Source organism: Pseudomonas sp. RSB 5.4 (genome assembly GCF_037126175.1).
GTDB classification, from domain to species: domain Bacteria; phylum Pseudomonadota; class Gammaproteobacteria; order Pseudomonadales; family Pseudomonadaceae; genus Aquipseudomonas; species Aquipseudomonas fluorescens_H.
Genome location: NZ_CP146986.1, coordinates 3,191,030 through 3,248,700, shown reverse-complemented (window position 1 = coordinate 3,248,700; position 57,671 = coordinate 3,191,030). Strand labels below are relative to the sequence as shown.

45 protein-coding genes (2 of these 45 running past the window's edge) are annotated in these 57,671 nt (G+C 61.0%); 19 read left to right on the top strand and 26 right to left on the bottom strand.

Features of this window, described 5'->3' with window-relative positions; translation table 11 throughout:
- Window positions 1–270, bottom strand: partial view of an LTA synthase family protein gene (locus V9L13_RS14590; RefSeq protein WP_338799880.1) — the 5' portion only. It extends 1,680 nt beyond the left edge of the window; the window shows 270 of its 1,950 coding nt (coding positions 1–270); its start codon is at window positions 268–270; its stop codon lies beyond the left edge, outside the window.
- 202 nt (window positions 271–472) lie between these two features.
- Here V9L13_RS14590 and colR point away from each other — a divergent pair, with 202 nt between their 5' ends.
- From colR to V9L13_RS14565, 5 genes are all read left to right on the top strand, one after another.
- Entirely contained in the window at window positions 473–1,156 is a 684-nt protein-coding gene (colR, locus tag V9L13_RS14585) for a two-component system response regulator ColR (RefSeq protein ID WP_003227680.1), read from the top strand.
- Window positions 1,146–2,420: a HAMP domain-containing sensor histidine kinase gene (locus V9L13_RS14580; RefSeq protein ID WP_103484877.1), complete on the top strand. Its 1,275-nt coding sequence runs from the start codon at window positions 1,146–1,148 to the stop codon at window positions 2,418–2,420. Before colR ends, V9L13_RS14580 begins: the two co-directional genes overlap by 11 nt.
- A 151-nt stretch (window positions 2,421–2,571) precedes the next feature.
- Window positions 2,572–3,240 carry a class I SAM-dependent methyltransferase gene (locus V9L13_RS14575; protein ID WP_045122613.1) on the top strand — a complete coding sequence of 223 codons (669 nt, stop codon included), beginning with the start codon at window positions 2,572–2,574 and terminating at the stop codon, window positions 3,238–3,240.
- A 4-nt stretch (window positions 3,241–3,244) separates the two neighbouring features.
- Window positions 3,245–3,958: a lipopolysaccharide kinase InaA family protein gene (locus tag V9L13_RS14570; protein ID WP_096795130.1), complete on the top strand. Its 714-nt coding sequence runs from the start codon at window positions 3,245–3,247 to the stop codon at window positions 3,956–3,958.
- A gap of 2 nt (window positions 3,959–3,960) precedes the next feature.
- A complete protein-coding gene (locus V9L13_RS14565; RefSeq protein WP_045122612.1) occupies window positions 3,961–4,188 on the top strand; it encodes a hypothetical protein in 228 nt (75 codons plus the stop codon).
- A gap of 231 nt (window positions 4,189–4,419) precedes the next feature.
- Here the strand turns inward: V9L13_RS14565 and V9L13_RS14560 are convergent, their stop codons facing one another.
- The 10 genes from V9L13_RS14560 to V9L13_RS14515 all read right to left on the bottom strand — a co-directional run bounded on the left by V9L13_RS14560 (window position 4,420) and on the right by V9L13_RS14515 (window position 18,583).
- Window positions 4,420–7,446 (bottom strand): multidrug efflux RND transporter permease subunit, encoded by a 3,027-nt coding sequence (locus V9L13_RS14560; RefSeq protein WP_003227674.1) that lies wholly within the window; start codon window positions 7,444–7,446, stop codon window positions 4,420–4,422.
- 13 nt (window positions 7,447–7,459) lie between these two features.
- Complete coding sequence (locus tag V9L13_RS14555; RefSeq protein ID WP_103484874.1) at window positions 7,460–8,608, bottom strand: efflux RND transporter periplasmic adaptor subunit; 1,149 nt, start codon at window positions 8,606–8,608, stop codon at window positions 7,460–7,462.
- Window positions 8,609–8,833: 225 nt separating this feature from the next.
- Window positions 8,834–9,934: a DUF1513 domain-containing protein gene (locus V9L13_RS14550; protein ID WP_003227668.1), complete on the bottom strand. Its 1,101-nt coding sequence runs from the start codon at window positions 9,932–9,934 to the stop codon at window positions 8,834–8,836.
- Between the two features lie 14 nt (window positions 9,935–9,948).
- A complete protein-coding gene (locus V9L13_RS14545; RefSeq protein WP_103484872.1) occupies window positions 9,949–11,013 on the bottom strand; it encodes an imelysin family protein in 1,065 nt (354 codons plus the stop codon).
- Window positions 11,014–11,039: 26 nt separating this feature from the next.
- Entirely contained in the window at window positions 11,040–12,467 is a 1,428-nt protein-coding gene (locus tag V9L13_RS14540; RefSeq protein ID WP_338799879.1) for a di-heme oxidoredictase family protein, read from the bottom strand.
- Between the two features lie 278 nt (window positions 12,468–12,745).
- The gene (locus tag V9L13_RS14535; RefSeq protein WP_338799878.1) at window positions 12,746–14,086 is read right to left on the bottom strand and encodes an imelysin family protein; all 1,341 of its coding nucleotides are present in this window, start codon (window positions 14,084–14,086) and stop codon (window positions 12,746–12,748) included.
- A gap of 228 nt (window positions 14,087–14,314) precedes the next feature.
- Window positions 14,315–16,366 (bottom strand): bifunctional diguanylate cyclase/phosphodiesterase, encoded by a 2,052-nt coding sequence (locus tag V9L13_RS14530; protein WP_003227662.1) that lies wholly within the window; start codon window positions 16,364–16,366, stop codon window positions 14,315–14,317.
- Between the two features lie 434 nt (window positions 16,367–16,800).
- Window positions 16,801–17,397, bottom strand: a complete 597-nt coding sequence (locus V9L13_RS14525) for a Fe-Mn family superoxide dismutase (protein WP_003227660.1) — start codon at window positions 17,395–17,397, stop codon at window positions 16,801–16,803.
- Between the two features lie 176 nt (window positions 17,398–17,573).
- Window positions 17,574–18,176 (bottom strand): LysE/ArgO family amino acid transporter, encoded by a 603-nt coding sequence (locus V9L13_RS14520; RefSeq protein ID WP_338799877.1) that lies wholly within the window; start codon window positions 18,174–18,176, stop codon window positions 17,574–17,576.
- Between the two features lie 5 nt (window positions 18,177–18,181).
- A complete protein-coding gene (locus V9L13_RS14515; RefSeq protein ID WP_338799876.1) occupies window positions 18,182–18,583 on the bottom strand; it encodes an ACT domain-containing protein in 402 nt (133 codons plus the stop codon).
- Between the two features lie 96 nt (window positions 18,584–18,679).
- Here V9L13_RS14515 and V9L13_RS14510 point away from each other — a divergent pair, with 96 nt between their 5' ends.
- The 4 genes from V9L13_RS14510 (at window position 18,680) to V9L13_RS14495 (ending at window position 22,652) form a co-directional block, all read left to right on the top strand.
- A complete protein-coding gene (locus V9L13_RS14510) occupies window positions 18,680–19,573 on the top strand; it encodes a LysR family transcriptional regulator ArgP (protein WP_338799875.1) in 894 nt (297 codons plus the stop codon).
- A gap of 53 nt (window positions 19,574–19,626) precedes the next feature.
- Window positions 19,627–20,619 (top strand): NAD-dependent epimerase/dehydratase family protein, encoded by a 993-nt coding sequence (locus tag V9L13_RS14505; RefSeq protein ID WP_047296149.1) that lies wholly within the window; start codon window positions 19,627–19,629, stop codon window positions 20,617–20,619.
- 116 nt (window positions 20,620–20,735) lie between these two features.
- The gene (locus V9L13_RS14500) at window positions 20,736–21,569 is read left to right on the top strand and encodes an ATPase (protein ID WP_338799874.1); all 834 of its coding nucleotides are present in this window, start codon (window positions 20,736–20,738) and stop codon (window positions 21,567–21,569) included.
- A gap of 234 nt (window positions 21,570–21,803) precedes the next feature.
- Complete coding sequence (locus tag V9L13_RS14495; protein WP_338799873.1) at window positions 21,804–22,652, top strand: cache domain-containing protein; 849 nt, start codon at window positions 21,804–21,806, stop codon at window positions 22,650–22,652.
- A 121-nt stretch (window positions 22,653–22,773) separates the two neighbouring features.
- Here V9L13_RS14495 and V9L13_RS14490 read toward each other — a convergent pair whose 3' ends face one another.
- Both V9L13_RS14490 and pobA read right to left on the bottom strand, forming a co-directional pair.
- On the bottom strand, window positions 22,774–24,291 hold the full coding sequence (locus V9L13_RS14490) for an MDR family MFS transporter (protein WP_226499496.1): 1,518 nt from the start codon (window positions 24,289–24,291) through the stop codon (window positions 22,774–22,776).
- Window positions 24,292–24,370: 79 nt separating this feature from the next.
- On the bottom strand, window positions 24,371–25,564 hold the full coding sequence (gene pobA / locus V9L13_RS14485; RefSeq protein ID WP_338799872.1) for a 4-hydroxybenzoate 3-monooxygenase: 1,194 nt from the start codon (window positions 25,562–25,564) through the stop codon (window positions 24,371–24,373).
- 177 nt (window positions 25,565–25,741) lie between these two features.
- Here pobA and V9L13_RS14480 point away from each other — a divergent pair, with 177 nt between their 5' ends.
- Window positions 25,742–26,626, top strand: coding sequence for a helix-turn-helix domain-containing protein (locus V9L13_RS14480; RefSeq protein WP_103486318.1), 885 nt, complete (start codon window positions 25,742–25,744; stop codon window positions 26,624–26,626).
- A gap of 136 nt (window positions 26,627–26,762) precedes the next feature.
- On the opposite strand, the gene V9L13_RS14475 is transcribed toward V9L13_RS14480, so the two are convergent.
- Both V9L13_RS14475 and V9L13_RS14470 read right to left on the bottom strand, forming a co-directional pair.
- Window positions 26,763–26,939: a hypothetical protein gene (locus V9L13_RS14475; RefSeq protein ID WP_003227641.1), complete on the bottom strand. Its 177-nt coding sequence runs from the start codon at window positions 26,937–26,939 to the stop codon at window positions 26,763–26,765.
- 218 nt (window positions 26,940–27,157) lie between these two features.
- Window positions 27,158–28,063, bottom strand: coding sequence for a LysR family transcriptional regulator (locus V9L13_RS14470; RefSeq protein ID WP_338799871.1), 906 nt, complete (start codon window positions 28,061–28,063; stop codon window positions 27,158–27,160).
- A gap of 114 nt (window positions 28,064–28,177) precedes the next feature.
- On the opposite strand from V9L13_RS14470, the gene V9L13_RS14465 reads away from it, so the two are divergent.
- Window positions 28,178–29,056: an MBL fold metallo-hydrolase gene (locus V9L13_RS14465; protein WP_262142027.1), complete on the top strand. Its 879-nt coding sequence runs from the start codon at window positions 28,178–28,180 to the stop codon at window positions 29,054–29,056.
- A 219-nt stretch (window positions 29,057–29,275) separates the two neighbouring features.
- Complete coding sequence (locus V9L13_RS14460; protein WP_003227638.1) at window positions 29,276–29,890, top strand: NAD(P)-dependent oxidoreductase; 615 nt, start codon at window positions 29,276–29,278, stop codon at window positions 29,888–29,890.
- Window positions 29,891–30,013: 123 nt separating this feature from the next.
- Here V9L13_RS14460 and V9L13_RS14455 read toward each other — a convergent pair whose 3' ends face one another.
- Window positions 30,014–30,895, bottom strand: a complete 882-nt coding sequence (locus tag V9L13_RS14455) for a LysR substrate-binding domain-containing protein (protein ID WP_103486315.1) — start codon at window positions 30,893–30,895, stop codon at window positions 30,014–30,016.
- Window positions 30,896–31,123: 228 nt separating this feature from the next.
- Here V9L13_RS14455 and V9L13_RS14450 point away from each other — a divergent pair, with 228 nt between their 5' ends.
- On the top strand, window positions 31,124–32,761 hold the full coding sequence (locus V9L13_RS14450) for a 5-guanidino-2-oxopentanoate decarboxylase (RefSeq protein WP_338799870.1): 1,638 nt from the start codon (window positions 31,124–31,126) through the stop codon (window positions 32,759–32,761).
- On the top strand, window positions 32,761–34,209 hold the full coding sequence (locus tag V9L13_RS14445; RefSeq protein ID WP_338802872.1) for an aldehyde dehydrogenase family protein: 1,449 nt from the start codon (window positions 32,761–32,763) through the stop codon (window positions 34,207–34,209). Before V9L13_RS14450 ends, V9L13_RS14445 begins: the two co-directional genes overlap by 1 nt.
- A gap of 162 nt (window positions 34,210–34,371) precedes the next feature.
- Here V9L13_RS14445 and V9L13_RS14440 read toward each other — a convergent pair whose 3' ends face one another.
- Window positions 34,372–35,301, bottom strand: a complete 930-nt coding sequence (locus tag V9L13_RS14440) for an AraC family transcriptional regulator (protein WP_003227633.1) — start codon at window positions 35,299–35,301, stop codon at window positions 34,372–34,374.
- A gap of 430 nt (window positions 35,302–35,731) precedes the next feature.
- On the opposite strand from V9L13_RS14440, the gene V9L13_RS14435 reads away from it, so the two are divergent.
- Window positions 35,732–36,085: an antibiotic biosynthesis monooxygenase family protein gene (locus V9L13_RS14435; RefSeq protein ID WP_338799869.1), complete on the top strand. Its 354-nt coding sequence runs from the start codon at window positions 35,732–35,734 to the stop codon at window positions 36,083–36,085.
- Window positions 36,086–36,128: 43 nt separating this feature from the next.
- Window positions 36,129–36,371 (top strand): hypothetical protein, encoded by a 243-nt coding sequence (locus tag V9L13_RS14430; RefSeq protein ID WP_103486312.1) that lies wholly within the window; start codon window positions 36,129–36,131, stop codon window positions 36,369–36,371.
- Between the two features lie 6 nt (window positions 36,372–36,377).
- Here the strand turns inward: V9L13_RS14430 and V9L13_RS14425 are convergent, their stop codons facing one another.
- Entirely contained in the window at window positions 36,378–37,007 is a 630-nt protein-coding gene (locus V9L13_RS14425) for a flavin reductase family protein (protein ID WP_003227627.1), read from the bottom strand.
- A 263-nt stretch (window positions 37,008–37,270) separates the two neighbouring features.
- Window positions 37,271–37,504, bottom strand: a complete 234-nt coding sequence (locus tag V9L13_RS14420; protein ID WP_003227625.1) for a hypothetical protein — start codon at window positions 37,502–37,504, stop codon at window positions 37,271–37,273.
- Between the two features lie 342 nt (window positions 37,505–37,846).
- On the opposite strand from V9L13_RS14420, the gene V9L13_RS14415 reads away from it, so the two are divergent.
- Window positions 37,847–38,602 (top strand): hypothetical protein, encoded by a 756-nt coding sequence (locus V9L13_RS14415; protein ID WP_226499504.1) that lies wholly within the window; start codon window positions 37,847–37,849, stop codon window positions 38,600–38,602.
- Between the two features lie 111 nt (window positions 38,603–38,713).
- Here the strand turns inward: V9L13_RS14415 and V9L13_RS14410 are convergent, their stop codons facing one another.
- The 7 genes from V9L13_RS14410 to V9L13_RS14380 all read right to left on the bottom strand — a co-directional run bounded on the left by V9L13_RS14410 (window position 38,714) and on the right by V9L13_RS14380 (window position 55,266).
- Window positions 38,714–40,033: an MFS transporter gene (locus V9L13_RS14410; protein WP_003227623.1), complete on the bottom strand. Its 1,320-nt coding sequence runs from the start codon at window positions 40,031–40,033 to the stop codon at window positions 38,714–38,716.
- Window positions 40,034–40,289: 256 nt separating this feature from the next.
- Window positions 40,290–41,618, bottom strand: coding sequence for a sigma-54 dependent transcriptional regulator (locus V9L13_RS14405; RefSeq protein ID WP_338799868.1), 1,329 nt, complete (start codon window positions 41,616–41,618; stop codon window positions 40,290–40,292).
- Window positions 41,618–43,378: an ATP-binding protein gene (locus V9L13_RS14400; protein ID WP_338799867.1), complete on the bottom strand. Its 1,761-nt coding sequence runs from the start codon at window positions 43,376–43,378 to the stop codon at window positions 41,618–41,620. The genes V9L13_RS14405 and V9L13_RS14400 overlap by 1 nt, the downstream gene beginning before the upstream one ends.
- 77 nt (window positions 43,379–43,455) lie before the next feature.
- Window positions 43,456–46,278 (bottom strand): RHS repeat-associated core domain-containing protein, encoded by a 2,823-nt coding sequence (locus V9L13_RS14395; RefSeq protein WP_338799866.1) that lies wholly within the window; start codon window positions 46,276–46,278, stop codon window positions 43,456–43,458.
- A 27-nt stretch (window positions 46,279–46,305) separates the two neighbouring features.
- A complete protein-coding gene (locus V9L13_RS14390; protein WP_338799865.1) occupies window positions 46,306–49,020 on the bottom strand; it encodes an RHS repeat-associated core domain-containing protein in 2,715 nt (904 codons plus the stop codon).
- The gene (locus tag V9L13_RS14385) at window positions 49,020–53,552 is read right to left on the bottom strand and encodes a SpvB/TcaC N-terminal domain-containing protein (RefSeq protein WP_338799864.1); all 4,533 of its coding nucleotides are present in this window, start codon (window positions 53,550–53,552) and stop codon (window positions 49,020–49,022) included. Before V9L13_RS14385 ends, V9L13_RS14390 begins: the two co-directional genes overlap by 1 nt.
- A gap of 190 nt (window positions 53,553–53,742) precedes the next feature.
- A complete protein-coding gene (locus V9L13_RS14380; RefSeq protein WP_027612504.1) occupies window positions 53,743–55,266 on the bottom strand; it encodes a fumarate hydratase in 1,524 nt (507 codons plus the stop codon).
- Between the two features lie 521 nt (window positions 55,267–55,787).
- Here V9L13_RS14380 and V9L13_RS14375 point away from each other — a divergent pair.
- Together V9L13_RS14375 and V9L13_RS14370 are read left to right on the top strand one after the other, a co-directional pair.
- Window positions 55,788–56,894, top strand: a complete 1,107-nt coding sequence (locus V9L13_RS14375; protein ID WP_338799863.1) for a GGDEF domain-containing protein — start codon at window positions 55,788–55,790, stop codon at window positions 56,892–56,894.
- Window positions 56,887–57,671 carry the 5' portion of an iron-sulfur-binding ferredoxin reductase gene (locus V9L13_RS14370; protein WP_338799862.1) on the top strand. Its footprint extends 151 nt past the window's final position, so the window shows 785 of its 936 coding nt (coding positions 1–785); the start codon lies at window positions 56,887–56,889; the stop codon falls past the right edge of the window. Before V9L13_RS14375 ends, V9L13_RS14370 begins: the two co-directional genes overlap by 8 nt.

Here is a 57,671-nt window from a genome sequence, read left to right as displayed (position 1 = left end):
GGTCAGCAGGGCGCGCAGGAACCCGCGATGTCCACGACGACGCCACAGGCCCGGCGGGCAGAGCAGAAGGTACAAGCCCATCGGCAGGGCGGCGTAGGCGAGAAACCCCAGGTCATAAAGCGCGCCTATGCCGAATGCGGAAAGGGCAAAACCGCCAGCCTCATCCAGGTGAGTCAGCAGCAGTACCGCTCGAGTCAGGAGAAAAATGACCAGCCAGGCGCCGGTGATCAACAGCAGAAAGCGCATGGGCGCCGTCTTGAAAGGGTCCATTGTCTAGTTTTCCTTATATCAATGGCGCGGGAGTTTCACGGCGCTACTGTAATCAGGTTGTGAACCGATAGTGAAAACTTTGTTAAGTAATTAATTTGGCTTGAAAAACCGATATCCATAAGGACCAGCCCTAGCCCTGAGCCGGCGTTGGCCTTAAGCTGCCGGGCCGAGACGGCCGTTACTGTGTGCGGAGGAGCTGCCCATGCGAATTTTATTGGTTGAAGACAACCGCGATATCCTGGCCAACCTGGCCGATTACCTGGGGCTCAAAGGCTATACCGTCGATTGCGCCCAGGACGGCTTGTCGGGCCTGCACCTGGCGGCCACCGAGCATTACGATCTGATCGTGCTCGACATCATGTTGCCCGGGATCGACGGCTACACCCTGTGCAAGCGCCTGCGTGAAGATGCCCGACGCGACACGCCGGTGATCATGCTCACCGCCCGCGATCAACTGGACGACCGCCTGCAGGGCTTCAAGTCCGGGGCCGACGATTATCTGGTCAAACCGTTTGCGCTGTCGGAACTGGCGGCACGCATCGAAGCGGTGATGCGTCGCACCCAGGGCGGCGGACGCCGTGCGCTGCAGGTCGGTGACCTGAGCTACGACCTCGACACGCTGGAAGTGACCCGCGATGGCAAGCTGCTCAAGCTCAACCCGGTCGGCCTGAAACTGCTGGCGGTATTGATGCAGAAGAGTCCGCACGTCCTGCGTCGGGAAATTCTCGAGGAAGCGCTGTGGGGCGATGACTGCCCGGACAGCGACAGCCTGCGCAGCCACGTCCACCAATTGCGTCAGGTGATCGACAAGCCATTCGCCAAGCCGTTGCTGCAAACCGTGCACGGCGTGGGTTACCGCTTGGCCGAGGGGCGTGATGGAGTTTAAGCAAAGCCTTTCCCAGCGGATCATCATCGCCTTTGCGCTGATGAGTGCGCTGGTGGCCGGGGCTTTCGCCATGGGCATTGTGGCGACGGTGCACCTGGTGGAGGAGAAACTGATTTCGGCAGGACTGGGCGGCGACCTGCAACGTCTGCTGCTGATGGACAACGTCTCGGACTGGAGCCATCGCCCCGAGCCGGATCAGTTGTTCTACTTCAGCGGCGGACCGGGTGATTTCGAGCTGCCCAAGGATCTGCGCCACCTCGATGCGGGTTTCCACGAAGTGTTCCGCGAGCAGCTGTCGTATCACGCGATGGTCGAGATCGTCGACGGTCGTCGCTATGTCCTGCTGCAGGATCAGAGCGATTTCGAAGAGCGTGAACGCGTGCTGTTCGCTGTGGTGCTGGTGGGCTTTGTGCTCAGTCTGGCGCTGGCGGTGTTCCTCGGCTGGGTGTTGGCGCGCAAGGTCATGGCGCCGGTCGTGCGCCTGGCACGGCAAGTGCGCCACCGCGATCAACTGCTCGGTCTGGCGCCGCCGCTGGCGCCGGACTATGCGGCTGACGAAGTCGGTGAACTGGCCGTGGCGTTCGATGCCACGCTCGGGCGTCTGCGTCAGGCGCTGACGCGCGAGCGGCTGTTTACCAGCGACGTCAGTCACGAACTGCGCACCCCGTTGATGGTGCTGGCCAGTTCCTGCGAACTGCTGCTGGAAAACCCGGGGCTGGATCAGCGCGGCCGCGCCCAGGTCGAGCGCATCGCCCGCGCCAGCGAAGAAATGCGCGAGCTGGTGCAGACCTTCCTGATGCTCGCCCGTGCCCAGCGCGAAGACGCCGGTTCCGCGCCGCAGCAGAATCTCAGCCAGGTGGCCGACGGCTTGTTGGGGATCTGGCGTGAACCGATCGAGTCGAAAGGGCTGCAGCTGATATTTGAACCGGGCAATCCGCCGGACACCCGCTTCAATGCGACTTTGCTCAGCGCCGTCATGGGTAACTTGCTGCGCAATGCCTGTCACTACACCGAGCACGGATTCATCCGCCTGACGCTCAACGACAACGGCTTCGTCGTCGAAGACTCGGGCGTCGGCATTCCCGAGGAAAAACGTGAAGCCATGTTCCAGCCATTCGTGCGCGGCAATGAGAAGCGTGGCGAAGGCCTGGGCCTGGGCTTGTCGCTGGTGCAGCGGATCTGTGAAAACCAGGGCTGGGAGGTGACGCTGAGCACCATGCAGCCCAATGGCTGCCGCTTTGAGGTCACGCTGGGACAGCGTTGACGGTCGCTGATGGCCCCGCGCTATTGCTTTCCCCGTGTAAAACCCTGTAATAGATTGCCTGTTTACCTGACGTAATTTTCACAAAGGGACGACCTGACGCTGACACGCCACTACCTAAGGTAGGGGCATCAGTCATTCAGGAGTCCCGATGATGAGCAGTCCGATCAAGCTCGATTTTTCCGAAAAGTATGATGACCAGCATGCTCAAAAATATTTGCGCAAGCACCAGGACGGTCTCGGTCGTCGGTTGTCTCACTGGCGGGACGAGCAGTTGGCCCGCAAGGCGCTGACACTGGCCGGCGAACCGGGGTTGGTGCTTGATCTGCCGTGCGGTGCAGGACGCTTCTGGCCGTTGCTGGCGGAAAAACCCAATCGAGTGATCATTGGCGCGGACAATTCCGAGTCTATGATCAAGACTGCGATGCAGGCGCAACCGGCTGATGTGGTCAAACGGGTACAACCTTTGCACACGTCAGCGTTCGACATTGCCTTGCCTGATAACGCCGTCGACAGCATTTTCTGCATGCGTTTGTTGCATCACATCGGTGAAGCCGAACATCGGCGGACGATTTTGCGCGAATTCGAGCGCGTCACCCGTGACAGCGTGATCATTTCGTTGTGGGTGGACGGCAATTTCAAGTCCTGGAAACGCAAACGCGCCGAACAGCGGCGTGGGCAGGAAGGTTACCAGAATCGATTTGTGTTACCGGCTGTGACAGTGGAAAAGGAATTCGAAGCCGCAGGTTTTCGCATTCAGGAACAACTGGATTTTATTCCGCTCTATGCCATGTGGCGGGTTTACGTATTACGCAAGAGGTAACAGGATGGCGGTGCAAATAGCAGCAGAAACGGAAGTCGCTCCCCAGGATCGCTTCGACTACTACTGGAACCAGCGCGGTGAATGGGTGGAAGAACCCAATGTGCGCCGTGGCGGGGAAAGTGGTGTGCAACGAGTCGTGGGCCGTGACGGCCAGTTGTTATATGCCAAGCGCCAGACCGGACATATTTATCGCAGTTGGCTGCATCCTTTCGGCCGCCCGACAGTCCTGCGAGAGCTGGATGCCCTGACCGGCGTCAGCCGCCTCGGTGTACGCGTCCCGCAAATCGTCTTCTGCGGCGCGCAGCCCGATCCGCAACACAAGTGGCGTGCGCTGCTGGTGACCAAGTCGCTGGACGGTTTTGACGAACTCGAAAAGTGGGAAGCCGCCGGCGGCCGAGCCCAATATGGCGAAGCCGTTTACGAGCGCGTGCTTAAAGACCTGGCAGAAAACCTTGCGCGCATGCACAAGGGGCGTTGGCAGCACAGCTGCATCTACATCAAACACGTTTTCGTGCGGGTGACCGGCGAGGGTGATTCGGCTCAGGTCGAGGTGGCATTGATCGATCTGGAAAAATGCCGTCAGCGTCTGACCGCTTATCGCGCCGCCTCCCACGATATGAAGCAATTGCGTCGCCATTCGTCGTTCAGCGATACGGACTGGAAAAAACTCGTCTACTTTTATGAGACGGCGTTTGGCAGCGCTATCAAAGGTTTATAGCGATGAAACTCGAAATTGCACGAGGTTTGTTTCTGGTTGGGGCCTTGGCAGTTGCGTCATTGGCGGTGGCTGCCTGGGAGCAGCCCCGCATGCAGGTGATAAGTGCCACTACGAGTGATGCTCACTGCGCAGTACCACGGGTGGCGAAAGCCTCCGTGGCGACAAAACCTGACCATGATCTGTTGTTGTTCATGTTCGGACTTTCGCAAGGGATGAGGCCACAGAGTTGAACCGATTGAAGCCCAAATGAAAGGCCTCGCCGATGCGAGGCCTTTTTTATTGCGCGTCTTCCAGGGATCAGACCATTCCCTTGTGGGATCGTCGATGGATGAAAAGTCTGTGGCTGGCCGCGATCAAGGGTGGGAGTGGGCTTGCTCACGAAGGGGCCGGCACATTCAGCATTGCTGTTGACTGACCTGAAGCTTCGCGAGCAAGCCCGCTCCCACAAGGGGAAGTCGCTGTTATTTCGGATCGGGTTTTGCCAGCAAGGTGTAGATGCACGGCAGCACAAACAGGGTAAACAGGGTGCCGATCGACATCCCTGTGGCAATCACCATCCCGATATCGAACCGGCTCACTGCGCCCGCACCGGTCGCCAGAATCAATGGCACCATGCCGAACACCATCGCCGCCGTGGTCATCAATACCGGGCGCAAACGAATCGCCGCGGCTTCCTCGACCGCTTCGCGCGCAGTCAGGCCTTTGTCCTTGCGCAACTGGTTGGCGAACTCGACGATCAGGATTCCGTGCTTGCTGATCAACCCGATCAGCGTCACCAGCCCGACCTGGGTGTAGATGTTCATGCTCGACCAGCCAAGGAACAGCGGAATCAGCGCACCGCAGATCGACAGCGGCACCGTCACCAGAATCACCAATGGATCACGGAAGCTCTCGAACTGCGCCGCCAGCACCAGGAAAATGATCGCCAGCGCCAGGGCGAAAGTTACCCACAGGGCGCTGCCTTCCTGCACGTACTGGCGTGAAGCACCGCCATAGTCGAAGGAAAAACCGGCCGGTGCTTCTTCCCGGGCGATCTGCAGCACGGTGTCAATGGCCTCGCCCATGCTGACCAACGGGAATCCAGAGATTTTCGCGGCGTTGAGTTGCTGGAACTGGTTGAGCTGGCGCGGTCGCGCCCGGTCGCTGACCTTGATCAGGGTCGACAGCGGCAGCAGCTCGCCCTGGGTATTCTTCACGTAGTAATTGTTCAGCCAGCCGGGGTTTTCACGGTACGGTCGCTCGACCTGGGCAATCACCTTGTAACTGCGGCCTTCGATGGTGAAACGGTTGATTTCCGCCTCGCCCAGCAGCGTCGCCAGGGTGCCGCCCAGATCCTGCATCGACACGCCCATCTGCGCGGCTTTGGCGCGGTCGATATCGACCACCACTTCCGGTTTGTCGAACGCCAGATCGAGGTCGACGAAGGCGAATTTGCCGGACTCCATCGCGCGTTTCTTGATCCGGTCAGCCACTTGCAGCAGTACCTCGTAGTCATTGGCGGTATTGACCACGAATACGAACGGCAAGCCTTCACCGGTGCCGGGCAGGGACGGCAGGTTGAAGCCGAAAATCTGCAGGCCGGGGATACTCGCCAGTTTGCCTTGCACCTCGGGCAGGATCTGCATCTGGGTGCGGCTGCGCTCGTTCCATGGCTTGAGCAGGAAGCCGCCGATGCCCGCTTGTACGCCGTTGTAGCCGTTGATCTGGAACGAGGAGTAGTACTCCGGAAACTCCTTGAAGATCTTGATGAACTCGTCGGTGTAAGTGCTCAGGTAATCGAGGTTGGTCGGCTGCGGGGCGTTGGCCATCATGAAAATGATGCCCTGATCCTCGTCCGGCGCCAGTTCCGACTTGGTGAACTTGAGAAATACCGGGATCAGGCACAGCACGATCACGGCGAATACCAACACCACCGGCCGCGTATTCAGTGTGCCGTGGAGCATGCTTTGGTAGCGGCGCTTGAGTCTGTCGAAGATGCGGTCGAGACGGTGTGCCAGGCCACTGGGGTTTTCTTCGTGGCGCAACAGCAGGGCGCACATCATCGGCGACAGGGTCAGGGCAACGACCCCGGAAATCACCACGGCGCCAGCCAGGGTCAGGGCGAACTCCTTGAACAGCGCCCCGGTCAGTCCGGTGAGGAAGCCGATCGGTGCATACACCGCCGCCAGGGTGATGGTCATCGACACCACCGGCATGGCGATTTCCCGTGCGCCTTCCAGTGCTGCCTCCAGCGGCGTCTTGCCTTCCTCGATATGCCGGTGGATGTTCTCCACCACGACAATCGCGTCATCCACCACCAGACCGATGGCCAGCACCATCGCCAGCAGCGTCAAGAGGTTGATCGAGTAGCCCATCATCTGCATGAAGAACATCACGCCGATCATCGACAGCGGGATGGTCACCACCGGGATCACCACCGAGCGCAATGCGCCGAGGAACAGGAACACCACCACGATCACGATCAGCACCGCTTCGAACAGGGTTTTCACCACTTCGTCGATCGAGGCCTGAATGAACTGGGTGGCGTCGTAGGCAATCTCGCTTTTGAGGTTGGGCGGCAACTGCGCTTCCAGCTCCGGCATCAGCTTGCGCACCTCCTTGATCACGTCCAGCGGGTTGGCCCCGGGCGTGGCCTTGATGCCGATGTACACCGAGGGCGTGCCGCCGAAAGAGCTGATCGAATCATAGTTTTCCGCGCCCATCTCGACCCGCGCCACATCGCTGAGCAGCACGCGGCTGTCGCCATTGACCTTGAGCGGAATCGCCGCGAAGGCCTCGGCGGATTTCAGCTCGGTGTTGGCGTTGATGCTGGTGACCACGTACTCGCCCTTCACTTCGCCGGCGGCGGAGAGGAAGTTGTACTGGCGCACCGCGTTGGTCACGTCGCTGGCGCTGAGGCCGAAACCGGCGAGTTTCACCGGGTCGAGCCACAGGCGCATGGCAAACACCTGATTGCCGAGAATCTCCGCTTCGGCCATGCCCGGCAGGGTCGCCAGTTTGGGCTGGATCACCCGCGACAGGTAGTCGGTGATCTGCGGGTTACTCAGTTCCTTGCTGAAGAAGCTGATGTACATCAGCGCCGAGGCGTCGGCCGATTCCTTGCTCAGCACCGGGTCTTCGGCGTCCTGTGGCAGCTTGTTCTTCACCTCGTTGGCCTTGGCCAGCAGTTCGGTGAACAAACGGTCGGTGTTGGAACCGATGCGCGCGTAGATCGAGATCACCGAGAAGTTCTGGCGACTGACCGAGGTCATGTAGTCGATGCCCTCGGCACTGGCGAGGCTCTGCTGCATCGGTTGGGTGATGTAGCCCTGAATGGTCTCGGCGTTGGCCCCGGGGTAGGCGGTGGTCACCGTGATCAGGGCGTTTTCCATCTGCGGGTATTGGCGCAGCGGCAGCTTGCTCCAGGCCTGGAAACCCAGCAGCACAATCAGCAGGCTGACCACGGTAGCGAGCACCGGGCGGCGGATGAACGGATCGGTAAAAGCCATGGGGATTCCTTGATCAGTCGACGCGAGGCGGACTGTTCTGCTCGCCGAGGGTCTTGTCGTCGCTGATGGCAATGTGTGCGCCGTTGTCCAGTTTGATCTGGCCGGCGGTCACCACTTGTTCGCCGCTCTGCACGCCCTTGTTGATCATCACCAGGCCATCGCGGCGTTCACCGGTCTCGATGAAACGGCGCTCGGCGATCAGCACCGGCTGGCCCTTGTCGTCTTTGACCACGCTGCCGTCCTCGGCTTTCTGTTGCCCGACCACGTACAGCGAGTTGCCGTAGAGGGTGTAGGTGATCGCGCTTTCCGGCACGACGATGTGTTTCTGCGGGTCGGGCAGCAACACGTTGAGGCTGGCGAACATGCCCGGCAGCAACTTGCCGTCGGGGTTGGCCAGGGTCGCGCGCACCAGAATATTGCGCGTGCTGCTCTCGACAATCGGATTGATCGCGCTGATGGCGCCGGGGAAGTTCTGCCCGGGATAGGCCGCGACGCCGATCTGCACCGGTTGACCGATGGCCAGTTTCGGCACCGATTGCTCCGGTACATAGAAGTCGGCGTAGAGGCTGCTCAGGTCCTGCAGGGTGGCGATTTTGGTGCCACTGGCGAGGTAGTCGCCGACATCGACCTGACGGATGCCGATGGTGCCGCTGAATGGCGCGAGGATGCGTTTTTTCGCCAGCGAGGCGTTGAGCTGATTGACCGTAGCCTTGTTCTTTTGCAACACGGCGGAGAGCCGGTCGTATTCGCCCTTGGAGATCGCGCGGCTGTCGACCAGTTGGCTGCCGCGACCGAAATCCAGTTGCGCCAGGCCCAGATCGGCCTTGGCGGTTTCCAGCAGGGCGGTTTCGACCGCGCTGTCGAGTTGCAGCAACGGTTGCCCGGCCTTGACCTTCTGCCCGGATTCGAACTTGATCTCGGTGACCGTGCCGGCGACTTCCAGGCTCAGCTCGACGCCTTGCAGCGCCTTGAGCGTGCCGACGGTCGGCAGACGCATCTGCCACGGCTGTTCGGTGGCGCGGCCCACGGCAACGCTGATCGGCGGTTTCGGTTTGGCAAAGCCCTGGATCATGGTGTAGATCGAAAAGGCTTTGTACCCGCCCAATACCAGGACGACCAGCAAGACAACACCCAACATGATCAGCATGCGGCGACGCAGCATATTTCCAGTTCCTTGGATAAATCAGGTGAGACAGGCGGGAACATTACTCCGAGTGAGGTGGGTATTCCAACTGGCAGTTATTACAGTGAGGACGAATAAAACCCCTGTGGCGAGGGAGCTTGCTCCCGCTGGACTGCGCAGCAGTCCCATGCTTTTGAGTTAAAAAGCGGGGCCGCTTCGCGCCCCAGCGGGAGCAAGCTCCCTCGCCACAGTTACCGCGTTGATTCAGGCCATCAAGTGCAGATGGTTGTCCCAGAGCCCCGCCGGCAACTCCAGCGGCTTGGCCTGCAGTTGATCCTGGCGGCAGTCGTAGTAACGGCAACGGCCCTGGCCCGAGGTCACGACGAAACCGTCCTTCACCGCACCGACGCCGGCGCAATCGGGCAGTGGCGCGTCGAGACGCACTTCGCCGCTGTCCAGATCCCAGATGAAGAAGCGGTTGCCACGCGGTGCCGTCAACGCCACCAGCCTCAGTTCGCTGTGTACCGCGACGCTGGCGGTGTAGTGACCCATCGACTGCAACTGATGCTCCGGCACCGGGAACGCTACGAAGGGCTGGCCCGGACGCTTGATCGCCAACAGCTCGGAACGCTCATGCGAGGCGCCCATGAACTGCTGGCCGGCGACGATGGTGCCGTCGCTGGCGATGCCCAGGTGACGCACGCTGTTCATTTGCTGGGAAAGGGTTTCCTTGCTCAGCAGGGTGCCGTCGCGCTGCATCAGTACCAGGCTCGGTTCCATGGCATTGAGGTTCATGTCGACGCGGCTTTCGGCCTCGGTCCGAATCCCGCCGTTGGCCACCACCAGGGTTTCGCCATCGGGCATCCACGACACTTGATGCGGGCCGAGGCCATGGGTGGAAATCTCGCCGCTGTGCACCAGTCGCTCGCCTTCGAATTTGTACACCCCGAGCAGACCACGCCCCGGATCAGTGGTGTCGTTCTCGGTGGCGTACAGGTATTCGCCGTCCTTGTGCACCACGGCGTGACCGTAGAAATGCCGGTTCGGCTGCGAGGTCACGGTTTGCAGCAACGTCCCGTCGCGCAGATCGATCAGGTAGCTCTCGGTGCCGGGGCGGCGGGCGACGAACAGCGCGATCGGCAGCGTCGGGTGGTTGATGATGTCGTGGCAGCGCTGGCCGACTTCGGTGGCGAACACCCGAGTACCGTCCAGCCGATAACCGACGGCGTAATGCTTGCCGTCGGTGTCATCGCGCGCCGAGAGCAACAGCGGGCTCTGATCCTTGCGCTTGAACAGCGTCCAGCCGCCCAGTGTCACTGCTCCCAGCAGCAAACTACCTAAAGTCAGAGCCTGGCGTCGCAGCATGGCACTTGCCCTCATCAGTCACCGTCGTTGGCGTTGAAGCCCAGTTGGATGCCCAGCGCCTTGGCCAGTTCGCCTTCGTGCAGGCGATGGACGACGTTGAGGCTGTCGTAGAGATCGTTGAGTTGCTGACGACCGGCGTCGTCCTGCAGCATTTCGGTCAGCGAGCGCTGGGTGCTGTCAAACAGTTTCAGCGACGCGGCGTAGGCGGCGTCGATCTTGTCCGCCAACGGCTTCTGCTCGGCCGGCAACAGACCGCGCAGGCCTTTGTTGTCGACGCCTTCCCAGACGGTTTTGGCCGCGGCCAGACTGGCCTCCAGCGCGGTCAGCGACGACTGGCTGCGCCACGCATCAGCCTGGAACGGCTGCGGCACGCCCTTGCTCTGACGGCCCATCGGCGTACCGAGTTTTTTCTTCAGGGTGTCGAGTGCGGTGACCTGCACACGCAGCAGATCGGCGATCGCTTCGTGAGAGTCGGCGTAGCGCTGGTTAGGGAATTTGCTCATCTGCGCGAGCATGCCGTCGGTGTTGTTCCAGCTCTGCAGAATCTCTTCGGCCAGTTGCTTCTGACGCTCGCCGATGGCGATCAGCAGCGGGCAGTATTTGGCCTTCTGATCAGCGTTGGCGACGTCTGGCTTTTCGTCGAACAGGATGTATTCGTAAGCCGACAGACCTTGCACCACGACGCTGGATTTGGCCAGGGCGGCGGCGTCGATTTGCGGCTGGGCGACGACCAGTTGCTCGACCTGACGGCCGACGAGGTTCTTCTTGTCCGGCCAGAACTGTACCTGCCACGAACGGTTGCCCTCGGCCAATGGGCCGATCAGCAGCGGTTGCAGCTCGGCCCAGGCTTTCTGCGCGTGCAGGAAGTCGGCGCGGGCGGTTTCCAGGGTTTCCTTGCCCTGGCAGTAGGCGAGGGCGCTGACCGCCAGTTGCTTGTCGGCTTCGACCCAACGGGTGTAGGTCGGCAGGATCACCGATTTGGCGATGGCCGCCGACGTGACCGCTTGCGGATCCTGCGGCGAGCAGGCGCCGAGGGCGAGTGCGGCAAGGCTGGTGAACAACAACTTGGGACGGAACATGTCGGGCTCCCGATTCTTTTAAGTGTTTAAAGTGAGTTCAAGAACGCCAGCAGCGCGGCACGCTGCTCGGCGTTGAAAGACAAAACCTGTTGCTGCGCCTTCTGTGCTTCGCCGCCATGCCAGAGCACGGCTTCGAGCAGATTGCGGGCGCGGCCGTCATGCAAGAACTGGGTGTGGCCACTGACCGCCTGCGTCAGGCCGATGCCCCACAACGGCGGGGTGCGCCAGTCGCGGCCGGAGGCCTGGAATTCAGTGCGGTTGTCGGCCAGACCGTCGCCCATGTCGTGCAGCAGCAGATCGCTGTACGGGCGAATCACTTGATTGGCCAGTTCAGGTTCGGCCGCGTTGGCGGCGGTGGTGTATTTCGGCGTGTGGCAGGACTGGCAACCGGCCTGGAAAAAAAGGTTCTTGCCGGCCAGCACTTGTTCGTCGCTGACGCCACGGCGTGCCGGCACTGCGAGGTTGCGCGTGTAGAACAGCACCAGACGGAGGATGTTGTCACTGACTTCCGGCTCGCCGTCCGGACCATTGCCGTTGGGTGCCTGTTTGCACGCGGTTTGCGCGTCGGTGCAGTCATCGAAGGGCCTCAGGCTGGTCGTGAGGCCCATGTCTCCGGAGAACGCGTGGACATTCTGCTGATTGAGATTCGGTTGCCCGGCTTTCCAGCCGAAGCGACCCATGACGGTCTTTTGCTGCGCGTCATCCCAGACCCGATTCGCCCGACCATTAATGCCGTTGTTCTCTTTGGCTTGCGCGGCGGCGTTGGCGAGGATCGCTTCTTCAGGGATCGCCTCGAGCAGGCCGAGGCCGATCATCGGCGGCGCGACCCGGGCCGAGAAACGCGTGTCCGGGTGCATCGGGCCGTAGCCCAACTGACTGAATTGCAGAACCGGTTTGCGCAGCTCCACTTCGGTGCCGTCCTTGAAACGGATCGGCACCGGGGTGTACTCGACACGCACCTTGCCTTCCGGGGTGACCCCGGGCACGGCCATGTCCTGGAACTGGCCGCCGTAGACCGGCTCCGGCACCACGCCGACTTGCTCGATGACTTTGGCATAGGCCGGCGAATCGGGAATCGACAGACGCACCAGCATCGATACCGCGTTCGCCGCATCGGGGGCTGGCGGGTGTCCACGACCATCCTTGATGTGGCAGTTCTGGCAGGCGTTGGTGTTGAACAACGGGCCGAGGCCATCGCGGGCGGTGGTGGTCGACGGGGCGATTACCCACGGGCTGCGGAAGAAGCTGTTGCCGACGCTGAAGTCGACCCGGCGCGACGGCGGCAGGTTGGCCGAGGGCAGGGAGAAAGCGTTCTGATCGGTCTTGCGCACGGTCGCCGCCCCACCCGAACGCGCTTCACCGGGCTCAGCCTTGGTAAAACGCGGGGCGTCATCGCAGGCACTCAGGCCCAGGGCCAGAAACAGTGCGGACAAGCGAAGAAGCAGCGAGGGCATCAGACATCCTGCGGACGGGCGAAAACAAAGGCGCAAAGTCTAACAGGGCGAGTGAGTTTGAATAAGAGGAATTATCGTTTGCTTGATTTGCGGCAGTGATTTGGAAAAACGCAGTCCCCCTTGTGGGAGAGGGCTTGCTCGCGAAAGCGGTGGGTCAGACACAGATGAATTGACTGATACACCGCTTTCGCGAGCAAGCCCGCTCCCACAGGGTTTTGTGTATGGCAGGCATGAAAAAGGCGACCCGGAGGTCGCCTTTTTCAGTCGAACGCGCGTGATCAGAACTCGTGATCAGCGTTGTCCGGGTTCAGGTCGCTGATGCCCAGCTTGCCGGCAGCCGCTTCGATCGAACCGGTCTGCTTGACCAGCGCAGCGATGGCATCACGCACGATCTGGTTGCCAGCGGTATTGCCCGCAGCGATCAACTGATCGTAGTGCTCACCCTTGTTGGCGTGATCGACCATGACCTGGATCTTGGCTTCGGTAGCGGCCAGATCGGCTTTCAGCGCGTTGTCGGCAGCCGGGTCGGCCTTGGCCACCAGCGACGACAGGCTGGCACCGGTCATCTTGGTGCCGTCGGTGCGGGTGTATTCGCCCAGGTACACGTTACGAATGCCTTTGGCATCGTAGAAGTGCGAGTTGTGGGTGTTGTCGCTGAAGCAATCCTGTTCGTCTTCCGGGGAGTTGGCTTCCAGGGATACTTTCATGCGCTCGCCCGCCAGTTCACCCAGCGACAGACTGCCCATGCCGAACAGCATTTTGCGCAGGCCGGTTTCGGCAGGCTCGGCTTCCAGGGTGGCGCGGTAGTTGTCAGCCACGTTCGGCTTCCAGTTACCGACCATTTCTTCCAGATCGCTGACCAGCAGTTGGGTCACCGCTTTGAGGTACGCACGACGACGATCGTTGTGACCGCCGGTGGCGCCCGCGCCTTCCAGGTAGTCGGAAGCAGGACGGTTGCCGGCGCCCGGGCCGGTGCCGTTCAGGTCCTGGCCCCAGAGCAGGAATTCGATAGCGTGGTAGCCGGTGGCGACGTTGGCTTCGGAACCGCCCAACTCGTTCAGGCTGGCGAGTTTTTCCGGGGTGATGTCTTTGACATCGACCTTGTCTTCGCCGACCTGGATTTCAGTGTTGGCGATGATATTGGCGTTGGCACCCGGGTTACCCAGTGCGTGCTCGTAGGATTTGTCGACGTAGTCGATCAGGCCTTCGTCCAGAGGCCAGGCGTTCACCTGACCTTCCCAGTCGTCGATGATGGTGTTGCCGAATCGGAATACTTCGCTCTGCAGGTAAGGTACGCGTGCGGCGATCCACGCTTCACGGGCGGCTTTCAGCGTCTCGGCATTCGGCTTGGCGAGGAAGGCGTCTACGGCGGTCTGCAGGGTTTTCGCGGTGGATTCGGCATCGCTGTAGACGGCGAAGACCATGTCGGTGTAGTGCGCGACCACAGCCTTGGCGGCGGCTTCGTCGACTTTCCCGGCTGCGGCAGGAGCAGCGGCAGCGGTGCTGGCGGCTGGAGTCGGCGTGGCCGCAGCGGCCGCCTTGTCTTTGCCTTCGCCGCAACCGGCGAGGGAAATAGCGATGGCCAGCAGACTGGCGGTAGCCAGAGGCATACGAATCATGGCGAACATCCTGCTTCGGTAAATGAATGGACAGGGCGCGGGGGTGCGCAAAGCTGCGACATAATGCAAATCTTTCGCATTATGTGTAAAGGGCTGTGGCTGGAAATATTTCTTGTTTACGCCGGTGTGATGGCGCAGATCAAAAGATCGCAGCTTCGTTTCACTCGACAGCTCCTACAGGGGAATGCGCTCCCTGCAGGAGCTGCCGCAGGCTGCGATCTTTTGACTTTATAAAATAGCCGCGTTGCTGCGCTGGGCTTGCTTGAGGTAGGCAGTCAGTTCCCGGGCAGGCAGCGGTTTGCTGTAGTGGTAACCCTGACCTTCGTGACAGCCTTCGGAGATGATGTAGGACTCCTGCTCGGCGGTTTCCACGCCTTCGGCGATCACCTGCATGCCCAGGCTCTTGCCCAGTTGAATGATCGCGCGAACGATGGTCGCATCATCGTCGTCATCCAGCAGATCCTGAACGAAGCTCTTGTCGATCTTGATCTTGTCCAGCGGCAGGCTTTTCAGATAACTCAGTGATGAGTAGCCGGTGCCGAAGTCGTCGATGGCGATCAGCGCCCCGGAACGACGCAGGCTCAGCAGATGTTGGGCGGCGGTGCTGATGTCTTCCATCAGGCCGGTTTCGGTGACTTCCAGCTCCAGGCTGCGCGGCGGCAGGCGGTAGATCTGCAGCAGGTTGTTAACCACTCGCGGCAACTCGGCGTGGTGCAGTTGCACGGTGGACAGGTTGACCGCCATGCGCAGATCGACGAAGCCCTGATCGTGCCATTCGCGCAATTGCTTGCAGGCCTGATCCAGCACCCATTCGCCGATGGCGATGATCGTGCCGTTCTGCTCGGCCAGCGGGATAAACAGGTCCGGCGGCACCAGACCGTGCTCCGGGTGCTGCCAGCGAATCAGCGCTTCGACCCCGACCACGCGGTGATCGCGGTAGCTGATCTGCGGTTGATAGACGAGGTAGAACTGATCGCGAATCAGCGCGTCACGCAGGTCTTTTTCCAGTTCGCGACGGCGACGCATCTCGCTGTCGACGCTGGCGATGTAGAACTGATAGCGATTGCGCGAACGGGTCTTGGCCAGCGTCATGGTCTGCTCGGCCTTCTGCAACAGCTTCTCGGTGCTGTCGCCGTCCTCGGGGAACAGGGTGATGCCGATGGTTGCGCGCAGGCGGATTTCCTGATGGTCGAGGGCAAACGCCGCTTCCAGATCATCGAGGATGCTTTGCGCCAGCTCTGCCGCTTCGTAAGGTTGTTCGATATCGGCCTGCACCAGCGCAAACTGGTCGCCGCCCAGACGGGCGAGGGCACCCAGGCGACCGCTATGGCCGCGCAGGCGGTCGGCCAGCGCCAGCAGCAACTGGTCGCCGGTCTGGTAGCTGAACTGCTCGTTGATCCCTTTGAAATCGTCCAGCCCCACGCACAACACCGCGACCCGACGTTGCAGCTTGCCGGCGTCGACCAGAATCTTGTCCAGTTGCTGCTGCAATTGCTGGCGGTTCGGCAGACCGGTGAGGAAGTCGTACTGAGCCATGCGCAGCAGGCTGTTTTCCGCTTCGTGGCGCAGGTGCGTGTTGCGTTCGATGGATTCAAGCAACTGGTTGGCGGTGTTGATCCAGATGCCGAGTTCGTTCTTCTCGTTGCCCTTGATCTGCGGAATCTTGTGCTCGCTGGGGCGATCGGGATTGATTTCGGTCAGGTGCTCGATGATCCGCGACAGCGGCTTGGTCAGCAGCCAGTGATAGACCAGATACAGCACCAGGCCCATGGCCAGGGCGCGCAACACGCCGGAAATGAAAATGATCACCGAACTGACGATGAAACTCTCGCCATAGGTGGCGGTGTCGAGGGTGATGCTCAGGTCGCCGTAATACTCGCTGTACGGGCCGCGGCCGACCAGTTGGGTGGTGAAGGTGCGTTCCTGACCGAGGATCAGATCGGTCAGCCAACGGCTGTTGGAGTGCTGCAACTCGCGGGATTTTTGCGCGAGCATGGCTTCGTTGGGATGGCCGATGGAGGCCTGGCGCACGGCGTCGTCCTGGAACAGGCCTTCGATCACCTGCATGCCCATTTCCCGGTCCAGGCTGTACACGGCCTGAGTCGAGGGATCACGGAACATGTCGAGGATGCGCTGCGCATCGCCGGCCACCGCCTGGCGGGTTTTATAGGCATCGAAAACGATCTGGGCGCAGCTCAAGACTACGCCGACGATCAATGCCGAAAGGAGCACGACCCGGAGCAACTTCACCGACAAGCTGTTCTTGAGTTCCAGCTTCAAAGGGTTATTCCTTGTTCCGTGCGGGTAGCGTCAAGTTGCCATGAGTATTGGCAATCCCGTGTTGGCAGTCAAAGGGACAATCAAGCCCCGGAACATTTGCCCGTGGCCTTGGCCGAAATGCTGCTGTCTGGAGTCTCAGCTCTATTTGTACTGTGTCGGTAGTTTCGGCCCTCAACTTGAGCGGTGCGGAACAAATTTTCACTGATTTGATGGTAGCTCGCTGTGCTGCACCAGCAAGCGGCCGGAGCCAGCGTTCATCGTGAGAAAAACGCTATTCCCTGTAGGAGCTGCCGCAGGCTGCGATCTTTTGAAGTTGATTGTAAAAACAAGATCAAAAGATCGTCCGAACGCGGCCCGAACCTTCGGCAGCTCCTACAGAAATCAAAGGCATAAAAAAACCCGGCCATAGCCGGGTTTTTTATCTGGCGCGCAGCTTAAGCGGTGAAGGTTTTGCCTTCGAACTGCTCAGCAACGAACTTCCAGTTGACCAGGTTCCAGAACGCTTCAACGTACTTCGGACGCAGGTTGCGGTAGTCGATGTAGTAAGCGTGTTCCCAGACGTCGCAGGTCAGCAGCGGGGTGTCGCCGCTGGTCAGCGGGTTGCCGGCGCCGATGGTGCTGGCCAGAGCCAGGGAACCGTCAGCCTTCTTCACCAGCCAGCCCCAGCCGGAACCGAAGGTGCCGATCGAGGTTTTGCTGAACTCTTCCTTGAACTTGTCGAACGAACCGAAAGCCGCATTGATGGCTTCAGCCAGTGCGCCGGTTGGTTGACCGCCGGCGTTTGGCGCCAGGCAGTTCCAGTAGAAAGTGTGGTTCCAGACCTGAGCGGCGTTGTTGAAGATGCCGCCCGAGGAAGTCTTGACGATCTCTTCCAGGGTCTTGCCTTCGAACTCGGTGCCTGGCACCAGGTTGTTCAGGTTCACGACATAGGTGTTGTGGTGCTTGTCGTGGTGAAATTCCAGGGTTTCCTTGGAAATGTGCGGCTGCAGGGCATCGTGTGCGTAAGGCAGCGGCGGCAATTCGAAAGCCATGATGATTCTCCTAATCAGGTCTGTTGCGGTGAGCGCAAGGCCGATCACGGGCGGCCAGAAATGCACCGACGAGTTTTTACTCTTTGCGGCGCAGGGTTCGGATCATAGCACCGGGGTCAAGGCTTAACCACGCAACAACTGTGTGGGATAGAGGTTCCAGAGCTGTTTGGAATAAATCACTGCGTCAATATCAATTGCCCTGCGACTGTAAACATCATCAACGCCACCACCAGATCGAGAATCCGCCAGGTACTCGGCCTTGCCAGCCATGGCGCAAGCCATGCGGCACCCAGTGCAAGAGTGAAAAACCACAGCAGCGACGCACTCGCCGCGCCCACGACATAAGCCCCCGGCACCGACTGCTGCGCACCGAGCGAGCCGATCAGCAACACCGTGTCCAGATAAACGTGCGGATTGAGCAACGTCACTGCCAGCGCGCTGAGCATCACCGCGCGCAACGAGCGTACGGTGTGGTTTTCGCCCTGATCCAGACTCTGTTTCGAGAACGCCCGGCGCAGCGCCTGGCTGCCGTACCAGATCAGAAAGACGGCGCCGCCCCAGCGCGCCACTGCGAGCAATGTCGGGTTCTGCGCCAACACCGTGGCCAGGCCGAAAACCCCGGCCGCCACCAGCAGCGCATCGCACGCCACACACAACGCCGCCACCGGCAGGTGATGTTCGCGCCGCAGACTTTGAGCCAATACAAAAGCATTCTGCGTGCCGATCGCCATGATCAACCCGAACGCCACCAGCAGGCCGTTCACATAGCTTTGCCACATAACGATTACTCCGCGTTGGCTGCGAGATCGCGCAGCACGTGCATGGCGCGTTCGGCGTCGGCCTGTCCGACAAACAAGTGGTCGTGGTAGTAACCGGCGATCACGTTGCAACTGATCCCGGCCTTGCCCAGTGCGCTGGCGAACGCAGCGGTGAGGCCGACCGCTTCCAGTGCCGAATGCACGTTGAGGGTGATCCACGCCGCGACATAATCGAAACTGAACCCGGCGTGTTCCGCCTGAGAGCGTTCGAGGATCACGGTCAGGCCTTCCTGTTCACGAAAGCTGCCGACAATCTCCAGACCGTCGGGCAACTGAGCGTCACGCAGGGTGCAGAACACGTATTCGCCGGCATTGAGCTGCGGGCTCATGCTGCGCAGCAACGTCGTGAGTGAGGTTTCGCCAGCCATTGCAGTGTTCCTTGATAAAGAGTGCTTGCTGGCTATTCTCCGGTCGAAAGCTGTATAAGAAAAACCAATAGTGCTGATCGCTCATTAGGAAAACTGATGTTCGACTATAAATTGCTTTCCGCGCTGGCCGCTGTGGTCGAGCAGGCCGGATTCGAACGCGCCGCACAGGTGCTGGGCTTGTCGCAATCGGCGATTTCCCAGCGGATCAAACTGCTGGAAGCGCGGGTCGGCCAACCGGTGCTGGTGCGCGGCACACCGCCGTCGCCGACCGAGATTGGCCGGCGGCTGCTCAACCATGTGCAGCAGGTGCGCCTGCTTGAGCGTGACTTGCAGACCCTGGTGCCGGCGCTCGACGAAGAGGGCGTGCCGGAGCGTTTGCGCATCGCCCTCAACGCCGACAGCCTCGCCACCTGGTGGGCCGAAGCCGTGGGCGATTTCTGCGCCGAGCAGCATTTATTGCTGGATCTGGTGGTGGAAGATCAGACCGTCGGCCTCAAGCGCATGCGTGCCGGAGAAGTCGCGGCGTGTGTCTGTGCCAACGAACGCCCGGTGGCCGGTGCGCGCAGTGTGTTGCTCGGGGCGATGCGCTATCGGGCGCTGGCCAGTCCGGCGTTCATCGAACGGCATTTTCCCGATGGCGTGCGTGCCGAACAGTTGCCGCGTACCCCGGCGCTGGTGTTCGGGCCGGACGATTTCCTCCAGCATCGCTACCTCGCATCGCTTGGTGTCGACGGTGGTTTCGAGCACCACTTGTGCCCGTCATCCGAAGGTTTTGTGCGTCTGACCGAAGCCGGGTTCGGTTGGGGACTGGTGCCGGAACTGCAAGTGCGCGAGCAGTTGCAACGCGGGACTTTGCGCGAACTGTTGCCAGATAAACCGATCGATGTGCCGTTGTACTGGCATCATTGGCGCAATGGCGGTCAGTTGCTGGGCTTGCTGACCGAACAATTGCTACGTTCTTCACCACGATGGCTGGTGCCCTTGGGCTGACGGTCAGCGTCAAGACAGACGTATCAGGTAAACGAAAGACATCGGAGCGTTACATGAAAATTCTGGTCACCGGCGCAAGCGGCTTCATTGGCGGACGCTTTGCGCGTTTCGCCCTGGAGCAGGGCCTGGACGTGCGGGTCAACGGTCGCCGGGCCGAGAGCGTCGAGCATCTGGTGCGCCGTGGCGCCGAGTTCGTCCCGGGCGATCTCACCGATGCGGATCTGGTGCGCGAACTCTGCGCCGACGTCGAAGCCGTGGTGCACTGTGCCGGTGCCGTCGGCTTGTGGGGGCGTTATCAGGACTTTCATCAGGGCAACGTGCAGGTTACCGAAAACGTCGTCGAAGCCTGCCTCAAGCAGCGCGTGCGGCGGCTGGTGCATCTGTCGTCGCCGTCGATCTACTTCGATGGCCGCGATCACCTCGGCCTGACCGAGGAGCAAGTGCCCAAGCGCTTCAAGCATCACTACGCGGCGACCAAATATCTGGCCGAGCAAAAGGTCTTCGGCGCCCAGGAGTTCGGCCTCGAAACCATCGCCCTGCGCCCGCGTTTCGTCACCGGTGCCGGCGACATGAGCATCTTCCCGCGCCTGCTGAACATGCAGCGCAAGGGGCGTCTGGCGATCATCGGCGACGGTCTGAACAAGGTCGATTTCACCAGCGTGCAGAACCTCAACGAGGCGCTGCTCAGCAGCCTGCTGGCGGCCGGTTCCGCGTTGGGCAAGGCCTACAACATCAGCAATGGCGCGCCGGTGCCGTTGTGGGATGTGGTCAATTATGTGATGCGCAAAATGGAAGTGCCGCAGGTCACTAAATACCGCTCGTACGGTCTGGCCTACAGTGTTGCGGCGCTCAACGAAGGCGTGTGCAAACTCTGGCCGGGACGCCCGGAGCCGACCCTGTCGCGGCTGGGCATGCAGGTCATGAAGAAAAATTTCACCCTCGACATCAGTCGCGCCCGGCATTATCTGGACTACGATCCGAAAGTCAGCCTGTGGTCGGCCCTCGACGAGTTCTGTGGCTGGTGGAAAGCTCAGGACATCCGTTGATACAAGTCGCCCGGCCGGCAATGAACCGCACTGCCGCTTGAGGGTCAATCCCTGCGGCTGCGGCGGTTATACTTCGCAGCATTCAGCCATCACCGCGTTCCACAAAGGTTGCCTCAATGTCCATGCGTAACGATGCCAACGACGATTTCGACGATGTACCGAGCCTGCGGGCCGACACCTTTGACGACGATGACATTCCGCCGACCGCCCGCACTTCCGTGCATTCGCGCACGCCGCCGGTGGTCAAGGTCAAGGCCGCGAGCACCGGGCCGTTGTGGGCGCTGGTTGGCGCGCTGTTCTTTGCTTTCATCGGTCTGGCCTGGTGGAGCTTCCAGCAGATTTCGCTGATGGAGCAGCAACTGGTGGCCACCCAGGAAAGCTTTGCGCGCATCAGCGAGGAAGCGGCGGGGCGCCTGCAGGATATTTCCGGCAAGGTCGTCGCCAGCCAGAGCAACGTCAACAGCGACAGCGAAGCCTTGAAGCAGCAGATCAAACAGCTGGAAACCCAGTTGCTGGATCAGAGTAAACAGCAGCAAGGCGTGGTCGGTCAGACCAGCGATCTGGACAAGCGTCTGGCGCAGATGACCGCGCAGACCACCGAACAACAGAACGCCAATACCCAGTTGCAGGCTCAAATCAAAGCCCTGAGTGCGGAACTGGCAACCCTGAAAAGCGCCCCGGTCGACACCGGCAAGTTCGATGCGCAACTCAAGAGCCTGAGTGCCGATATTGCCGCGTTGAAGAAGCAAGGTAACCCGAGCGCGGCGATCGAGCGTCTGGAGCAGGAAATCATCGTCCTCAAGAGTGAACAGGACAACCGCCCGGCCGCTGCGCAGGGTGGCGGCAATACCGCCGAGTTCGACGCATTCCGCGGCCAGATGACCCGCAACATCAACACCCTGCAGGCGCAGATCCAGAACCTGCAGCAGCAGATCAATGCCCGGCCATAGGGCCGGAGTCAGGAACCTTTGTGGCGAGGGAGCTTGCTCCCGCTGGAGTGCGAAGCGCTCCCCTGCTTTCGTTCAGGTAGAGCGCATTTGCAGGTTTTGCGACTGCTTCGCAGCCGAGCGGGAGCAAGCTCCCTCGCCACAGGGGATACCGCAACTTCTGGATTCATCTTCGACCGCCTTCCTACCCCAAGCCGTCTACGCTCTTGAAACACCAACAAGAACGAGGGATGCGTTATGGGTTTTTTGCATAAAGTGGCGTGGCTCGGTGTGATGCTTTTTGTGGGGGGAGCGCAGGTCAACGCTGCCACCGCGCAAAAGGATGACAGCAAGGCCGCCATTGCGCTGCTGGAAAAGGCCCTGGCCTATTACCACGACAATGGTGACAAGGCCTTCGCCGCGTTCAGCCGTCAGGGCGAGTTTGTCGACAAGGATCGCTACGTGTTTGTGGTCGATACCAAAGGCGTGATGCTCGCCAGTGGCGGCCCATCCTCAGCGTTGATCGGCCGTGACGTCAGCGAGGTGCTTGCGCCGGATTTGCAGAAAGCCTTCAAGGACGCCTTGCTGGTGCCGGAAGGCAACGGCATTCAACAGGCCGAATACCGCTGGCAGAACTGGGCGGACGGCAAGGTCGAGCGCAAACATGTGTATTACCAGCGCATCGGTCAGCGGATTCTGGCGGTCGGTTATTACCTGCCGCGTGCTTCAGCCGAACAGGCCAAGGCACTCCTCGACAAGGCTGCAACCGATCTGGGGAAAAACGAGAAGGGCACCCTGACGGCCATCAACTCGCTCAAGGGCGGTTATCTGCAGGATGACTTGTATGTGTTCGTCGTCGATTTGAACACCCAGCGCTACGTTGCTCACGGCACCAACCTGCGCTTGATCAATACCGATTTCAGCAAGATCAACGACCCGGAAGGCAAACCGGTGGGCGAGCCGATTCTGGCGCTGATCGCCAAGCAGGATGACGGCGAATACGAATACCGCTGGAAAAATCCGGTGACCGGCAAGGTCGAGGACAAGCATGCCTACCTGAAAAAGGTCGGGCATTTTCTGGTGGCGGTGGGTTACTACAGCCCCTGAGTGAACTGCCTTTGTAGGAGTGAGCCTGCTCGCGATGAGGGAGTGTCATTCAACAGTGATGTCGACTGACACACCCTCATCGCGAGCAGGCTCACTCCTACAGGGTTTAGCGATGTTGCTGTTATTTGGCGCCGTGCTCCCGCCCGCGCAGCAACTTGTTCGGCATCGCAATTGCCGCCGCCAGCCCCAGCAGCGATACCGCCGTACTCACCCACAGCAAATGGCGGAACGTCACAGAAAGCTCGGCGCGCAAGGCGTTCTGTGCATCACCCGGGGCGGCGTTCAAACCGTCGAGCAGCACATTGCCCGAATGCCCCTCGCTGATCAGCGCGTTGCTCGCCAGATGGGCAAAACTCGAGTCCTGCAAAAAGGCCAGCAACAGCGCCGACATCAACGCCACGCCCACCGCGCCGCCCAGCGAGCGGAACAGGTTGGTGGTGCTGGTGGCGACGCCGATGTCGCGCTGATCCACCGAGTTCTGCGTGCCCACCAGTGAGGTCGGGAACTGCATGCCGCCGGCAATCCCGCTGAGCAGCATGAACAGGCTGCTGACCAGCGTCGCGTCCGGTGGGCTGAACGCCATGCCGAGAATCGAGATCGGCATCAGCAGCGCGCCAGTCAGAATCTGTGGTTTATAACGGCCGGTGACCGAGGTGCGGCGTCCGGCGAAATAAGCGCCAATCGGCAGCCCCATCGCCAGCGGCAGCAAGTGCAACGCCGCCGCATCGGCCCCGGCGCCGGTGACGCTCTGGAAGCGCAACGGCATCAGCACGATCAGCGAGATCGCTTGGAAACTGGTGAAGAAAATCGTGCACCAGCACAGCAACGCATTGCGGTTGGTGAACAGGTGCATCGGCAGCAGCGGCTCACGCGCCCGGCGCTCATGCCAGACGAACACCGCCAGGACCAGCACTGCACAGGCAAACAAGCCGAGCACTTCGCTGCTGCGCCACGAATGGCCCTGACCGACCTGAGTGATGCCCAGCAGCAGGGCGGTCAAACCGATGATCATCAGCAGCGTGCCGAGGTAGTCGATGATCGGCTTGCGCTGCGGAATCGGCAGCCCGCGGAGGTTGCGATTGGCAACCCACCAGGCGCCAAGCCCCAGCGGCAGGTTGATCAGGAACACCCAGCGCCACGACAGGTATTCGGTCATGTAGCCACCGAGCACCGGCCCGGCGACGCTGGCGACCGCGTACATGCTGCTGAAGTAACCCTGATAACGGCCGCGTTCGCGGGGCGGGACGATGTCGCCGATGATCGCCTGACTGACCGAAATCATCCCGCCGGCGCCGATGCCCTGGAGAATCCGCGCCAGCACCAGTTGTTCCATGCTTTGCGCCATGCCGCAAAACAGCGAGGCGAGGGTGAACAGGCCCATGCCGAACAGCATCAGTTTGCGCCGCCCGTACAGGTCGCCGAGCTTGCCGTAGATCGGCACGGCCACGGTCATCGCCACCATGTACCCGGAAATCACCCAGGCCAGCAGGCTGACATCCTTGAATTGTGCGGAGATGGCGGGCATCGAGACGGCGACGATGGTCTGGTCCAGCGCGCCGAGAAAGATCGCCAGCATCAGCGCGACCAGCACGCTGCGAATGGCCGGTTTGGGTGTTTCAGGCTGGTGAAGATTGGTCACGGGCGAAACCTGCGGGCAGTGAGAGTCCCGCAGATCGTCAGGCGAGCGGGAATGCTCGCCAGTGTAAGTCGGTAGGAAGCTATTCGATAGCCTCATAAGGAAGTCCGACGTAATTTTCTGCAATGGTTTTTCGCCCCGCTTCTGAACTGACAAAGTAGTCCAGTTCCGAGGCGCTGATGCGCTGACTGAAATCATCGTGTTCGTCGAAGCGATGCAGCATCGAGGTCATCCACCAGGAAAAGCGTTCGGCTTTCCATACCCGGCGCAGGCAGATTTCCGAGTATTTCTCCAACAAGTCCGTGCGTCCTTCGCGGTAAACCTTCAGCAGGATATTGAACAAAGTGCTGACATCGCTGGCGGCCAGATTCAAGCCCTTGGCGCCGGTGGGCGGCACAATGTGCGCGGCGTCGCCGAGCAGAAACATCCGCCCGTACTGCATCGGCTCGACAACAAAACTGCGCAGCGGCGCGATGCTTTTTTCAATCGACGGGCCAGTCACCAGTTTTTCGGCAAGCGCGGCGGGCAGACGGGTTTTCAGCTCAGCCCAAAAGCGCTCGTCGGACCAGTCGGCGACGTTTTCCTCGGCCGGCACTTGCAGGTAGTAACGGGTGCGCGTGGCCGAACGCATGCTGCACAGGGCGAAGCCGCGTTCGTGACGGGCGTACACCAGCTCATCGTGCACCGGCGGGGTGTCCGCGAGAATCCCCAGCCAGCCGAACGGATAGACCCGCTCGAAAATCTTCAGGCAGTCTTCGGGAATCGACTGCCGGGCCACGCCGTGAAAACCATCGCAACCGGCGATGTAATCGCAATCGACGCGCCAGGTTTCACCGTCCTTTTCGAAAGTAATAAAGGCCTCGTCGCTTTTCATGCCGTGAGGAACGACATCGCTCACTTCATAAAACGACAGCGCCCCGGCCTCCCGACGAGCGGCCATCAGGTCGCGAGTGACTTCGGTCTGGCCGTAAACCATCACGGTTTTTCCGCCGGTCAAACCCTGCAGATCGATGTGTGCCAGACGTCCATCCAATGCCAGATCGAAGCCGGTGTGCACCAACCCTTCGGCATCCATGCGCGCACCCACGCCGGCCTGACGCAACAGCTCTACCATGCCTTGTTCAAGCACCCCGGCGCGAATTCGCCCGAGCACGTAATCGGGTGTCTGGCGTTCGACAATCAGGGTGTCGATGCCAGCATTGTGCAGCAACTGACCGAGGAGCAATCCGGACGGACCGGCGCCGATGATGGCGACTTGGGTTTTCAGCGTTTTCATTGTTTTTATGACTCGCAAGCTTCACGCGACGGGAGCCGGTGAATGATTTTTATGGATCGAGTGCTTGCATTTTTCCCTTGCGGGTCTGTCAATTGAAGGTGAAAACTGAGCCGATACCTGTACATTCTGCCAATCGGTGCGATTATCGCCCGCAACCTCGAGGCCTGGATTGAAGTGATGAACAAGCCTGACCTGCCTTCGATTCCGGTGTTCAAGCTCTACGGTGAAAGCCTGGACTGGCCGACCCCTGACTTGCTGCACTGTGAAACCATTTCCAAACGCAGCCGCGAACATCAATGGGAAATCAAACCCCACCGCCACGCCGATTTGTGCCAGTTGCTCTTCGTCTTCAAAGGTCAGGCAGAGCTTGAAATCGAAGGTCAACGCACGCAGCTCAACGAACCCGCCATTCAAGTCCTGCCACCGTTGTCGGTGCATGGTTTCCGCTTTTCCGAGGACGTCGAAGGATTCGTCGTCACCCTCGCCAATCCGTTGATCAATCACTTGCAGGCGCAACTGGGCAATTCGGTGCACGCACTGGCCCAGGCCGAGCACTATCCGGCGGGCAAGGATGCGGAGTACCTGAACAGCCTGTTTTCAGCGTTGCAGGCCGAGTACAACGGCCATCAGCCAGCGCGGGAAATGCTCATGCATTCGCTGGTCAGCGTGATCATGGTCTGGGTCAGCCGACAGGCGATCGTGCGCCATAACGCCAGCCAGCGACCGCAACGCCAGCGCGAATACCTCAACGGGTTCATTCAATTGGTGGAGGAGACTTACCGCCAGCATGTGAAGGTCGAAGACCTCGCCCATCGCCTGGGGATTTCGGTGTCGCACCTCAACGGCACCTGCCGGGAACTGGCAGGGCAGCCGGCGCTGCAGATCATGCACGAACGCCAGTTGCTGGAAGCCAAACGTTTGCTGACCTACACCAGCATGACCATTTACGAGATGTCGGAGTTGTTGGGGTTTTCCGATCCGACCAACTTCACGCGCCTGTTCCGGCGCCGGGTGGGGATATCGCCAAAGGCCTTCCGCGACCGGCTGAAGGCCGAGCAGTGATCTTGTAAACGCTGCGGTCTCCTGTGGGAGGGGGCTTGCTCCCGAAAGCGGTCTATCAGTTTGCATCAATGCTGAATGACACACCGCATTCGGGAGCAAGCCCCCTCCCACAAGACTGCATGCCAGCTCAGGTCAATCAGCGCAACGCATTGAGCGTCGCGTTATGCGGAATGCAGCGCTCGAAATTGCAACTTGCGAACTCGCGGGGCAGTTGTCGCAGTTGCTCGACCCGCCAGGCCGCGGTGCCGTACAGCGCCAGCGTGGCGGCGCAGGTGATGAAAATCGCGAAGTACCTTCTTGTTCTGATGTTCATGGCGTTGACCTCTGAACGCATACCCTGCGGTATTACTTTCAGCATAGGTCAGCGGTACAGAGTTGCCAGCCACGGCTCCCGCGTAGGTGACATACCTTCAGCACACGGATGACACCTGTGGGAGCGGGCTTGCTCGCGAAGGCGGTGTGTCAGTCTGGATTGCCCTCGACTGACACGACGCATTCGCGAGCAAGCCCGCTCCCACAGGAATACCGGATTTACAGGCCCATATCCCATTTGGGATTTTCCGGGAATCGTTCGACGAGAAAATCCAGCATGCTGCGCAGCGCCGCCGGCATGTGTTTGCGTGACGCATACACCGCGTAGATGTTCATCTGTCGTGGCTCGGCATCCGGCAGCAGACGTACCAGTTCACCGGCATGCACATGCACCCCGGCCTGATAGGTCGGCAGCATCGCCACCCCCGCGCCGGCCAGCGTCGCCCGCAAAAGGGTGCTGGCTTCATTGGCGCTGATGTTGCCCTGTACCGGCACCGACACCGGTTCGCCATCCTCCTCGAAATGCCACAGGCTCTTGCCGAAATACGAGTGCGTGAGGCAGTTGTGTCGGCTCAGGTCCTCGACCCGCTGCGGTGGCGGGTTATCGCGCAGATAAGCCGGTGCGGCGCAGACCACCGAGCGGCACACGGTCAGGCGTCGGGCGATCAGGTTCGGATCGAGGTCATTGCTGGTGCGGATCGCCAGGTCGATGCGCTCATCCACCAGGTTCACCGTACGGTCGAGCATCTGCAGATCGATGCTGACCCCGGGGTAACGTTTGACGTACGCCGCCATCGCATCGGCCAGTTGCGCCTGGCCGAACGAGGTGCTGACGCTGATACGTAGCAATCCTCGCGGTGCATCGTGCGGTTCACTGACTGCTGCCTGCATATCCGTCGAGAGTTCGAGCATCTGCCGGCAGCGCGGCAGGATTTCACTGCCGGCGGCGGTCAGGCTCAACTTGCGCGTGGTGCGGTGCATCAGACGCGCGCCGACCCAGTCTTCCAGCTCCGCCAGATAGCGCGACACCACCGGCCGTGACAGGTCCAGATGATCGGCGGCCGCCGACTGGCTGCCCAGATCCACCACCGTGACAAACACCCGCATTGCTTGAAGACGATCCATGATTTGCCCGCTTTCAGAAACAAACTATGTCCAAGCATCGCATTTTTTGTACCGAGTCAGGCAACTAAGCTCTGTCCCATCGCCAACCACGGCATTCGGACCACGGAGCAACAGATGATCGGCTTCACTTCCCTTAAACGCGTTTTGCTCGCCACCGCCACCCTCGGTTTCGCGGCCCACGCCGCTGCCGCCAACCTGACCCTGGATGTCTACAACCCGGGCACCAACGCGATTTTCCCGGTGACTTCGGTGCTGGTCAGCGGCGAGAAAGACGCGATCCTGGTCGACGCGCAATTCGGCAAGGCCCAGGCCGAGCAGGTGGTGGAAAAGATCCGCGCCAGCGGCAAGCACTTGACCACCATCTACATCAGCCACGGTGACCCGGATTACTACTTCGGCCTCGACACCCTGACTCAGGCTTTCCCCGACGCCACCGTGCTGGCCTCGCAGCCGACCGTCGATCACATCAAGCAGACCGTCGACGGCAAACTCGCCTTCTGGGGCCCGAAAATGGGCGCCGACGTGCCGGCCAAAACCATCGTGCCGGGCGTGCTCAAGGGCGACAGCCTGATGCTCGAAGGGCAGAAGTTGCAGGTGGTGGGACTTGAAGGCAAACAACCGGATCGCAGCTTCGTGTGGATTCCGTCGCTCAAGGCTGTGGTCGGTGGCGTCGTGGTTGCCGAGAATATCCATGTGTGGATGGCCGACACTCAGACCGCGCAATCCCACGCCGACTGGCTGCAAACCCTGCACTCGATCGAAACCCTGAAGCCGAAAACCGTGGTGCCGGGTCACTATCTGGGCGAGAGCAGCCGCTCGCTGGCCAGCGTGAAATTCACCGCCGACTACATTAAGGCTTTCGACGAAGAAACCGCCAAGGCCAAAGATTCCGCCGCACTGATCAAGGCCATGCAAAAACGCTACCCGAAACTCGGCGAAGAAAGCTCGCTGGAGCTGAGCGCCAAAGTCGCCAAGGGCGAGATGAAGTGGTAACCCGATTGATCTGAAACAGAGGTCGAGAGGACTTTTGTGGCGAGGGAGCTTGCTCCCGCCCGCCTGCGCAGCAGGCGTAAACCTGCCAATGCGTTGTATCTGAAACGGGCGGGGAGTGCTTCGCCCTCCAGCGGGAGCAAGCTCCCTCGCCACAGGGAATACCGCTTCAAGATTAGATTTATGCCGTCGTTGAAACTCTCAAGCCAACTGGAGAATGTCATGAGCAAGATCGCAATCATTGGTGCCACCGGCCGTGCCGGTAGCCAACTGCTGGAAGAAGCCCTGCGTCGCGGCCATAGCGTCACCGCCATCGCCCGCGATACCTCGAAGATCGGCAACCGTGCCGGTGTGGTCAGCAAGAATGTCGATGTGCTGGATTCGGCGGCGCTGCAAGCGGCCGTCGCCGGTCACGACGTGGTGATCAGCGCCGCGCATTTCGCCACCGTACCGGCCAGTGCCGTGGTCGGCCCGGTGAAGCAGGCTGGCGTGAAGCGTCTGCTGGTGGTCGGGGGTGCCGGTTCGCTGTTGCTGCCGGACGACACCCGAGTGATCGACAGCGCGGGTTTCCCCGCCGAATACAAAACCGAGGCCAGTGCGGGGGCAGCGTTTCTCGATGCCTTGCGTCAGGAGCAGGATCTGGACTGGACCTTCCTCTCGCCATCGGCAGAGTTTGTCGAAGGTGAGCGCACCGGCACCTTCCGCGTCGGCAAGGATCACTTGCTGGTGAGTGCCGAAGGTCGTAGCTGGATCACCTTCGCCGATTACGCGATCGCGCTGATCGACGAAGTGGAAACGCCGAAGCATTCGCGTCAGCGGTTTACGGTCGGCTACTAAGCAACGACGCGGAACAAATGCGGGAGCGGGCTTGCTCGCGAAGGCGGTGTGTCAGCGACATTTGAAGTGACTGACACTCCGCCTTCGCGAGCAAGCCCGCTCCCACAGGGGTATTTGTTTGTTTCAGCGGGTATGCGCCTGTTCCACCAGCCAGATCATCAACTCCTCCAACTGCGGCGATGCTTCCCCACCCTGCGGCATCACCACGTAGTACCCCAGCCCCGTCTTCACCTTCAACTCAAACGGCATCACCAGCCGCCCCGCGCGCAGGTCATCGCCGATCAGCGACCAGTCGCCAATCGCCACACCCGTCCCGTGGGAGGCCATCGACATCGCCTGATCCAGCGTCTCGAAATGCTGCCCCGTGTCGACATTGCTCAATTGCAACCCGGCGGCTGTCAGCCACACGGTCCAGTCCTGGATATCGTGGGTGGGATGCAGCAGCAGATGCTGTTGCAGATCGGCCGGTTCGCTCAGCGCCGGTGGGCCCTTCAATAGCGCTGGCGAACAGACTGGCGTCAGTTGTTCATCGAACAGATGCAGGGCGGTCGACGAATTGTCCGGCGGCGTGCCGTAGATCACCGCGGCATCGAATGGCTCACGCTGAAAGTCCACGCCGTGGGCCAGTGTGGTGGTCAGTTTGACCGGCACATCCGGGCGTTCCTTTTGCCACTGCAGCAGGCGCGGCACCAGCCAGCGCATCACGCAGCTCGGCGCCTTGAGTTGCAGGGTTTGCCGCTTGAGACCGATCTGCTCGGTCGCTTCGCTGATCAGGCCAAAGATCTTCTCCACCCGTGGCAGCCACTCACGTCCTTCAGCGGTCAGCTCAAGGCCTCGGGCCAGACGAATGAACAACTCATAACCGAGATGATCCTCCAGCCCGGCGATCTGCCGGCTCACTGCGCCCTGGGTGATGTGCAACTGCTCGGCCGCCCGGGTGAAGTTGCAGCACTGCGCAGTGATCAGAAACGTGTGCAGGGCGGGCAGGGGAGGCAGTCGTTTCATGGTGATCCGAGGTATGACGTGAGGACATGGCTAGTATGACTTTTAATCGATTGTTGCCGCTACTCGCCGCCCGTTCAATGAGCCCATTCCACCCGGATCGATGTGGGAGCGAGCTTGCCCGCGAATACGGTTTTCTATTCAGCATCAATGTGGCTGATACACCGCTTTCGCGAGCAAGCTCGCTCCCACACTGGCACGGCGTATTGAACAACAAGAAGGGCAATCGGCATGGCGACGTGTGGCGAAGTACTGGTCAAGTTACTCGAGGATTACGGGGTCGAGCAGGTGTTCGGCATTCCCGGGGTGCACACCGTTGAGCTGTATCGCGGCCTGGCCCGTTCGCGCATCAACCACGTCACTCCACGGCATGAACAGGGTGCCGGTTTCATGGCTGACGGCTATGCGCGCACCAGCGGCAAACCGGGTGTGTGCTTCATCATCACCGGCCCGGGCATGACCAACATCACCACCGCGATGGGCCAGGCCTACGCCGACTCGATCCCGATGCTGGTGATCTCCAGCGTGCAGACCCGCAGCCAGTTGGGCGGCGGTCGTGGCAAGCTCCATGAGTTGCCGAACCAGAGCGCGCTGGTCGGCGGTGTCGCTGCGTTCTCTCACACCCTGATGTCCGCTGCGGAATTGCCGGGCGTGCTGGCGCGTGCCTTCGCCCTGTTCCAGGCCGGGCGCCCGCGTCCGGTGCACATCGAAATTCCGCTGGACGTGCTGGTCGAGGAGGCCGATGAATTGCTCGGCAGCGTTCCGGTGAGCATCGATCGTGCCGGTGCGGCACCGAGTGCCGTCAGCCGCATGACTGAGCTGCTGGCCAACGCCAGGCGTCCGCTGATTCTCGCTGGCGGCGGAGCCATCGACGCCGCACCTGAGCTGACCCGACTGGCCGAGCGCCTCGATGCCCCCGTAGCACTGACCATCAACGCCAAAGGCATGTTGCCGTCGAGCCACCCGCTGCTGATCGGCTCGACGCAAACGCTGGTCGCGACCCGTGCACTGGTGGCCGATGCCGACGTGGTGCTGGCGATCGGCACCGAGCTGGCGGAGACCGATTACGACGTCACCTTCGCCGGTGGTTTCGAGATCCCCGGCAAGTTGCTGCGCATCGACATCGACGCCGATCAGACCGTGCGCAACTATCCGCCGCACGTGGCGTTGGTCGCCGATTCGCGCAACGCCGCGCAAGCGCTGCTCAGTGCGCTGGCACAGCAAGAACTCGCCGAACGCAGCAGCGATTGGGGCCAGGTTCGCGCCGCACAACTGCGCACTGAACTGGCCGCAAGCTGGGATGCGCCGACCCTGGCCCAGACCCTCTTTCTCGACACTGTGCTTGATGAACTGCCGGATGCGGTGTTCGTCGGCGATTCCACGCAACCGGTGTACACCGGCAACCTCACGTTCAACCCGGATCACCCGCGCCGCTGGTTCAATTCGTCCACCGGTTACGGCACCCTCGGTTACGCCTTGCCGGCGGCGATCGGCGCATGGCTCGGCGGCAGCATCAAGGGCGGCGCGCGCCCGCCAGTGGTGTGCCTGATCGGCGATGGCGGTTTGCAGTTCACCCTGCCGGAACTGGCCAGTGCGGTTGAGGCGCGCACGCCGGTGATCGTCCTGCTGTGGAATAACCAGGGCTACGAAGAGATCAAGAAGTACATGGTCAACCGTGCCATCGAGCCAGTTGGCGTCGATATCTACACCCCGGATTTCATCGGCGTCGCCAAGGCCCTGGGCTGCGCCGCCGAAGCGATCAGCTCGGTTGAACAGCTGCGTGGTGCGCTGCGTGCAGCCACTGATCGTCAGGGCCCGACCCTGATTGAAATCGACCAGACTCAATGGATGCAGGCGGTGGCCAAATGATCAATTTCCCAACCACACTCGATGGCCTGTACATCAACGGCCAATGGTCCGCCGGTCGCGAGCATCTGCGGGTGATCAACCCGGCCACCGAAGCGCTGCTGACCACGGTCAATGGCGGCGATGAAAGCGCGGTTGATCTGGCCGTCAGCGCAGCCACTGAAGCGTTCAAGAGCTGGTCGAAAACCAGCGGTGCCGAACGTGGTGCGATCCTGCGCAACATCGCCAATGGCGTGCGCAACGGTCGCGATCACCTGATGCAGCTGCAGTCGAGCAACAACGGTAAACCGCAGTTCGAAGCGTCCATCGACGTCGATGACGTGATCGCCACGTTCGAGTATTACGCCGAACTCGCCGAAGGTCTCGATGCGCAACAGGACAGCAACGTGGTGCTGCCCAGCGACGACTTCAGTGCGCGTCTGCGGCGTGAGCCGTGTGGTGTGGTCGGGCTGATCGTGCCGTGGAATTTCCCGATGGTCACCACCGCGTGGAAACTCGCGCCGGCGCTGGCCGCCGGTTGCTGTGTGGTGCTGAAACCGTCGGAAGTCACGCCGCTGCCGGAGCTGGAACTGGCGGCGATCATCGCCGAATCCGGTCTGCCCCAAGGCGTGTTCAACCTGGTGTGCGGCACCGGTCTGGCGGTCGGTGCGCCGCTGTCGGCGGATCCGCGCATCGCCAAGATCTCCTTCACTGGCAGCAACGCGGTCGGCGTGCAAGTGATGCAACGCGCCGCCGAAACCGTGAAGGGCGTGAGCCTGGAACTGGGGGGCAAATCTTCGCTGCTGGTGCTGGCTGATGCCGATCTGGAACTGGCGGTGGAGCTGGCCTGTGGCGGCGGATTCTTCAACGCCGGGCAGATGTGCTCGGCCACCAGTCGGGTGTTGGTCGCCGATGAGCTGGCCGACGAATTCCTGATCCGTTTGCAGGCCCGCGCGGAAAAAATCCGCGTGGCCGATCCGTTCGATCCTGAAGTGGAGATGGGCGCGCTGGTCAATCAGGCGCAGTACCAGCGCGTGCTCGGCCACATCGATCGCGGCTTGAGCGCCGGGGCGAAATTGATCTGCGGCGGCAATCGTCCGGCGGATCTGCCACGCGGGTATTTCCTGCAGCCGACGGTGTTCACCGAAGTGCCCCTCGACAGTGCGTTGTGGTGTGAAGAGATCTTTGGCCCGGTGCTCTGCGTACGCAGCTTCTCTTCAGAAGCCGAGGCGATTGCCTTGGCCAACGACAGCCAGTTTGGGCTGGTCGCCAGTGTGGTGACTCGCGATGCGGCTGCGGCAGATCGGGTGGCGAATGCGTTGCAGGCCGGGCTGGTGTGGATCAATGCGCCGCAGGTGATCTTCCCGCAGACCGCCTGGGGTGGCTACAAGCAGAGCAGCATCGGCCGTGAATTGGGGCCGTGGGGCCTGGCCGCTTTTCAGGAAATCAAGCACGTGATCCGGGCGCTCTGAACGGCGTGTCGGGTCTTAGCGATCTGATCCGGATTTTTTGCTGAGCATTCCGGCCTCTTCGCGAGCAAGCTCGCTCCCACATTGGATGTGTGATCAACACTAGTCCACTGTGGGAGCGGGCTTGCTCGCGAAAGCGTCAGCCGCAGCAGAGCAGATTCCGGATCAGACCGACTGCCGCAACCGCGCCAGATCCCGCAACGGCGGCGCGCCAAACAAGCGGCTGTACTCGCGGCTGAACTGCGACGGACTTTCATACCCGACTCGATAGCCCGCGGCCGACGCTTCCAGCCCTTCAGCCAGCATCAGGCGTCGCGCCTCTTGCAGGCGTAGCTGCTTCTGGTACTGCAACGGACTCATCGCCGTCATTGCCTTGAAACGGTGATGCAGGGTCGAGACGCTGAGGTTCACTTCCTTCGCCAGATCATCGATGCGCAGCGGCTGCTCGAAGTTGCCGTTGAGCCATTTGATCGCCTGGCTGATGCGGTGGCTCTGGCTGTTGGCAATCGCGATTTCATACAAGCGATGACCCTGCGGACTGCGCAGCAGGCGATAGAGAATCTCCCGGCGAATCAGCGGCGCGAGCATGGCGATGTCTTTCGGCGCGTCGAGCAGGCGCGCCAGCCGCAGCACCGCGTCGAGCATCGCACTGTCGATCTGCTCGACATACAGACCGCGTCCCGTGGGCCGGGTCGGCACACCCATCGGGCCGGCGTCGGCGATCAGTGCGGTGATTTCCGCCGGGTCGATGTCCAGGCGCACAGCGAGGATCGGCTCCTCCGGCGAGACATTCACCACCCGTCCGCTGAGCGGCATCGAGACCGAGACCACCAGGTAATTCAGCGGATCGTAATTGAAGTACTCATCCGCCAGCCGCACCTCTTTACGACCCTGAGCCATGATGCACAGCGCCGGTTGCGCGAGTACCGGGGCGAAGTCGTGGGATTGGGTGTGGCGCGACATGAACAGCGAGCCGATGGCGGTCGCATAACTGCCATCGTCGGTGGTGTTGCGACGGATGATCGCCGCGAGTTCTGCGCGCTGTTTTTCCATGTCGGCATCGGGCGGGGCTTGGAAACGATCGAATGACGTCATGCACGGCATCCTCGGCAAGGGATCTGGAATGGGGCAGAGCATAAGTTTGTGCAAGCGCGAGCGGTAGACACATCCTGTCAAATGCTTGCCTGATTCTGCATGGGCTGGTTTTGCGCGTCGGCCATCAGCCCGCGACCGCCACCTTACCCCTTGCGGCGAATACCCCTGTAGGAGCTGCCGCAGGCTGCGATCTTTTGATTTTAAAAGCGAAAGTCAAAAGATCGCAGCCTGCGGCAGCTCCTACACAAAACGCGTATGACAGGGGTGTGACAGGGTTTTAGTGGTGGTTGCCGGACTTTTGTGCAGTCTCGCAGGATTGTGCAACGCAGCGGCAGGAATCGACTAACGGCGCCTTGTGCGCGGCCCTTAACCTTGGATCCTGTCGCAGCCCGTCCCCCGGCTGCCACGCGACTCCCTGGGAGGGTTGAACATGTCCAAGCAGATTCCCGTCAGTCATATGGCCTTCGTTCGAGCGCGCGCCGGACGCTCCGCTGAACTCGGTGTGCGCCTCAGTGCCTTGATCGAACCGTCGCGCGCCGCCCCCGGTTGCCTGAGCTTTGCCCTGCAGCATTCGCAATGCGATCCGGAGCTGTGGCTGGTCTCCGGTTTCTGGAGCCATCAACAGGCGATGACCGCGTATTTCAACAGCCCGTCGATGCAGATCTTTGCCGAGTTGGTCCAGGATCTGGTGGTCAACAGCCTGGATTTCCAGACCTTCAAAGAGGTGTCAGCGGCGCAGGCGCTCGGACAATGTCCGGCACCGATACACAAACTCGCCGGTTGAGGGTTTAATGTCCGGCTTATTCGTCTGAGCCAGGATGTGTGCCATGGCACGTAAAGAGTTTGAACACTTCGAAGCAGTCTCCGCAGTCGTCCCCGTCGAGTTGGGCGGCAACAAGGGTTATCACGCGGCAATCGCGGTCAAGGCCCTGGTCGATGGCGGTGCGCCACGCTTCCACAAACTGCTGGGTGATCAGGTGTTTCCCGGCGCCATCGCTGCCGATGACGCGGCGACCCAGGAGCTGGACCGCCTCAAGGGTGTCACCGATGACGCCGAGCTGATCTGGTAACTGCGCTTACTTGCCCGCACCCGGGCGCCACATCTTGAACAGGGCTTCAGGCCCCAACTGGAAGTAATCCGCCGGCCCGCCGCCGCGCAGAATCGGTTCTGCCGCGGCGGTGTCGTAGATCCCGTCCTTCAACAGCCATTTGGCGATATGCACGGCGACCACTTCGCCGAGAATCAGCCAGCTCGGCACGGTTTCGCCATCGGCACGCTGCAACTGAATGATCTGTGTGACCTTGCACTCGAAGGACACCGGGCTTTCGGCTACTCGTGGCACCGCAATCACCTTCGACGCTACCGGCGTCAGCCCGGCCAATTCAAACTCGTTGACCTCAGGCGCGACCATCGCGCAGCTCTGGTTCATCTGCTCGGCCAGCGGCCGGGTGGCGAGGTTCCAGGCGAATTCACCGGTCTGCTCGATGTTGTTCAGGCTGTCTTTGCGCCCGACACTGGAAAAACCAATGATCGGCGGAATGTAGTTGAACGCGTTGAAGAAGCTGTAAGGCGCCAGATTCAGCTGGCCGTGGGCATCCTGCGAAGAAATCCAGCCGATGGGGCGCGGGCCGACGATGGCGTTGAACGGATCGTGGGGCAGGCCGTGGCCATTGGCGGGTTCGTAGTAGTGGATGTCATCGGACATGGTGAATGAATTCCTGAGGCTGCGTTTCGGATGCGGCCATAGTGCAAGGACGCTCCGCGTATTTCCAGTCAAACGCTGATCCCCCTGTAGGAGCTGCCGCAGGCTGCGATCTTTTGATCTTGATCTTAAAAACAAAATCAAAAGATCGCAGCCTGCGGCAGCTCCTACAGGGGATTTGGGGGATTTGGGGGATTTGAGAATATGTGATGTTTCAGAAATGACTAAGCCCGGCCGAAGCCGGGCTGTGGAAGAACTGCTCATACTTAGCTGATGGCTGCAGCAGTACCGGTCTTGTCGAAGCCGTCAGCTGCAACGGTTTTGCCGATGTTGGTTTTATCAAAACCATCTGCGGCGTAAGTGCCCGAGTGGCTGGTTTCGATGACGGCGGAACCGCCGGTAATAAAGTCGGAGGATTTGGTTTTGTCCGAGCCATCGGCAGCGAAGGTGTTGGCGGCCAGTACGGACAGGGTCAGGGCGAGGATCAGTTTGGTTTTCATGTTCTTTACTCCAGGTTCGTTGGCGGATGTGTCTTGCATGGGTTTAATGCTACGCCAACTAAATTGATTGAAAAGCGCAAATTAATGCTAAAAGCAATCGATTAAATAGATATTAAGGGCGACGCATTAAATGGCTTCCAGTCTCTGGAGCGAACGCCGCGCAGGTAATCGATCAGGTGTATGCAGGATGCAAGGGCAGCATTAATGGGGGATTAATCGCTGTTTTTCTCGATATGACGGATTTTTCATCTGTTGCCGACCGCTTTTTCACCGGCGCAACGCCAGTCTGCCCGCGGCCAGAAAACCAAGAACCGGCCGTCCCACACTGGAGCTTTGCTTGCGATGAACAAACTGCCTCAAATCACCCTGGCGTTCTGGGTCATGAAAATCTGCGCGACGACCTTGGGGGAAACCGCGGGGGATTTGCTCTCGATGACCCTCAACGTTGGTTACGCCCTGAGCTCGTTGATCCTGATCAGCGTGTTTGTGCTGACCCTGGTCACCCAGTTGATGGCCAAGACCTACAAGCCGCTGCTGTACTGGATCGTGATTCTGTCGACCAGCACCGCCGGCACCACCATGTCCGACTTCATGGATCGCACCCTTGAACTGGGCTACGCCACCGGATCGATGATCCTGATTGCGATTCTGTTGGCGATCTTCACGGCCTGGCGCCTGAGCGGCGACTCGTTGAACGTCAGCAAGGTGCAGACCTTCCGTGGCGAAATGTTCTACTGGATGGCGATTCTGTTTTCCAACACCCTGGGCACGGCGCTCGGTGACTACCTGGCCGATGATTCGGGCCTGGGTTTTGCCGGTGGCGCGCTGCTGATCGGCTCGACCATTGCCGTGGTCGTGGCGCTCAAATACTTCACGAAGATTTCGTCGGTGCTGTTGTTCTGGGTGGCGTTCGTGCTGACCCGGCCGTTCGGTGCAACCCTGGGCGACCTGATGACCAAGTCCCATGAAAAGGGTGGCCTGGACTTCGGCACCATCGGCTCGTCGGCGGTGCTGGCGGGCATTCTGCTGGTGATGATTGTTGGCGCGTCGTATGCGCAGAAGCGTTATGGCAAGCCGCCGGTAGCCGAGTTGAGCTGATACCGAGTCGCCCCAATCGCGAGCAGGGCGGCGTACACCAATTAATGTAGGAGTGAGCCTGCTCGCGATGAGGCCATCACAGCCACCGTTGCAGTGGCTGTGAAAACCCGATCAGTCAGTCACGATCCGCGAGTGTTTCTGCGTGTCTTTCATGGTGATGTACACCAGCAGCGACACTGCGATACACGCGGTCACGTACCAGTAGTAACCGGTCTCCATGCCGATGCTCTTGAACCACAGCGCGATGTATTCGGCGGTGCCGCCGAAGATCGACACGGTCAGTGCATACGGCAGGCCGACGCCCAGCGCGCGGATTTCGGTCGGGAACAGTTCAGCTTTCACCACGGCGTTGATCGAGGTGTAGCCGCTGACGATGATCAGTGCCGCCATGATCAGGAAGAACGCGCCCCACCAGGTCTGGATGGTGTGCAGGGTCATCAGGATCGGCACGGTGAAGATTGTACCGAGCACGCCGAAGGCGATCAGGATCGGACGACGACCGATTTTATCGGACAGGCCGCCGATGATCGGTTGCAGGCACATGAACAGGAACAGCGTGGCGGCGGAAATGGTGGTCGAGTCGGAGATGCTCATGCCGACGGTGTTCACCAGGTATTTCTGCATGTAGGTGGTGTAGGTGTAGAACGCCAGCGTACCGCCCATGGTCAGGCCGACCACGGTCAGCAGTTCTTTCGGGTGACGCATCAAGGTGCGCATCGCGCTTTCCTTGGACTTCTCTTTCTTGGTGAACGACTCGGTTTCTTCCATGCCGCGACGCAGGTACAGCGCAACGATCGCACACAGTGCGCCGATGGCGAACGGAATACGCCAGCCCCACGCATACAGCTGTTCGGTGGTCAGCATGTTCTGCAGCACGATCAGCACGCCCAGCGCGATGAGCTGGCCGGAGATCAGGGTCACGTACTGGAAGCTGGAGAAGAAACCGCGACGTTCCTTGGTCGCCATCTCCGAGAGGTAGGTGGCCGAGGTGCCGTATTCGCCGCCGACCGACAGGCCTTGCAGCAGTCGGGCGAAGACCAGCAGGATCGGCGCGCCGATGCCGATGGTTTCGTAGTTCGGGCTGAGGGCGATCAGCAAGGAGCCGAAGCACATCAGGTAGACCGAAGCCATCAGGGCTTTCTTGCGACCGACCTTGTCGGCGTACAGGCCCATCAGCCAGCCACCGATCGGGCGCATCAGGAAGCCCACGGCGAAGATCGCGGCGGTGTTCATCAGTTGCGCGGTGGTGGAACCGGCGGGGAAGAAGGTCTTGGCGAAGTACAGCGAGAAGGCGGCGTAGACGTACCAGTCGTACCACTCGACCATGTTGCCGACCGAGCCGCTGAAGATCGATTTGATCCGGCTGGCGGTGGTTCTTTGTTTGGCGGGCGCGGCAGCCGACCCAAGGGGCAGGGCGTTGGAGTTATCCATTGAAGGATCCTTCGTTTAATTGTTTTTGTGGAGCGCGTAGAAACGCAGCCTGCCGGGGCTATAGCAGGAGCTGTGCCAACGGGGAGAGGGGCGGTTTAGAGGGGGTGGCGGGAGTTGATGAGCGGAAATCCGCTTATTGCCTGATTTGATTGAGCGGAAAATCGCTCAAAAGATCGCAGCCTTCGGCAGCTCCTACAGTTTCAGAGTCGCCTACAGATTCCCTGTAGGAGCTGCCGAAGGCTGCGATCTTTTGATCTTATGGGCTGACAAACATCTCGCGACTCAACCCATGCCGCTGCAGCTTTTCATTGAAGGTCCGGCGCGGCAGCTGCAACTCTTCCAGCACCGCTTTCACATCACCCTTGTGCCGGGTCAGCGCCGCGCGCAGGCACTGCGCTTCAAACGCTTCCTGCTGCGCCGCGAGCGACTGGCCCGGGTCGATGCCTTGCACCGGCTCATCCAGCCCCAGCACCTGCCGCTCGGCGACGTTCGCCAGTTCGCGCACGTTGCCCGGCCAGTCGTGGCTGAGCAGGTGACTCAATTGCGCCCCGGTGAGTGGCGGCAGGGTGCGGCCCAGACGCTGGGCAGCGCTGAAGGCGAACGATTCGAACAGCAGCGGAATGTCTTCGCGCCGATCACGCAGCGGTGGCAGTCGCAGTTCGGCGACGTTCAGACGATACGCCAGGTCTTCGCGAAAACGTCCGGCGCGGGCCTCATCCAGCAGATCAGGCTTGGTCGCGGCGACGATCCGCAGATCGACGCGAATGCTCTGGTTCGACCCCAGCCGCTCCAGCTTCTGCTCCTGCAACACCCGCAGCAGTTTCACTTGCTGGGCCAGCGGCATGCTTTCGATCTCATCGAGAAACAGCGTGCCGCCGTCGGCGTATTCCAGCTTGCCGATGCGCTTGCCGGACGCTCCGGTGAATGCGCCGCTTTCATGGCCGAACAATTCCGCTTCGAACAACTGCTCGGGGATCGCTGCGCAGTTCAGCGCCACGAAGGGCTTGTCGGCGCGCGGGCCGAAATCATGCAGGCAACGCGCGATCAATTCCTTGCCGCTGCCGGTTTCGCCACGGATCAACACGTTGACCGGCAACGCTGCCAGATCCAGCACCTGTCGGCGCAAGGTCTGCATGCCACGGGACACGCCGAGCAGCGTCGCATCGAGTCTGGCGCGGTGGTCGGCCTGCTCGTGCAGGGCGCGGTTTTCCAATACCAGTCGCCGCTTGTCGAGTGCCCGGCGCAAGCTGCCGAGCAGGGTTTCCGGGCTGAACGGCTTTTCCAGAAAGTCGTAGGCGCCGTCACGCATGGCTTCGACCGCCATCGGCACATCGCCGTGACCGGTCAGCAGTATCACCGGCAAATCGCTGTCACGGCGCTGCACTTCGGCCAGCAACTGCAGACCACTGAGCCCAGGCATGCGCACATCGCTGAGGATCACCCCGGGGAAGTGGCTGGGCAGTGCGGCAAGGCAATCTTCGGCGCGGCTGAACAGCTGCACCGCGAACCCCGACAGGCTCAGCCATTGCTCCACAGCGCTGCGAATGCTGCTTTCGTCATCGACCACCATCACCGAGTTGAGCATCAGATGTGTGCCTCCAGATCGATCGGCAGGGTCAGGCTGAACACCGCGCCGGCCTCGCCATTTTCAACGCTCAGACGCCCGCCGGATTCATGCACGATGGCAAAGGATACCGCCAGCCCCAGGCCCAGACCGTCACCCACCGGTTTGGTGGTGAAGAACGGGTCGAACACCTGGTTCAAGTGCTGTTCGGCAATCCCGCCGCCGTTGTCGATCACGCTCAGGCGCCACAGTTGCTCGTCGGCCTCCAGGCGGATTTCCAGACGCTTGCACGGTTTGCCCTGCATCGCATCGAGGGCATTGCGCAGCAGGTTGATCAGCACCTGCTCGAGGCGGATCGCGTCACCCCGCACCCAGGCCGGACGCGTCAGGTGCAGCACCAGACTGACCTGTTCGTCGCGCAGGCGGGCGTCGAGCAGTTGCAGCGATTGATCAACCACGGTCGCCAGATCCAGCCGTTCGCGCAGGCCGCTGGGGCTCTTGCGGGCGAAGGTTTTCAGGTGGCCGGTGAGCGACGCCATGCGCGTGAGCATGTCGTCCACCGGTTTGAGCGCCTTGTACGCATCATCGACGCGGCCGTGCTCGAGCAGCAAGCGTAGCGTCGCCAGTTGCATGCGTTGCGCGGTCAGCGGTTGATTGATTTCGTGGGCGAGAGCGGCGGACATCTGCCCCAGCGCGGCAAGCTTGGCCGATTGCACCAGCCCATCCTGTGCGGTGCGCAGATCGCGGGTGCGTTCTTCGACCAGCTGTTCGAGTTCCTCGCGGTTGCGCTGACGGACTTTCGACAGGCGCCAGCGCTGATTGAGGAACAATAGCAGGAACACCAGCGCCAGCCACACTCCTGCCGCGGCCAGCCCGGCGTTGCGCAAGTCTTCGAAGGCCACTTGCGGGCGCCGCAACAGGTGCAGGGTCCAGCCTTCGGCGGCCAGCGGCAGTGATTCCCACAAGTAATCCGCCGTTCCGTCCGGGCCTTCGACCCGACGCAGGTCGCTGTTGTCGTCGAAGTGACGCAGGGACAAATGCGTCAGCGGGATCAGCGATTGTTTGTCGTACTGCCGCGTGCGCTTGATTTCGGCCATGTCGCGGCTGTCCAGCGGCCGCAACGAGCGATAGCGCCAGCCAGGCTGGTTGGCGATGAAGATGATCCCGCGTGCATCGCTGACCAGCAGCGTGTCGCTGCCTTGGCTCCATTCGCGCTCAAGCTCGGGGAACTCGAGCTTGACCACCATCGCGCCGAGGAATTCGGCGTTGTCACCGAGCACCGCGCTGGACAGAAAATAACCGGGGATGCCGCTGGTCACGCCCACCGCATAAAAGCGCCCGCTGCCCTGCGTGCGGGTCTGGCTGAAGTACGGACGAAAACCGTAGTTGTGGCCGACGTAACTGCTCGGCAGACGCCAGTTGCTGGCGGCCACCGCGAGGCCGGTGTGATCGAGCAGTTCGAGGGTCGAGGACTGCGCCGCGCCGTTGATCTGCTCCAGCTTCAGATTCAACGCGTTCTGTTGTTCGGCGCCCACCGGCCCGGCCAGCGCCCCGCGCAATTGCGGGTCCAGCGCGAGCACGGCGGGCAGGGCGCGATAGCGGTCGATCAGGGTGTGCAGCGAGTTGGCATACAGCGCTAATTGCTGGCTGGCGCGGGTGGCGTCTTCCTCCAGCGCCTGACGTTCGGCGTGGCGGATGGCAAGGGTCGCGGCGATGGCCGCACCAGCAATGATCAGCAGGGTGTACAACGACAAACGCAGGGTACGGGAAGTCGGCAGCATGCTGGGCTAATGGATAAAGGGACGGGCGGGCACGATAGCATGGAGGCCGGCGATCCTGTTCGCTTCACGCCTCAGGATCAGACTGCAGTGAACTGACTGGATCTGGAGCGCAGCATGGTGCGCGTGTATTCCAGCTCGTTGATCACGGCCGCCGTGGCATGCCATAGATTTTGCGGTGTATCGCCTTCGTTTCGGCCCAATAGCCCATAGGTATTTATTGCCGTGAAGCCACCGGCTTCGAAGGCGTTTTCAATGTCGAGCATGTTGGCGGACAAATAATCGATCAACCCACTCACATTGGCGATGCCCTTGGCAGTTTTTTCAGCGCTGAGCTCTTGGCTGGCTCCGGCGAATTCATGGGCTATTTCAACCGCACCCAAAAGTGCACTCGCCGTGGCGCTGATTTCGGCGGCGGCTTGCGGCAGTATTTCCTTGGCACCGACACTTATCAGGGTGGACGTCGCTTCCTTGGAGGCCTTGAGCGCTCCCTTCTGCGTATCGGGGATCATTTTTGCGTACTTTTGCTGCAGGTACTCGATCGGTGCCATGGTTTTATATTCGGCTTTCCCGACAATTTTTTCCTTGGACAGGCGGCTGGCCTTGAATTTGATAGAGGCACTGGCGCCGGTGCGCTCGGCGGCGTAATCCCACAATCCACTGATCAGTTTCTTCGCGCCAATGCCCATTGCGACCCCAACGACGTTGCCCGCGCCGGGAGCGACGGCGCCCAGCGCCTGAGCGCCCATGCCGACCAGAATGCCGCCACCGTAGGCCACAATTTGTCCTGTCACATGCACACCGGTGCGACGCAGGGCGGCACCTGTCAATTGCGCTGGCGAGCGCTGATTGAGTACCTGTTGCTGGGCATCCAGACCACGGCGCAGCGACAGCGCCAGAATGTTCAGGTGACGTCCGACCTGTTGTGACAGGTTATCCCGAGCCCGGTAACGTCGCTCTTTCTCTGCGCTCAGTGCCTTTCTCTGATCGCGCTGAGCGGGTGTTTCGAGAAAACTGTCCAAGCTCTGGCCGTCAGTGTCGATGTGGCCAATCGGGTTGTTGGCGACAAACGCATACAGATTCAACCCGTCGATATCCATTGCCGGGTCAGCGCAGATCCAGCGCTGCAACCACGCTGCGTAATAGCGTGCGCCGTAGTAATAAAGGCCACTGCTGTCCATTTCCCGGCCTGAATAGCGGATGGTTTTATAGCTGACTTCCAACGCCGAGCGAGTCGCCAGCCAGGCTGTTCCACCGAACGCGTAGTAATGCTCCAGGCTGATCACGCCTGCATGCCGATCCAGTTCCAGCGCGCAAGAACCGAGATGGTCATCAAGGCTGTAGCGCAATTGATCCGCTTCGATGCCGGGCGGTCGGCCACTGAGCCAGTGCAGGCAACGCACGCCCGGCAGCACGATGACATGCAGTTGCTGGCCGTCGCTGCGGCTGTGGATTTCCAGACCTGGCAGGTAACGCACCTCGCGGCGATGGGTGAGCGACGGCGTATGGCTCAGCGTGCATTTGGAGACGCGCTGACCCTGGCTGTAGCGGTAGATTTCATCGTCGTCGGGCAGGCCGTTGCTGTGTTGCAGCAGGGTGGCGCGGGCCAGTTGATCGTAACTGTCCCACTCCAGTGGCAGGCCGCCGTGCTGCAGTTTCAGCTGGTTGCCGTGGCGGTCAAAGTAGTCGCCGAACACCGGTTCGGGGTCGGCGGGTTGGCAGCGCAGCCCCCGATTGCTGTCGGGGGCGATTTTCATCTGTTGCGTGAAGTTGTGGCCTTTGCGCACATGCACCAGTTCGACGAGGTTATTTCCCGCGTCGTAGTGATACTGCTCGCTGTAGTTAAAACGCCGTCCCGGGTCGATGGGCTCGATCGGTTGCGGCAAACCTGGTGACTGTTGCGGGATCTGGCCCTCGAAGCCACGACTTTCGCTCAGTCGATACAACGAATCGTAGACAAAGTGACGATCACCATCGACGCGCTGATTGGCGAAATACACCGTGGCCAGGGTGCGGTCCTCGATACGCAGGACATTACCGATCGGGTCATAGGTGTAGTGCAAATCCTGCAGCGGTTTTTCCTGATCCTTGCAGGCCAGCAGATTCAGCAGGCGACCGTCAGCGGGATCGTACACGCGGCGGCTGCGAACACCATTGCCGGCCAGTTGTTCAAGTGGTTGGCCGGAGGCGTTGTACGTGGCTGCGTCGACCACCGGCTGTGCCGCATCAGCTCCGGCTATCCACAGCGATACCTGACGTAACTGGCCGGCGACATCGTAGCCCGAGCATTGCCGGTGACCACCGGCGTCGGTGACTTGCACCACATTGCCGTGCGCATCGAAATCCATACGAGTGATGAAAGCCGCCGTCTCGCCCGACAGCGTACGGGTCTCACTCACTGCCTTGCCCTGCTGACTGTAGCCGTCGATCACCACCGTGGCGCCCGGGTCGGCGCTTTCGCTCAGCTCACCGCGCAGGTTATATCCCGGGTCGGCATCGTGGTCGGCATAGGTATAACGCTCGACATTGACTTGCGCGTCTTGATCGACGGCGATCAACCGCATCATCGGATCGTAGCGATAGCGCCATTGCGGGCCGCGCTGGTCGTGGTGTTGCAGCACCTCACCGGCCAGACCGGGCAGATTTACGCGCCAGCCGGAATCGACGCTGTTGACTTTCAGTGGTTCGCCGCCCAGACGGTAGGCCGTGGTCAGGCAGGGCACCGGGAGGCACGGGTCCCATTGTTCGATCAGGCGACCGTTGGGGGCGTGGCGTTGGCGGGTGATCTGGGATTCGACTTGGGCACCCGTCACCGCCCGCAGGTAAGCAACGTTTCTGACCGGCAGCCCTCTGGGATCGTGAGCCGACAGAGCAGGTGTTCGCCAGTGCACTGAAGGATTCATGCGCGCACCTGCGTGCAGTGATTCATTTCAGGCCGCTCTTTTCTGTTGCATGTGTGCAGACACTCTAGGCAGTAACTCAAGGACACGATTCATCTTGCTCAGAACGGCGGTTTCACTCTGCGCGAGACGGTAGCGGGTGCCCTGTGCCGTGGCTATGTTTTCTCGACCGAGACCTTCCAGGTCTTCCAGTGCCTGGTCCGACAGTTCCTTGCGGGAATTGAGGTGGTCGGCGACCAGTTCTATACCTTGTTCAACCAGATCCAGGTCGCGTTGCCCCAGCGAATCATTGAGTGCTTCGGTCACTTCGACACTGAGACGGAAGAAGGCCAGAAGTTTTTCCAGATGAGTGCCGCCCGTTAGCGTATCAGCGGCTCCGATGCCGCCTGCAATTAATATTTCCTTGTTTCCGTCGATACTGTCCGGGGCATATTTTGAGAACACGGATTTTATTCTCGACCTCCAGCTTTTGGGTTTGGCTTCCATGTTCAGACGACCCACGTCGTAATCTGCACTATCGGGCAAAAGTGCATAGCCGAAAGCGTTGTCCTCGCCGAGTTTGTCGATTTGTGCGCCTGTAATGTCAGCGGCCAGTGCTGCGGTGCCTATACCAATGGCGACGCCTGTGACCGGGTTAAACGTCAGCAATGTTCCTGCGACCGTACCGCCGGCAAACGCTGTAGCTGCGGTGAGGGAGGAGGCCAGAACATTGAGCAGGGTCAGGGCAGCCTTCTTGCCACTGGAGAGGTAGATATCCTTGACGGAGTTCAAGTGGTTGAATTGATAGATCGATTTATCCAGTTCTTTTGTGACAGTGGCGAGCAAATTCTCATAGTCCGCCACGACTGCTAATAGCTCGGATGAGGTTCGCTGGTGCCCCTGCGCATCGAAATAGCGCAGCGGATTATTGCCAACGAATTCAAACAGATTCAGCCCGTCCACATCCCATGCCGGATCCGCACTGACCCAGCGTTGCAACCATGTCGCGTAATACCGCGCACCGTAGTAATACAACCCGCTGACATCCATTTCCTTGCCTGAATAGCGCAGTGTCTTGTAGTCAACCTCGACAGCCGAGTCGGCGCTCATCCACGCGGTCGCGCCGAACGGGTAATAGCCTTCGTGGCTGATCAGGCGTGCCTGCTGGTCCAGTTCCATCACGCACGAGCCCAGGTGATCATCGAGGGTGTAACGCAACTGGTTGTCGGCGATGCCCGGCGGTTTGCCGCTGAGCCAATGCAGACAACTGACATGGCCTGCGCCGGCGGCGAGGCTGATGACGTGCAGCTCCTCACCGTTGTCCTGGCTGCGGATCTCCAGTCCGGGCAGATAGCGCACCTCGTGGAAATGCCGGTTGGAACCGCTGTAGGTGTCATGGCGTTTGTAGACGCGCGCGCCTTGGCTGTATTGATAGAACTCGGCGTCATCCAGGCCGTTTTCGCGGTGAACCAGGGTCACCGAGGCCAGTTGATCGCGGGCGTCCCAGCGCAGTGCCTGTCCCGGTTGCAGGGCCATCAGGTTGCCGTGACGGTCGAATAGCTGATCGAAATCCGGTGCGGGATCACCTTCTTTCCAGCGCACACCGCGATTGCTTGCAGGGTCGATACGCATCTGACGGGTCTGACAGGCACCGTCGCGTACATGGCACAGTTGCGTCAGGTTGCCGCCGTTATCGTAGCGGTAGGTCTGCAGGTAATTGCGCCGGTCGTTGGGGTCGCTCGGCTGCGGTCGGCCGGGGAGGTCGCTGGGGGCCGCGTCGTCGTAACCGCTGGCGCTGATCAGGCGATACAGCGAGTCGTAACGGAACGCACGTTCGCCGTCGACCCGCTGGTTGGCGAAGTGGCTGGGCGTGAACGCGTTGTCGAGGATGCGTGTCGGGTTGCCGACCGGATCGTATTCATAGCTGATGTCCTGCAGGGGCGGCTGCGCACCTTTTTGCGCCCAGTGCCGCTGCAGACGCCCAGTGGTTGGCTCGTAGTCCCAGTGGCTGACGATGCCATTGCCGGTCTGTTGTTCGATGATTTGTCCGACGGCGTTGAAGTGCATGTCGAGCAACACGTCCTGCCAGTCGTCGTCGCCGGCCAGCAGCAGTTGCAACTGCTTGAGCTGACCGGCGACGTCGTAGCGCGATTGCTGGCGGTGGCCGCCAGCGTCGGTCTGTTCCAGCACTGCGCCCAGCGGGCTGACATGACGCTGGCTGACAAACACCCGGGCGTCGGCAAAGGTGCGGCTTTCGCGCAGTGGCTGACCGGTCAGGCTGTAGCTGCCCAGGTGCAGGCTGCCGGACGGGTCGACCTGTTCCAGCAATTGTCCGCGCTGATTGTGATCGGCCTGGGCACTGGCATCGGCATAGGTGAAGGTGTCACTGAGCGGCTCGGCGCTGTTGCTGATCGCCACCAGGCGCAGCAACTCATCGTAGCGGCTGCTCCAGTGCACACCGCGCGCGTCCCAGCGCTGCAAGGCTTGTCCGGCCAGCCCGGGCAGGCTCAGGCGCCAGCCGGCATCGACGCTGCTGACCTTGAGTGGCTGGCCGTTGAGGTCATGAATGCTGATAACGCTCGGAGCGCTCAGGCGCGGATCGAACTGTGCCACCAGACGCCCGGCAATATCGTGCTGCTGGCGCGTCACCAAAGCCTCGGCAGTCGCACCGGCCAGCGCGCGCAGATAGGCAACCTGACGCAACGGCAAGCCGCGACTGTCGATCACGACGAGCGACGGCGTGCGCCGATGGAGGTTGGCGTTCATCAGTGCAGCGTCCATGGTGATGTCGATTCCGGCTCAGCGGATTCGTCGGTGTCGTTGAAATCATGTTTGGTCTGATACCACGGATGGTAGCCCTCGAGAGAAAAATAGCCCTTGGCGTTGATCAGCTTGACCGGACGCCCGAGCGGGTCATAGAACAGTTGATCGAAGTAACCGTACCGTCGCAGGGATTGATCATTGACGTAGCCATGGGTGTCGGCAAAAAACGGCCGGAACTGCCGTACCGCCAGCCCCTTGTTGTTGTATTCGACCCGTGCACTGACTCGCCAGCGCGACGCGGCGTGCTCCTCGCGCAACTGCCCGCGATCAACGATCAGCGACCCATCGGCAGCCACCGCATAGGCGATTCCGGGCTCGACCCGTTGCAGGGTTTGCAACGCTCGGCCAAAGCCGTCCACGTAGCTGATGATGATCTGCACTTGGGCTGCCACGGAGTCATCGGGGTAGCGGTCGGCGCTAAGCACCACGCTGTGCACCGGTATGCGCGCAATCATGCCGATGAGTTCGCGCAGTGCCTGTTCGGCGGGAGTCGGCGACGTCAACTGCGCCAGCCTTCGGCGTGCGCTGGTGCGAATGTGCAGGCTCGGCAACACATCGCCGCTGGCCAGCCATTGGTCAAGCAGCTGCGGCGTCGCATTGACCGCCGCAGGCAACTGTCCCATCCAGCTGAACAAATTCTTGCGCAAGGTACTGGCAGCTTTTTGCACGGCTGCTTGCGGGTCGGCAATGGCAGCATCCGGACCTGGATCTACCGGGCGCACGTATTCGCTGAGCGGGCGGAAACCGGCGGCGACAGCGTTTTCGGTGCCGTGGAAACTGGTCGCCAACGGTTGGCCGGAAGGTTCGTAAAGCGCTTCCTGAATGTTCTCGTTGGCATCAATGATGCGCACCGGCTGCAGGGCGTGGTAGTCGTATTCGCAGCGGGTGATGCAGCCATCCGGCAGTTCGACGCTGATGATCAGCAGGCGATACTCGTCGTACTGCGCCTTGGTCCAGCCGTGGCTCAGGGTTTCGCGGTATTCAAGTACCCGGAAGAATTCCTTGGCAGCGGCGTATTTCGCGTAGTTGTAATGCGCGGACCAGAGGCTTTCTGCGTCCGCGTTTACCGCCGTGTCTTCGAACAGCAGCGGCATCGGTGTGTAACCGATTTGCGCCAGCTCCTGCAGGATATCGAACGGGGGCGGCAGAACGTCGTAGGCGGCAAGGGCAGTCTGGTCAAACTGCGCCAGTTCCATCGGCGCGGTCAGCGCTTCGAAGTCGGCTGAGCCGTCGGGCAACAAGCTGCCATCTATCGTTTTGTAATAGCGCTGTACGGTTTGCCCGGTCAGCACCCGGAGGGCGTTCCACTCGGGCGAGCGAACATGTTCCTTGAGTAAATCCCATGTCACCTGTTGCGGACTGAGGCCCGATGGCAGATCACCTTTGGGCATTACCAGCGCGTTGCTGCGCTGCTGCCAAGGCAGGCCCAGTCGCCATTCATAGAGCTTCTCGTCCAGATCAATCGCATTCGCGCGCGTTTCGTTGAGATAAAAAAACTGCTGCGCCGGATCATGCGCGTCCTGCCACCACTGTTGCTCGTCCGGGTCGCTGAAGGGCGGTGGATCGCCGGGCAGACGCCGTCGCGCATAGCTGATGGTCAGGCTGTGCGTGGCGTGGCCGTATTTGCTGCTGTTGATCAAGACTTCATGGCGGCATAACGGGTCGTCAATGAAACCATCGTACTGATAGCTGATTTTTTCCAGGGGCTGTACCAGCAGCACGCCTGCCGGCTCTCGCAAGTCGGCGGGCTGGACATTACGCACCAGGTAACGAAATTCTTCTACGGCGTAGAGCCGTGCATTGGCTGGCTCGTCAGTACCGGTCCAGGTTTCGATGCGGGCGACGGCACCGACCAGCGCGCGTGCGATTTTATAGCGTACGTCTTCGTCGTCTGGCGTGACCGGTTCATCGTATTCATCACTGTCGTGATAGCGGCTGAAGACTGTTGGTCGCAGGTCAGCGGCCTCACTGTCACCGTTGAAGTAGCCGTGTCTTGGCCGGTCCATCGCCTGCCCGGTCAGGTACCAGGTACAGATGCGCACCGGTGCTGTGAACCCGAGTTCTTCATCGCCTGTGGCACGTTCGCTGTCGGTCTGTTCCCGGTAACCGAAGCCCCGAAATTCACGCTCGATGCTGTCGTAGACGCCTTCGCGATAGAGGCATGATTGCGTCAGGCAATTACCGGTAATTTCATCCAGCTGGCGTTGCCGGCTGACGACTTGAACCGCGAACGGTAGATGGCACACCGGCGTTTGGTCGGGATGGTCGGTAAGCCACTGCTGTTTTTCGTCCAGCCACTCCTGGGCTGAGCTGCGGTAGACCACCTGCGTGGCGCAGCCCATGTTGTTGTTGGTAGCGGTCAGCAAGTAAGGCTTGGCCGCGACAAAGTCGTAGCGCCAGTGCTGCGGGTTCATGTGCGGCACCGTCAGGATCAGGCTGGCACAACCCAGGCCTTGCAGGTCGGCGAAACTGACCTGACACAGGCGGTCGTAGCTCACGCCTTCCGGCCACGGCACGAAGACCGGCGTTTGTTCCAGGCCATTGCCGCCACGATTGAGGTAGATCTCGAAGCCGGCGCTTTTCAGATAAAACAGGGCCGGCGCACCAGAGCCGTCGATGTCGGCGATTCGCACTTGCTCGACGTTGAATTCGTCATACAGGAAGGGCAGGGCACTGATCATCCGGCCTTCGCCGAATTTGCCATGCCCCAGATTGGGCCAGCATTTGATTTCGTTGTGGCGGATCCGGCACAGCTCGCTCATGTCACTGCCGAGCATGTTGCCCAAAAGCACCAGTTCTGTGGGCGCGTTGCCGAACAGCGGCAAACTGTCCTCATCGACTTTGCGAGGCACCTCTTCGGCGCTGGAAAAACCCTGCTCCCGTCGATTGGCATACAAGCGCACCGCGCGCGGACCGATCAGTGCCAGCGAGTTGAGGCCATCACCGACCAGGTCACCGAGCTGCGAAAGAGTGTTGAAAAACTCCAGCGGCATACCGGCAAACTCGATGAACGGTGCCCAACTGCGGTCGGCATTCAACGTGCGATACCCGCTGCTGCCCGGTTGGGCAACGATCCAGTCCAGCCGCCCGTTGCCGATCAGGTCGAGCAAGATCTGCTGGGCGGCGGCGTCGCGCCTGGCCATCGGGATCCGTTCCAGTTCATTCCAGGTCGCATAGGTGATGGCGTCTGGTCCAGACGTTGCACGTCGCGGTTCGCGGTAATACCACCACTGATCGTCGCGGCAGAGAAAACCCGGTACACCTTCGCCGTACAGATCCACGCACTGATAAAACTGCCCATCCTCAATACCCGGCATGTTGTCTTCGGCGAACATCCGGGTCGGGGCTTTGTTGATCTCGAAGGGCGAGTAATCAAACTCCACCGGCGGTGTCGTCTCCAGCGCGCCGCTGGCATCGAAGGCCTGATAATGAGCGGCGGTGATCCGGTTGTAAGTCCACGGATCAGAGGGCAACGGGTATTCCAGCAGCAGCCGCTGCACCAGCAGCGGCTCCTCACCGACAGGTCGCGAGAAGTTGTGGAACATCAGGATTTGTCGGCAAAGGCGCCGTGTGCCCAGCTCGAAACCCTGCCCGAAGGTGGAGAACGGATCCCGACGTTTATCCCAGACTGCCAGACTGTCGCCACCGTACACCGGAGCCTCTGTCAGTGAGCGGGTGCGCTCGCCGTAGTCGAACACCAGGTGGAAATGCCAATCCAGTTCGGCCGGATCATCCACGGTCCAACTATACAAATGCTGGCTGGCAGTGACGTTGCCATAGAACACCGCGCGCAAGTAGCGCTGAGCGCGATAATCGTGAATCGGGTCGGGGTCCTGATCATCGGCCAGGTAATCGAAGCAAATATGCTCGCCATGCGGGTTCATGCTCTCGCATAGCAGCCAGCTGCCGACGCGTAGTGGATCGTCCGGATCGGCGCGGCGCGAGGCGCTGGTCTTGCCGTACACCTGCAATGAGCCGTCTGCGCCGTGGATCAGCCAGAAGGGTGGCTCGGCTGCCGTTTTTGTCGCACGTTGCCAGCGCTCGCGGAGCGCAAAGTCACGTTCGACCCGCGACCAGTAACGCACCACGTTGTGATAGCCGATTTCAATTCCGTTGTAGGAATTTTCAAGGCGCGACTTTAGTGTGCCGTCATCGTTGAGTTCCGGCAGCCACACCTCACCATCGTCACCGATGATTTCATCGAGATCGCTATAACGCGGTACCCCTTTTGCGGTACGACGGCTGATCTGACCAATACCCAGACTCCAGCCGATGCCGAACGGCCCGTTGCCGGCCTGATTGCTGTAACTCAGTAACAGCCGTGGGTCCCAGCCACGACCGGAGGACAGCGGCAGTGGCAGTTCAAAGGAAGCCGCGCCAGTGGCGCCAACCGCCCCCCAGCTTTTGCCGATCATGGTGATCGACGCACTGCTGGCGATGGACGGGGTGATGATACTCAGCTCTTGATCAGCCATGGTCGGATCCATTGCACACGCGAAGCACGTGCGTGGCCAGACGCTACCAACAAGTGGACATTTCGTAACCTGTCAGATCTGACAGGTGCCAAATAGCCATTAATGTGCAGGGCGGCCACACGGGCATGCGCGCACAAAAAAGGCCGGCCCGTCGTATGACGGGCCGGCCTTGTTTACGGCTGCGAAACGCTTACTGCACTTCTACCGCCAGGCTTTCGGCGATCTTCTGTTGCCAGATCGCCGGGCCGGTGATGTGAACCGACTCACCGTTGCTGTCCACCGCGACGGTGACTGGCATGTCCTTGACCTCGAACTCGTAGATCGCTTCCATGCCCAGTTCGGCGAAGGCCAGCACCTTGGACTTCTTGATCGCCTGGGCCACCAGGTAAGCGGCGCCGCCCACGGCCATCAGGTACACGGCCTTGTTGTCCTTGATCGCTTCGATCGCGGTCGGGCCACGCTCGGATTTGCCGATCATGCCCAGCAGGCCGGTCTGCTCAAGGATCTGACGGGTGAACTTGTCCATCCGCGTCGCGGTGGTCGGACCTGCCGGGCCAACCACTTCGTCACCGACCGGATCAACCGGGCCGACGTAGTAGATGAAGCGACCCTTGAGATCCACCGGCAGGGTTTCACCCTTGTTCAGCATCTCGACCATGCGCTTGTGCGCCGCGTCGCGACCGGTGAGCATCTTGCCGTTGAGCAGGACGGTTTCGCCCGGCTTCCAGCTCTGCACTTCTTCCGGGGTCAGGGTGTCGAGGTTGACGCGACGGGCCGACGGGCCGGCTTCCCAGACGATTTCCGGGTAGGCGTCCAGCGATGGCGCTTCCAGCGATGCCGGGCCGGAACCGTCGAGCACGAAGTGCGCGTGACGGGTGGCGGCGCAGTTCGGGATCATGCACACCGGCAGCGAGGCGGCGTGGGTCGGGTAGTCCATGATCTTCACGTCGAGCACGGTGGTCAGGCCACCGAGGCCCTGGGCGCCGATGCCCAACTGGTTGACCTTCTCGAACAGCTCGAGACGGATCTCTTCGATGCGGTTCTGCGGGCCACGGGCTTTCAGTTCGTGAATGTCGATGGATTCCATCAACACTTCCTTGGCCATCACCGCGGCTTTCTCGGCGGTGCCGCCGATGCCGATGCCCAGCATGCCCGGTGGGCACCAGCCGGCGCCCATGGTCGGAACGGTCTTCAGCACCCAGTCAACGATCGAGTCGGACGGGTTGAGCATGGCCATTTTCGACTTGTTCTCGGAACCGCCGCCCTTGGCCGCCACGTCCACTTCCACGGTGTTGCCCGGGACGATGGAGTAGTGGATGACTGCCGGGGTGTTGTCCTTGGTGTTTTTGCGAGCGCCCGCCGGGTCGGCGAGGATCGAGGCACGCAGAACGTTTTCCGGCAGGTTGTAGGCGCGGCGCACGCCTTCGTTGATCATGTCGTCCAGGCTCATGGTCGCGCCATCCCAACGTACGTCCATGCCCACCCGCACGAACACGGTGACGATGCCGGTGTCCTGGCAGATCGGCCGGTGGCCGGTGGCGCACATGCGCGAGTTGATCAGGATCTGCGCGATCGAATCACGGGCCGCTGGCGATTCTTCGCGCAGGTAGGCTTCGTGCATCGCCTGGATGAAATCCACGGGGTGGTAATAGGAAATGAACTGCAGGGCGTCGGCAACGCTCTGAATCAGGTCGTCTTGCTTGATCACGGTCATGAGTCGCGCTCCTCTAAAAGACGGGAACATTCAATAAGGTGCCTGCGGCTTGGGTGCATCGGTCGGTCGCAAGCACCTTTCAAGGCACGCCGGGGCTGCTGGCGCGACGCTAAAAAGGCGCGGCAGTATACCGCGCCTCTTCCGGGCATACACGCGCCGGCAGTCATTCGTTGGTCGCATGGTTGGGCGAATATCGAACATCGGGTTTGCACTTCAATACCCACCCCCTCACCCCAGCCCTCTCCCCCAAGGGGGAGAGGGGGGAAGGGAGCCGATTTGTGGCGAATTCAAAACCTGAGTTCGGCATGATGTATCAGGTCGGCGTATCTCAAATAAACAATGCGGTCAGTTCCCTCTCCCTCGGGGAGAGGGCTAGGGTGAGGGGCTTTTGAGGCCACACTTTTGACGTCAATTTTCGAGCCCGAAAATCGGTGGTCATTTATCGACCGCCCCTCTAAAGTGGCATCCGGTCTGTAGAGTAGGACACTCGGTCAGCCTCCTATCGCACGGTGAGTCAACGATTGACCCATAACGCCATTCAACGCCTTTTGCTCAAGCGCTTTGCCCTCGCGGCCGCCACTTACGGATTGGCTTTGCTGCTGCTGTGGCTGGCGTTTTTTACCGGGCATTACCCGCAATCGTTGAACAGCGTGGCCATCGGCAGCGCGTTGGTGGTCATCTGCCAGGCCACGCTGTTTGCGCTGTTCTGGTCCGGGCGCAACCAGCGCTTTTCCGACCCGAGCATGACGGAAGCGCAAGTGTTGCTCGGGCTCGGCTGGCAGACCTGGCTGATCGCGCACCTGGATGAAGCACGCGGCGCGTTTCTGGTGTTTTACGTGCTGATCCTGCTGTTCGGTCTGTTCCATTTATCCCGGCGCGCGTTCATTCGCTGTGCGCTGCTGGTGTTCTTCAGTTTCTGTGCAATCACCCTCTGGGATGGCTATCACTTCCGTCTGCCGGATCCGGCGCTGGCGGCGTTGCAGGTGTGCATTCTGGCGATGGTGCTGGCGTGGCTGGTGATTTACGCACGCTTCGTTCAGGTTTCACGGCAACGCATGCGCCAGCGCCGGTTTGCCTTGCAGGCGCATCAGGACACCCTGCGCGGGATGATGCGCCAGCTCGAAGATCTGGTGGCCACCGACGAGCTGACCGGACTGTTCAATCGCCGGCATTTTCTGCGCCTGGCGTCACGTGAACTGGATGAGATGGAGCCGGGCGTGGTGCATGGTCTGGCGCTGATCGACCTCGACCACTTCAAACGCATCAACGACCTGCACGGCCATGCCGCCGGCGATCAGGTGTTGCAGGCGTTCGCCGGCGTGGCGGGTGCCTGTCTGCGTGATGGCGACGTGCTGGCGCGTTACGGTGGCGAGGAATTCGTGGTGTTGCTGCCCGACTGCGATGCCGAGCGTTTGACTGCTTGCTGTGAACGCCTGCGCATTGCTTTCACCGACGTTGAACTGGTGGGCCTGAACGTGCGTAACCTCAGCCTGTCGGCAGGCATGACCCTGCTGGAACTGGGCGATGATCTGGACGACGCCTTGCAGCGTGCCGATCAGGCGCTGTACCGGGCCAAGCGCGACGGGCGCAATCGCTGTGCGGCGGCGTGGGAGAACGTGGATGCCTGAACTTCGGGTTGGTGACCGGCAATGGTCGGTGGCGGCGGGCAGCAATCTGCTCGACGCCCTTAACCAGAACGGCGTCGTGGTGCCTTACAGCTGCCGCGCCGGCAGTTGCCATGCCTGCCTGGTGCAGTGTGTGAACGGCTTGCCCGCCGACAGCCGCCCGGATGCCCTGAGCGCCGAACAGCGTCAGGAGGGCTGGCGACTGGCCTGTCAGTGTCAGGTCACGGAAAACTTGGAGGTGCACACCTTCGACCCGATCAGCGACGGGCGCCCGGCGGTGGTCGAGGCGCTGGACTGGCTCAGCGACAACGTCCTGCGTTTGCGCCTGACCCCGCAACGTCCGCTGCGCTACGCCGCCGGGCAGCATCTGGTGCTGTGGATCAACCACATCGCCCGGCCGTATTCGCTGGCGAGCTTGCCGCAGGAAGACCGTTTTCTCGAATTTCACCTCGACTGCCGCCAGCCCGGCGAATTCAGCGATGCGGCGCGGCGCCTGCAGATCGGCGATCCGATCCGCCTCGGCGAATTGCGCGGTGGCGCGCTGCATTACGACCCGGACTGGCACACCCGACCCTTGTGGTTGCTGGCGGCCGGCACCGGGCTGGGCCCGTTGTTCGGCGTGCTGCGCGAAGCCTTGCGCCAGGATCACCAAGGCGCCATCCGCGTCATTCACCTGGCCCATGACGCGCGCGAGCACTATCTGGCCAAACCCCTGGCGGCGCTTGCTGCGCAGCGCGAAAACCTCAGCGTCGAGCTGTGGACGGCGGCCGACTCAGCCGC

Excerpts from the sequence above, each read along its gene's own strand:
- V9L13_RS14555 (WP_103484874.1), bottom strand. The coding sequence starts at position 8,608 with ATGCTGCGTCGCCGCATGCTGATCATGTTGGGTGTTGTCTTGCTGGTC.
- V9L13_RS14515 (WP_338799876.1), bottom strand. The coding sequence starts at position 18,583 with ATGGCTGGCGAAACCTCACTCACGACGTTGCTGCGCAGCATGAGCCCG.
- V9L13_RS14410 (WP_003227623.1), bottom strand. The coding sequence starts at position 40,033 with ATGGATAACTCCAACGCCCTGCCCCTTGGGTCGGCTGCCGCGCCCGCC.
- colR (WP_003227680.1), top strand. The coding sequence starts at position 473 with ATGCGAATTTTATTGGTTGAAGACAACCGCGATATCCTGGCCAACCTG.
- V9L13_RS14420 (WP_003227625.1), bottom strand. The coding sequence starts at position 37,504 with ATGAAAACCAAACTGATCCTCGCCCTGACCCTGTCCGTACTGGCCGCC.
- pobA (WP_338799872.1), bottom strand. The coding sequence starts at position 25,564 with ATGAAAACGCTGAAAACCCAAGTCGCCATCATCGGCGCCGGTCCGTCC.
- V9L13_RS14475 (WP_003227641.1), bottom strand. The coding sequence starts at position 26,939 with ATGAACATCAGAACAAGAAGGTACTTCGCGATTTTCATCACCTGCGCC.
- V9L13_RS14575 (WP_045122613.1), top strand. The coding sequence starts at position 2,572 with ATGAGCAGTCCGATCAAGCTCGATTTTTCCGAAAAGTATGATGACCAG.
- V9L13_RS14405 (WP_338799868.1), bottom strand. The coding sequence starts at position 41,618 with ATGCTCAACTCGGTGATGGTGGTCGATGACGAAAGCAGCATTCGCAGC.
- V9L13_RS14415 (WP_226499504.1), top strand. The coding sequence starts at position 37,847 with ATGAACAAACTGCCTCAAATCACCCTGGCGTTCTGGGTCATGAAAATC.
- V9L13_RS14455 (WP_103486315.1), bottom strand. The coding sequence starts at position 30,895 with ATGAAACGACTGCCTCCCCTGCCCGCCCTGCACACGTTTCTGATCACT.
- V9L13_RS14385 (WP_338799864.1), bottom strand. The coding sequence starts at position 53,552 with ATGGCTGATCAAGAGCTGAGTATCATCACCCCGTCCATCGCCAGCAGT.
- V9L13_RS14460 (WP_003227638.1), top strand. The coding sequence starts at position 29,276 with ATGAGCAAGATCGCAATCATTGGTGCCACCGGCCGTGCCGGTAGCCAA.
- V9L13_RS14500 (WP_338799874.1), top strand. The coding sequence starts at position 20,736 with ATGTCCATGCGTAACGATGCCAACGACGATTTCGACGATGTACCGAGC.
- V9L13_RS14395 (WP_338799866.1), bottom strand. The coding sequence starts at position 46,278 with ATGAATCCTTCAGTGCACTGGCGAACACCTGCTCTGTCGGCTCACGAT.
- V9L13_RS14565 (WP_045122612.1), top strand. The coding sequence starts at position 3,961 with ATGAAACTCGAAATTGCACGAGGTTTGTTTCTGGTTGGGGCCTTGGCA.
- V9L13_RS14495 (WP_338799873.1), top strand. The coding sequence starts at position 21,804 with ATGGGTTTTTTGCATAAAGTGGCGTGGCTCGGTGTGATGCTTTTTGTG.
- V9L13_RS14435 (WP_338799869.1), top strand. The coding sequence starts at position 35,732 with ATGTCCAAGCAGATTCCCGTCAGTCATATGGCCTTCGTTCGAGCGCGC.
- V9L13_RS14480 (WP_103486318.1), top strand. The coding sequence starts at position 25,742 with ATGAACAAGCCTGACCTGCCTTCGATTCCGGTGTTCAAGCTCTACGGT.
- V9L13_RS14450 (WP_338799870.1), top strand. The coding sequence starts at position 31,124 with ATGGCGACGTGTGGCGAAGTACTGGTCAAGTTACTCGAGGATTACGGG.
- V9L13_RS14465 (WP_262142027.1), top strand. The coding sequence starts at position 28,178 with ATGATCGGCTTCACTTCCCTTAAACGCGTTTTGCTCGCCACCGCCACC.
- V9L13_RS14400 (WP_338799867.1), bottom strand. The coding sequence starts at position 43,378 with ATGCTGCCGACTTCCCGTACCCTGCGTTTGTCGTTGTACACCCTGCTG.
- V9L13_RS14505 (WP_047296149.1), top strand. The coding sequence starts at position 19,627 with ATGAAAATTCTGGTCACCGGCGCAAGCGGCTTCATTGGCGGACGCTTT.
- V9L13_RS14535 (WP_338799878.1), bottom strand. The coding sequence starts at position 14,086 with ATGATTCGTATGCCTCTGGCTACCGCCAGTCTGCTGGCCATCGCTATT.
- V9L13_RS14545 (WP_103484872.1), bottom strand. The coding sequence starts at position 11,013 with ATGTTCCGTCCCAAGTTGTTGTTCACCAGCCTTGCCGCACTCGCCCTC.
- V9L13_RS14440 (WP_003227633.1), bottom strand. The coding sequence starts at position 35,301 with ATGACGTCATTCGATCGTTTCCAAGCCCCGCCCGATGCCGACATGGAA.
- V9L13_RS14525 (WP_003227660.1), bottom strand. The coding sequence starts at position 17,397 with ATGGCTTTCGAATTGCCGCCGCTGCCTTACGCACACGATGCCCTGCAG.
- V9L13_RS14470 (WP_338799871.1), bottom strand. The coding sequence starts at position 28,063 with ATGGATCGTCTTCAAGCAATGCGGGTGTTTGTCACGGTGGTGGATCTG.
- V9L13_RS14570 (WP_096795130.1), top strand. The coding sequence starts at position 3,245 with ATGGCGGTGCAAATAGCAGCAGAAACGGAAGTCGCTCCCCAGGATCGC.
- V9L13_RS14390 (WP_338799865.1), bottom strand. The coding sequence starts at position 49,020 with ATGAACGCCAACCTCCATCGGCGCACGCCGTCGCTCGTCGTGATCGAC.
- V9L13_RS14550 (WP_003227668.1), bottom strand. The coding sequence starts at position 9,934 with ATGCTGCGACGCCAGGCTCTGACTTTAGGTAGTTTGCTGCTGGGAGCA.
- V9L13_RS14510 (WP_338799875.1), top strand. The coding sequence starts at position 18,680 with ATGTTCGACTATAAATTGCTTTCCGCGCTGGCCGCTGTGGTCGAGCAG.
- V9L13_RS14430 (WP_103486312.1), top strand. The coding sequence starts at position 36,129 with ATGGCACGTAAAGAGTTTGAACACTTCGAAGCAGTCTCCGCAGTCGTC.
- V9L13_RS14380 (WP_027612504.1), bottom strand. The coding sequence starts at position 55,266 with ATGACCGTGATCAAGCAAGACGACCTGATTCAGAGCGTTGCCGACGCC.
- V9L13_RS14425 (WP_003227627.1), bottom strand. The coding sequence starts at position 37,007 with ATGTCCGATGACATCCACTACTACGAACCCGCCAATGGCCACGGCCTG.
- V9L13_RS14560 (WP_003227674.1), bottom strand. The coding sequence starts at position 7,446 with ATGGCTTTTACCGATCCGTTCATCCGCCGCCCGGTGCTCGCTACCGTG.
- V9L13_RS14520 (WP_338799877.1), bottom strand. The coding sequence starts at position 18,176 with ATGTGGCAAAGCTATGTGAACGGCCTGCTGGTGGCGTTCGGGTTGATC.
- V9L13_RS14580 (WP_103484877.1), top strand. The coding sequence starts at position 1,146 with ATGGAGTTTAAGCAAAGCCTTTCCCAGCGGATCATCATCGCCTTTGCG.
- V9L13_RS14540 (WP_338799879.1), bottom strand. The coding sequence starts at position 12,467 with ATGCCCTCGCTGCTTCTTCGCTTGTCCGCACTGTTTCTGGCCCTGGGC.